Below are 57,407 nucleotides of genomic sequence, written 5' to 3' on the forward strand. Positions count from 1 at the left end.
CGAGCCCGTCGGCGACGCTGCGCGAGTAGGAGAACGTGATGGCCGCGTCGTCGACGATCCAGTGCCCGTAGCGGGTGGCGTGCCAGGCGACCGCGGCCACGCCGGCCAGCACGGCCAGCGTCGAGGCCAGCCAGCTGAGCTTGAACCGCGCGGGCGGATCGGTCGTCTCCTCCCCCGGCAGGTCTGGCTCCGATACTGCGGTGAGTGCGCTAGCCGTCATGTCCTCGTCACTGTTTCCACTTGCGGATGCTGCCGAAGAAACGCACGAGCCTGCGCCCCCCTTGAAGTCCCGGCCGGGACCAGCGCCGCGGCGCCGCGGTCGACACCGCACTCTAGCCAATACCTCATTCGGGGCGTTTCACACGTCATCCCCGACCGTGATCCACGTCACATCCGCACTGCTCAGGACAGATGCGAGATGTCGTTCACCAGCCGCACCGAGGCGTTGCCGTCGGGATAGAACTCGACGATCGACAGCGACGCCAGGTCGAGGTGCAGCCGGAACAGCAGCGACGACCCGGCGTCGAGCCCCATCCGCAGCAGGGTCTTGATCGGCGTCACGTGGCTGACCACGAGCACCGTGCGCCCGTCGTACTGCTCGACGAGGTCGCGGCGGGCCTTGCCGACCCGCTCGTGGACCGCGTCGAAGCTCTCGCCGCCGGGCGGCGGGCACGACGAATCGCTCAGCCAGCAGCGGTGCAGTTCCGGATCCCGTTGCGCGGCCTCGCCGAAGGTGAGGCCCTCCCATTCGCCGAAGTCGGTCTCGATGAGGCCGGGGTGCGTTTCGACCCGGCCGCCGAGCGCGTCGGCGACCGCCTGCGCGGTCTGCTTCGTGCGGATCAGCGGCGACGAGACGATCGGGGCCGGTTCGCCGTCCTCGCCGATCAGCCCCGGCATCGCGGCCAGCCGTTTGGCCGCCGCGGCGGCCTGGCCCCGGCCGTGTTCGGTGAGCGGGACGTCGCCGCGCCCGGAGTAGCGGCGGTCGACCGACATCTCGGTCTGGCCGTGGCGCAGCAGGAGCAGTTTGGTGGGCGTGCCGCGGGCTCCGGTCCAGCCCGCCGGGGACACCCGGTCCGGCTCGGAGACCTTGGCCTTCGGCCGCTTTTCGGCGACCGGGGCGGGCGAGGTGGCCCCGGACCCGGCGCTGTCCATCGCGACGTTCGCCAGCCGGTCCGCGTGCGAATTCTCCGCGCGCGGGATCCAGGTGTAGCCGACGCGGTCGAAACCCGCCGCGATCTCGCGCGCCTGCGCGGCCAGCGGCTGCAGCGCGGCGTGCTTGATCTTCCACCGCCCGGACATCTGCTCCACCACGAGCTTCGAGTCCATCCGGACGTCCACAATGGACACTCCGAGCTCGGCCGCGGCGGCGAGCCCGGCGACGAGCCCGGAGTACTCCGCGACGTTGTTCGTGGCGATGCCGAGGTATTCGTAGCGCTCGGCGAGGACTTCGCCGGTGGCCGCGTCCTTCACGACCGCGCCGTAGCCCGCCGGTCCCGGGTTGCCCCGGGATCCGCCGTCGGCCTCGACGATCGCCCGTTCGGTCACAGTCCCGACTCCAGCGTGCGGACCAGGATCGCGCCGCAGTTGTCGCACTGCACGACGCTGTCCTCGGCCGCGGCCTTGATCTCGGAGATGGTGTTGCGGTCGAGTTCGAGCTGGCAGGCGCCGCACCGGCGGGCCCGCAGCAGCGCCGCGCCGATGCCCTTGTGGTCGTAGACGCGGGTGTACAGCTTGAGCAGCGGCTCCGGGAACCGCGGCAGCAGCTTCGCGCGGTCCTCCTTGCGGCGGGCCTCGGTGGTGTCGAGGTCCTTGAACGCCTCGTCGCGGCGGCCGGCGGCGGCCTCGACAGCCTGCTGTGCCTTGTCGACCTCGGCGCTCGTGCGCTGCGCGTCCAGGCCCAGTGCCTCGCGCTGCTCCATCAGCTCCAGCAGGTCGTCCTCGAGCGCGCCCTTGCGGCGGCCGAGCGTCTGCAGTTCGTGCTCGATGTCGGTCATCTGCTTGGCCCCGACCGACCCGGATTCCAGCAGCTTGCGGTCGCGGTCCTCGCGCGCCCGCACCGATTCGACCTCTTTCTCCTGCCGGGCGATCTCCCGGTCGAGGTCCGACGTCGCGGTCTCGACGGACACGAGCGCGTCGCGCTTGTCCCGGACGGCCTTCTCCCCCGCCTCGATCTCGGCGAGCTCGGGCAAGGTGCGGCGGCGGTGCGCGACGCGCGAAAGCTCGGCGTCCACCTTCGCGAGTTCGAGCAGCTGACGCTGGACGGCGGGGTCGGCCTTCACTGTGCTCCCTGATTTAGTTACTGGGCGGTAGCGCGGATGGTCCACGGGTCGGTGCACCGCGTGGAGACGTGAGCTTCGACGGTACCCGCAAAGGCCGCGCCGACAAGGGCCGAGGCCTGTCCGCACCACGGCCACTCGCTGGCCCAGTGCGTCAAGCCGACCAGCGCGGGCACGGTTCCGGCCGCGGCGAGGTGTTCGCCGGCCGGATGGTGGCGCAGATCCGCGGTCACGTACGCGTCGACGCCCTCGGCCGTCGCCTTCGCGAGGTACGAGTCGCCCGCGCCGCCCGATACCGCGACGGTACGGATCGGCCGGTCCTCGTCGCCCGCGCCGAGCACGCCGGGCACGGTCGGCGGCAATGCGTCGGCGACCCGCTGGACGAACTGCGCGAACGGCTCCGCGGCGGGCAGGTGCCCGATCCGGCCGATCCCGGTGGCACCGCCGGGTTCGTGCGGGTCGAGCGGCCGGTCGACCACGAGCCCGATGGCCTCCGCGAGCGCGTCGGACACGCCGGGGTCGGCCGAGTCGGCGTTGGTGTGCGCGCAGTAGAGCGCGATGCCGCCGCGGATCATCCGGTGCACGAGCGAGCCCTTGGCGGTGTCCGCGGGAACGCCGTGCACACCGCGCAGCAGCAGCGGATGATGCGCGACGATCAACTGCGCGCCGATTTCCTCGGCCTCGGCGAGCGTCTCCTCGACCGGGTCGACGCAGAACAGCACGCGGGCGACGTCCTCGGCCGGGTCTCCGCAGACAAGCCCGACCGCGTCCCAGCTTTCCGCCAGCCGGGGCGGGTAACTGCGTTCGAGGACGGCGATGATCTCGGCTAATGCAGGCACCTGGGGATCCTCGCACGGTCGTTCTGAGAGACTGCCGACCATGCCCAAGCTGGTGTTTGTCTGCTCCGGAAACATCTGCCGCTCCCCGATGGCGGAGCTCGTCTTCCGCAAGAAGCTCGCCGACGCGGGCCTCACCGACGCCGTGGACGTGTCCAGCGCGGGAACCGGGCCGTGGCACGTCGGGGAGGCGGCTGACCGGCGGGCGCGCGCCACGTTGAAGGCGCACGGCTACCCCACCGAGCACATCGCGGCCGAGGTCAGCGACGAAGATCTCGAAGCCGATCTGCTGCTCGCCGCGGACGAGAGTCATCTGGGATTCCTGCAGTCCCGCGTCGAAGACCCTTCGCGGGTGCGGCTGCTGCGCTCCTTCGACCCGTCCGCTCCCGAAGGCGCCGAGGTGCCGGACCCCTATTACGGCGGCGACGGCGGCTTCGAGGACGTGCTCGGGATGATCGAGCGGAGCGTGCCGGGACTGCTGGACTGGGTCCGCGAACAGGCGTGACGTCCGGTCCGGGTGCGCGCACGGAACGCGACGGCCTACCGTAGAGGGGTGCGGTTGCGGTTTCTGCTCCGGCCGGGATGGCTGGCGTTGACAGTGGTGGTGTTCACCTTCGCCATCTGCTGTTACACGTTGCTGGCCCCGTGGCAGTTCCGCCGCGACGGCGAGCAGGTCACCCAGAACAACGCGCTGACCACGTCGTTCACCGCGAAGCCCGCGCCCGCGGCGCAGCTGCTGCCGCCCGGGACGAAGCCGGACAAGAACACCGAGTGGCACCTCGTGTCGATCACCGGCACGTACCTGCCTTCGGCGGAAGTCGTCGCGCGGCTGCGCACTGTGCAGGGCCAAGGCGCGTACGAGGTCCTCACGCCGCTTCGCGCCACCGACGGCACTGTGTACCTGATCGACCGCGGCTACGTCGGGCTCAGCAGCGACTCCGGTGTGCTCCCGTACGCGGCAGCGCCGGGTGGGCAGGTGACGGTCGTCGCGCGCGTGCGAAGCGACGAGACAGACCCGAAGAACCGCGACGCGTTCGCCGACGCCTCGACAAACGGGAAGCTGCAGAGCTACACCGTCGACTCACGCGTGGTCGCGAAGTCTTCCGGCCTCACCATCCGGCCGGGTTACTTCCAGCTCGACCAGAATCAGCCGGGCGTGCTCAGCGCGCTGCCGCTGCCGCAGCTGGAGTCGGGGCCGTACTTCTCGTACGCGCTGCAGTGGCTGGCCTTCGGCACGATGGCGTTGCTGGGCTGGCTGTACTTCACGATCCGCGAGCTGCGCCCGGGTGGCGCGCTGACGACCGAGCGCCCGCAGCGCGGCCGGCGCAAGTCCGTCGCGGAGATGCTCGCCGAAGAAGAGGACGAGTACACGCCGACCGCCTGAGTGGCCTGGTCGTTCTCCGGAAAAATGGCCCTTTGTCCGGGCCACTCGCGGCGCTGATACTGGCGGCATGCTGATCCACCCCTGGGACACCGCGGACGAGAACGAATGGCGGAACTGGCTCGCCGGACACGATTTCGGCGAACTGGTCGCCGGCGGCCGCGGCCGTGATCTCCCGGTAGTGGTGCCGACGCACTTCGTCTTCGACGGCGACGCGACCGTCCGCCTGCACCTCGCCCGGCCGAACCCGGTGTGGCCGCTGCTGGAGGAACACCCGCGCGCCCTGCTCACGGTGACCGGCGATTACACCTACATCCGCTCGGACTGGAATACCACCGACGATCCCGCGCTCGGCGTGCCCACTTCGTACTACGCGAGCGTGCAGCTGGCCTGCGACGTCCGGCTCGTCGACGATCCGGCGGAGAAGGCGGCGCTGCTGAACCACCAGCTGGCGCACTTCGAGCCGGACGGCAAGCGCACCCCGGTGTCCGCTGTGGACACTCCGGACCGGCGGCTGCTGCCCGGCATTCGCGGCATCGAGCTGACCGTCACCGAGGTGCGGGCGAAGTTCAAGTACGGCGGGAACAAGAAATCCGAGGACCGGCAGCGGATCGGGGCCCGGCTGTCCGAACGGGACGGTTTCGGCGACGCGGAGGCCATCGCGCACCTGAAACCCTGACGGCTCAGGGGTTTCGGCGACGCAATCCGGTCAGCACCGCGACGACCACCGACGTCCCGGCGGCCAGCCAACCGACCACTCGGGACAGTTCCACCGCGCGCGTGACGTGTCCGGCATCCGGATTCCGGCCCACCCCGAGCACCGGCAGCTCCACCACACCCTGCGGATACTCGGTCCGCCCGCCGACCCGAATCTCCAGCGCCCCGGCGAAAGCCGCCTCAACGCGACCGGCGTTCGGGCTCGGGTGCGCGATCGTGTCGCGGCGCCAAGCCCGCCACGCGCCACCCGCGGAACCGCCCACAACGGGCGCGCCCACAACGGTCAGCGCGGCGGCAACCCGGGTCGGCAGAAGGTGCACGAGCTCATCGAGCCGGTCGATAGCCCAGTGTCCAGGAAGCAGCCGCCGCAGCAGCCCGATCGTCCGCGCCGCCAGCAGCCCGGGCACGCCCGCGACCGCGCCCCACAGCAACGGCGTCACGACCACTTCGGACGTGTTCTCCGCCAAAGTTTCCACGGACGCACGGGAAAGCCCGATCGTCCCAAGCCCGTCGGTGACGCGCGGGTCCAGTTCGGACAGTGTGTCGCGCGCCGGTTCGAGACGGCCCTCTTCGAGATCGCGCGCCAGTTCCGTGCCCTGCGTCGCCAGCCCGGCCGCGCCGACGACCGCCCAGGTCGCCACCGCCGTCGCGGTCGCCTGCAGCACTGGGCTGCGGCGGCCAGTGCGCTCGACCAGCACGCCAGCCGCGACTGCCGCGCCAGCGATTCCGAGCCCGGTCGCGCGTCGGGAGCCAGTGGTGGCGACTACCTGACGGAAGGCGGTCACCGGCGGCCGTCGCCGCGGGTCGCCGAGTGCACCGTCGGCGGCCAAACCGAGAATCAAGCCGATCGCGCGCGCCGCGCTCACTTGCAGCCCCCCGAACGTGGACGATTCAGCCGCCGAGATTACTCGACACCGCGGCGGCGATTTCCTCGCGTGCCTGCTCCACGATGTCGCGCATCGCGCGTTCGGCGCGCACCGGGTCGGCGAGGTCGATCGCCTCCGCCACTTCGACGTGCAGCGCGACCGCCTCGGGCTGCGGTTCGTCCGGCATCAGGCCGTGCCCGGTGCGGCCGGCGAGCACTTCGGCAACCACTGAGGACAGCTGCGCGAACATCGGATTCCGCGACGCCGACAGCAGCAGATCGTGGAATGCGACGTCGTGGCCAAGGAAGGTGTCGAGGTCACGAGCGCGCGCCGTGCGCTGGAGATGCACCGCCAGCGCGCGCAGCCGTCCGCGTTCCTCCGGGGTCGCCCGGATCGCGGCGAACCGGGCGGCGCACGGCTCGACGGCCGAGCGCAGTTCGGTCAGCGTGCGCAGCGCGGCCGGCCGGTCCGCGCCGTCGAGCTGCCAGCGGATCAACCTCGGGTCATAGTGGTTCCACTCGGCCGGCTCGCGGACGGTGACCCCGACGCGGCGGCGGCTGCTGGTCAACCCCATCGTCTCGAGGACCCGCACCACCTCGCGGGCCACGGTCCGCGAAGTCCCGTACCGCTCCTGCAACTCCTCGGAGCGCAACACCGCGCCCGGCGCCAGCTCGCCGCTCGCGATGGCCGCGCCGAGCTCGTCGAGCATCTCCTCGTGCCGATCAGTCCCCACCGCGTTAACCTAGCGCTCTGACTCGATTAAGTACTACTTCTTCTTGATTAAGTAGTACTTTTGAGTTTGACTCTCCAGAGCACAAAGACGTGGGAGGTGCGGATGACGGTCATCGTGGTGATGGGCGTATCGGGCTCGGGCAAGACGACGGTCGGCACAGCGATCGCGGAGCGGCTCGGGACCGTGTACGCCGAGGCAGACACCTTCCACCCGCGGGCGAACATCGAAAAGATGACCGCCGGGATCCCGCTGACCGACGAGGACCGGGCGCCGTGGCTCGCGTCGATCGCGACCTGGATCGGGAAGCACCATGAAAACGGCGCGGTCGTGAGTTCGTCCGCGCTGAAGCGGCGCTACCGCGACGTGCTCCGCGGCGGCGGGGACGTCTGGTTCCTGCACCTGCACGGCTCGCGCGACCTGCTGGCCGAGCGGATGAAGACCCGCACCGGCCACTTCATGCCGGTCTCGCTGCTCGATTCCCAGCTCGCCGATCTCGAACCGCTGGAAGCGGACGAGCCGGGAGTGACCCTCGACATCAGCCGCCCGCCCGCCGACCTCGTCGCGTCGGCGCTGAAAGCGTTCCAGGAGCGCGCATGACCACCCTCGCCGCCGGCTGGACCGGCCACGACACCCGCCTGATCCTCGCCACGGTGCTCGCCATCGCCGTGATCGTGGTGCTGATCAGCAAGGTGAAACTGCACCCGCTGCTCGCGCTGACGCTGGGCTCCGGCGTGCTCGGCCTGGTCGCCGGAATGCCGGTGGACAAGCTGCTGAAGAGCTTCACCAACGGCGTCGGCAGCACTGTCGCGTCCGTCGGCGTCTTGATCGCTTTCGGGGCCATGCTGGGCAAACTGCTCGCCGATTCCGGCGGCGCGGACCGGATCGTGGACACCGTGCTCGGCCGGGTCCGCGGCGGCGGGCTGCCGTGGGCGATGGCGCTGGTGGCCGCGCTGATCGGGCTGCCGATGTTCTTCGAGATCGGCCTCGTGATGCTGATCCCGGTGGTGCTGCTGGTCGCCAAGCGCAGCGGGAAACCGGTGCTGCTGCTGGGAATCCCGGCGCTGGCCGGGCTGTCGGTGCTGCACGGCCTGATCCCGCCGCACCCCGGCCCGCTGGCCGCCGCCGGTTCGCTGAACGCCAACGTCGGCCTCACCCTGGGCCTCGGCCTGCTGGTCGGCCTTCCGACGGTGATCATCGCCGGTCCGCTGTTCGGCCGTCTCGCCGCGAAGATGGTGCCCGACGCCGCGCCGCCCGCCCGGCTGGTCCCGGAATCCGAAGGCACCGACGAAAAGCACCGCCCGAGCTTCTTCGCGACGCTGTCCACTGTGCTGCTGCCGGTCGTCCTGATGCTGGCCAAGGCACTCGCGGACATCCTGGCGGACAAGGGAAATCCGGCCCGCCGCGTCCTCGACTTCATCGGCGACCCGCTCGTCGCGCTGCTGCTGGCGGTCCTCGTCGGCATGGTCGTGCTGGGCCGCCCGGCGCGGCTGAACCGGGAACGGCTGTCGTCGATCATCGGCGATTCCCTCGCCCCGATCGCCGGGATCATGCTGATCGTGGCCGCGGGCGGCGGGTTCAAGCAGACCCTCGTGGACGCCGGGGTCGGCGACGTCATCACCAGCCTGTCCAAGGGCGCGCACCTGTCGCCGCTGCTGCTCGGCTGGCTGGTCGCGGTGGCGATCCGCCTGGCGACAGGCTCGGCAACGGTCGCGACGGTCTCCGCGGCGGGCATCGTGGCCCCGCTGGCCGCGACCCTCGACCCGACGCACAACGCACTTCTGGTGCTGGCCATCGGCGCCGGTTCGCTCTTCTTCTCGCACCTGAACGACGCCGGGTTCTGGCTGGTCAAGGAGTACTTCGGGATGTCGGTCGGGCAGACGCTGAAGAGCTGGTCGGTGATGGAGACGGTGATCTCGGTGGTGGCGATCGCGTTGATCTTGCCGCTGGGCGCGTTGCTTTAGCGCTGGTTGATTCCCTTCACGGACGCGGCGGGGCTTCCGGTGGCGGAAGTCGCGCCGCGTCCGTTCGGCCCACCTCGCTAACGGTCGAAATCGCCGGTGGAGCCGATTGCCAACTGGGTGCCGGTGTGACTGCTGTACAGCTCACCGGTCGCGAGAAAGGTGTAGTGGCCGCTCACTCCGCTGACCTTGGGTGTCCAGCACACCCGCTGGAACGCACCCACGTTGAGCTTTTCCCGAAACCCGAGATAGCCCCAATAGTTGCGCGATCGCCTAGGCCGAAGGCGCGACCGCTACCGCGGCCGAACACAGCAGCCCGAGCACCGTCGCCATCTTCACCGCATTCTTCATTTCTCGTCCCCCCTTGATTCCTGCCTCATGCGCACGATCTGAGCGAACTGATCACGTTGTCGAAGCTGTAGCGCGGACCAAGCGGGCCTTGCCACTCCACCGAAATTCGCAACGAACCGCCCGAGTAACCCGAGTCCCGGTAGACGCACCACACGCTCGTGGTGCGGTTCCACACATACGAGACCTGATCGTTGAAAACGTGCCCGTTGATGGGTTTCGCGAGATCGGACGAGCCGAGCTGGAACTTGGCGAAGTGCCCGGTCGCGTTCGGCTCCTCCCAAACGCAGAAATAGTCGTCGGGACAATCATGCAGGTCCGCCGCACTGGCGTACGCCGCCGAAGGCAAGATCACCGCGGCAATGGCCGACATGACAATGAAAAGAATCCTCGTTCGACGCACATTTCCCCCATCTTCGCTGTCGCGACTCCCCCAGCGGGCCAGCAAACCAGAAGGTACCGCCCGGACGCCGTCATGTGACGCATCCATACCAAACGTCACCCGTACGGCCGTCGACGAGATTCGCGCACCCCTCCGTCCCGCTGGTTGACATGTGACCTTTTGGTCACCTATTCTCGGTGCGTGCCCGACGAGGACCTGGTTTTCAAGGCTCTGGCGGATCCGACCCGCCGGTTCCTGCTCGACCTGCTCTACGCGCGTGACGGCCGCACGCTCACCGAGCTGGAGTCCGAAGTGGACATGTCCCGGTTCGGGGTGATGAAACACCTCAAGCTGCTCGAGGAGGCCGAGCTGGTCACCTCGCGCAAGGAGGGGCGGGAGAAGCGGCATTTCCTGAACCCGATCCCGATCCGGCAGATCCACGACCGCTGGATCGACAAGTACACCGCACACCACACCTCGGCGCTGCTGGACCTCAAGGCCCGGCTCGAAGCCGAAGAAACCGTTAAGGAGCCGGAAAAATGAGCGACACCACGACCGTTCAGGTCAACCGCGTGTACATCAAGGCCACCCCGCAGGCGGTGTGGGACGCCATCACGAAGCCGGAATGGACCCAGAAGTACGGCTACACCGGCCTGGCCGACTACGACCTCAAGCGCGGTGGCAAGCACCGCACGAAGCCGACCCAGGAGTTCATCGACTCAGGATTCACCAGCGATCTCCTCGACGGCGAAGTGCTGGAGGTCGATCCGCCGCGCAAGCTGGTGGTCACGTGGAAACTGCAGATGGATCCGAGTCTCGTCGCCGAGCCGTACACCACGGTCACCTACGACATCGAGCAAACGCAGACCGCGGGCACCCGGCTCACCGTCACCCACGACGTCACCGGCGCGCCGAACCACGCGGCTCTCGTGTCCGGCCAGCACGAGGACGTCAACGCCGGCCCGGGCGAGAACGCGGGCGGCGGCTGGGCGTGGATCCTGTCCGACCTGAAGTCGGTCCTCGAGACCGGCAAGGGCATCGCAGCCTGACGCGAAGGGGTGGCTGCCTTGCTCGGGCAGCCACCCCGCTGTCACGCGCGTTGCGTCGCGGCTTTCAGCGCGGCTTTCGCCGACGCCGGTGCGCCGAGTTTGTCCAAACCGAACAGTGCGGCTCCGACCACCGGGTTCACCTCCACCACGCGCACTTGCGCCCGCGGTGCGACCTTCAGGCAGCGCCGTTCGATGTCCGCGATCACCGGCGCGCCGACACCGGTCAGCACACCGCCGCCGAGGATGACCTCGGGAGCGGACGTCGTGAGGTCCAGCCGGCGCATGATCGCGGCCACCAGAAGGCTCACTTCCTCGGCGAACCGCGTCACGACGTCCTGTGCGACCTCGTCACCGGACGCGGCCACCTCGAACAACAGCGGGCAGAGGCCGTGGATCTTCGCGGCGTCGATTTCCTCGAAGTGCAAGCCCTGCACCACATCCAGCAGGTTCGAAGCACCGAAGTACTCCGCCACCGCCGATTCCAACGCAGTCCGCGGACCACGGCCGTCTTCCGCGCGGACGGCCCACCACAGGGCTTCTTCGCCCAGCCGGTAGCCGCCGCCCCAGTCGCCGGAGACCTTGCCCAGCGCGGGAAAACGGTACGAACGGCCGTCCGCGGCGAAGCCAGCGCCGTTGATTCCCGCGCCGCACACCACAGCTACCCCGGTGCCGTCGGAACTTCCGGCCCTTAGCAGCGCCAGCACGTCGTTGCCGACGTCCAAAGTGGAGCTCCAGCCGCGCGCCGACAAAGCCTTGTGCAGCGCCTCTTCTTCCCGGGGGAAGTCGAGTCCGGCCAGGTACGCCGAGGTGTGCACGGCGAATGGCGGCTCGGTCGAAAGCCCGCCGGCACGGAGGGCTTCGTGGACGAATTCCTCAAGTGCGGCAACGCATCCGTCGACGCCGACGCGCTGGGGAGAAACGCCGGGGCCGCGGGAGGCGCCGAGCACGACACCGTCCCGCGAAACCACCAGCACCTCGGTCTTGCTGTTCCCACCGTCGATCGCGACGACGGTGTCGCTCATGCCCGCGCCCAGGGCAGGAAATCCCGGTTGCGTGCGACGAGTTCGTCCGCGAGCTTGTCCGCCTTCGTGTACTGGCCGACCAGCGGATGCGCGAGCAGCGCGTCCGCGACCCGGTCCCGGCCGCCCTTGATCGCGGCGTCCAGGGCCAGGTACTCATACGCCGTGACCCCGGCGATCAGCCCGGCGAACCGCGGGTCGACCGGAGCCTGCGGGATCGGGGTCGCGCCTGCGGAATCCACAGTGGACGAAACCTCGATCACCGCGTCGTCCGGCAGGAAGTTGAACGTGCCGTTGTTGCGGACGTTCACCACGTGTTCCTCGGCGCCACCGCCGGAGGTGAGCGCGTGCACGAGCTGCACCGCCGCCTCCGAGTAGTACGCGCCGCCGCGCTTCTCCAGCGACTCCGGCTTCGTGACCTGCTCCGGGTCGAGGTAGATCTTCAGCAGTTCTTCCTCGACGTCGCTGACCACCTCGGCGCGCGGACGCTCGGTCTGCTGCTTCGCGACCTGCGCGTCGTGCGAGTAGTAGTACTTGAGGTAGTACGACGGCACGGCCTGCATCCGCTGCATCCAGTCGACCGGCACGCTGACCTCTTCGCCGAGGTATTCCGCGTGCTGGGCGAGGAGTTCCGGCAGCCGGTCGACGCCGTCGACCAGGACGCCGCGTTCCCAGCTCAGGTGGTTCAGTCCAGTGTGGACCAGCTTGACGTCGCCGGTCGAAGCGCCGAGCAGCTTCGCGAACTTGCGCTGCAGGTTGATCGCGACGTTGCACAGCCCGACCGCCCGGTGGCCCTCCTGCAGCAGCGCGCGGGTGACGATGCCGACCGGGTTGGTGAAGTTGACGATCCAGGTGTCGTCACCGGCGACCTTGCGCACGCGCTCGGCGATGTCGAGGACCACCGGCACCGTGCGCAGCGCCTTCGCCAGGCCGCCCGCACCGGTCGTTTCCTGGCCGACACAACCGCACAGATGCGGGAACGTCTCGTCCGACGCACGGGCCTTCTGCCCGCCGACGCGCAGCTGGATGAGGACCGCCGACGCGCCGTCGACGCCCTCCTCCAGATTCGCGGTGGTGCGCACGCGGGCCGAGTGCCCCGCGTGGTTCAGCAGCCGCTGGCTGAAATCGCCGACCGCCTCGACCCGGTAGGCGTCCGGGTCGATCAGCACGATCTCGTCGACGTCGAGCGAGGCCCGCCGCCCGGCGATGCCGTCGATCAGCTCCGGCGTGTAGGTGGACCCACCGCCGACCACTGCCAGTTTCATCCCTTGACTCCCGTGAACGTGATGCCCTTGACGAACGACTTCTGCGCGAACACGAACAGCACGATCACCGGCAGCATGATCAGCGCGGTGGCGGCCATCGTGAGGTTCCATTCGACGTGGTGCATGCCTCGGAAGGACGCGATCGCCAGTGAAAGCGGCCAGTTGTCTTTGTTCTCGCCCGTGTAGAGCAGCGGGCCGAAATAGTCGTTCCAGGTGAACAGGAAGCAGAACATCGCGGTGGCCGCGATCCCCGGCTTCGCCATCGGGATCAGCACCCGCGTGAGCACCCGGAACTCGTTGCAGCCGTCGATCTTCGCCGCTTCGAGATAGTCCTTCGGAATGGTGAGGAAGAACTGCCGCAGCAGGAAGATCGAGAAGGCGTCGAAGAAGAAGTACGGCACGATAAGCGGCACCAGAGTGCCGGTGAACCCGAGCCGCACCCACAGGTCGTACAGCGGAACAACGGTGACCTGGGGCGGCAGCATCATCGCGACGACGACGAGCATGAAGCACAGGTTTTGCCCGCGCCACCGCAGTTTCGCCAGCCCGTACGCCGCCGGGATCGCCGAGAGCAGCGCCCCGATCGTCGCCAGCGCCGAGTACAGGAAGCTGTTGCCGAAGTACTCCAGCAACGGAGCCTTCCGGAACACCTCGACGAAGTTCTCGAAATGCCATTCGGTCGGCCACAGGCTGGAGGTCATCGCCTGGTCGCTCTTCATCACCGAGGTGAGGAAGACGAACAGCAGCGGCAGCATGAAGATCAGGCCGAGCGCGATGCCGACCGCGTGGGTGGCCACAAAGGACAGTTTCTTGTCCCAGCGCCGCTTGAACTTCTCCCGCGGATGCACCGGAGGAGCCGGACGCGGCGGTGCCGAAAGCGTCGTCATGCTCCGTCCTCCTGATGTTGCGTCTTACGCATCTGCCGAACCAGAATCCAGGTGAAACCAGCGGAAACCAGGAACAGCAGCACGGCCATCGCCGCCGCGTAACCCATGTTGAAATACCGGAAACCCTGCACGTACAACCAGATCGGATACGTCAGCGTCGAGTTTTCCGGCGCACCGATCAGTTTCGAGTTCCCGGCGACGTCCGCCGTTCCCGCGGAAGCGGACGCGGCGACAATCGCTTGAGTGAAGAACTGCAGCGCGTAAATCATCGAGTTGACCACGCCGAACAGCAGCACCGGCGAGATCGACGGCAGCGTCACGTGCCAGAACCGGCGAATCGGGCCGGCCCCGTCGAGTTCCGCGGCCTCGTACTGCTCCTGCGGAACGTCCAGCAACGCGGCCAGAATGATGATCATCAGCTCGCCCGAACCCCACAGCGCGAGCAGGGTCAGCGCGGGCTTCGACATTTCCGGGCTGTTGAACCACAGTCCGCCGTCGATGCCCACGAGCCGCAGGAACCGGTTCACCGGACCGAATTCCGGGTTGAACACGAAGACGAACGCGAGCGTCGCCGCCGCGGGCGGGGCAAGTGCGGGCAGATAGCAGAGCGTGCGGACGATGCCGACGCCCGACTTCAGCCGCGAAATCACCGACGCGACGCCGAGCGAGAACAGCACCCGGCAGATCGTCAGGATGATCACCAGCCACAACGTGTTGTACGCGGCGGTTTTCACCAGCGGTTCGCTGGTGAACATGCGCACGTAGTTGTCGAACCCGATCCACTGTGGAGGGTTGATCAGGTCGTAGCGGGTGAACGAGTAGAACAGCGTCGCGCCGAGCGGGTAGGCGAAAAAGATGAGGAACCCGAGGGTCGCCGGCGCCATGAACCAGAACACCGTGCGCCTGCGCTTGGCCCGGGGAGACCCCCTCCGCGCCTGGTTCGGCGCGGAGGAGGTTCCGGATTCCGCCGCGGTCAGCGTGGTCATCCGCCGGAGCCCTTCTGCGCCAGCTCGTCGTTGATCTGCGCGTCGACCTTCTTGAGGCCCGCGTCCAGATCGGGGACCGACCCGGCCTGCCACTTCTCGGCGAAGTCGTTGACCGCCTTGAGGAACGCGTCGCCGATCGGCGTGGTCGGGTTGGCGACCAGCTTGCCGCTGTTGTAGATGTCGGTGAAGGTCTTGAACTGCGGCGGCATCTTCAGATTCGGCGAGTTCAGCGAATCCTTGGTGCTGGGCACGTTGTTCAGGCCGTTGGCCATCTCGACGAGAGTGTCGGTGTCGAGCGAGGCCTGCTTGATCAGCTCCCACGCCGCGCCGGGGTTCTTCGCGCCCTTCGGGATCGCGATGATCGTGCCGGTGCCGAACCCGCCGCCGTACTGGCCGGCCAGGCTGTCGAGCACCGGAGCGGGCGCGGTGCCGTAGTCGAGCGAGGGCACCTGGTCCTTGAGGAACGCGGTGCGGAACTCGCCGTCGTAGATCATCGACAGCTTGCCGGTCTGGAAGCCGTTGTCCTTCGAGTACTCGTCACCGAGGCCGGCCTTGAACTTCTCGACCTTCTCGTGCCCGCCGTAGAAGTCGATGAGCTTCTTCTGGAATTCGAACATCTCCTTCCAGCCGGGGCTGGAAGCGAGCGACGACTTGCCGTCCGGGCCCATGAACTTGGCCCCGAAGTTCGGCGCCCAGTACTGCGCCTGGTTGGCGTAGAACGGCATCGACGGCAGGAAGCCCGCGGTCTTGATCGAACCGTCCGGGTTGAACTCGGTGAGCTTCTTGACGTCCTCGAACAGTTCCGTGGTGTTCTTCGGCGGGCCGGCGATGCCCTTGGCCGCGAACTGCGTCTTGTTGTAGAAGAACCCGTACACGTCCGCGAGCATCGGCATCGCGCACCGCTTGCCCTGGTACGACGTGTAGTCGCGGACCGCCTGCGGGATCTGCTCGAGGTCGACCTTGTCCCGCTCGATGTAGGGCTTCAGGTCCTGGAAGCTGCCGGTCGAGCACCACGCGCCGAGGTTGTCGGTGTAGAACGAGATCGCCACGTCCGGCGGGTTGCCGCCGCGGATCGACTGGGTGAGCTTGTCGTCGTCCTGGTTCCCCTCGTGCTTGATGGTGATGTTGGGGAACTTCGCCTTGAGCTTGTCCAGCGCCTTCGTGACCACGCCGTACTCGCGGTCGGTGAACTTGCTGTAGACGGTGATGGTGAGCTTGTCGTCCTTGTTCGGCGGCGCCGCGGCGTCGCCGCCTCCTGCGGGCGCGGCGGCACCGCACGCGGCGGTGGCCAGCAGCGTGCTCGCCGCGACGGCGCTGAGCAGCAGAGACCCGCGCTTGCGCGCGATTCTCCGGATGCGGGTGGGAGCGGACATGAACCCTCCTGTCCTTCGGGTGGGTCTACTCGGTCGGGGACGGGGCTTGCTCTCCGGCGGACCGACGCGGCCCGAGGAGCGTGGGGGTGACGACGCCGAAGACGTCTTCACGGGCGGTGGCGAGCGCGGACTGCAACGCACCGGCGCGCACCGCGTTGCCCTGCACCGAAGCGACGCCGACGGGCGTGCGCGGCAGGACCAGTTCGTGCAGCTTTTCCGCGACGATCCCGGCGAACTCGTCGCCGCCGGCGCGGCTGGTCTCACCGCACAGCAGGATGAGCTGCGGGTCGGCGACCGCGACGAGGCTCGCGACTCCGCTGGCGACGCGGCGCGCGAGATCGTCCAGAAACCCAACGTGCGCCGTGTGCCGCGCCTGGGTGACGGCGTCCCATCCGCTGTCCGCGGAGATGCCGTGCGCCTTGGCGAGCCGGGTGATCGCGGACGAGTCGACCAGGTTTCCGAACCGCGCGCCGGCGGACGGCCAGCTGTCGCCAGTGTCCACAGTGGCCGGATCGGGAACGCGCATCCAGTCGATCTCGCCGCCGCCACCGGTCGCGCCGCGCAGCAGCCGCCGTCCGATGACGACCGCACCGCCGACGCCTTCGGACAGCCAGACCAGCACGAAGTCGTCGACGTCACGGGCGTTGCCGACAGTCATTTCCTCAACCGCGACAAGGTTTACGTCGTTCTCAATCTTGACTGTGACGCCGAGTTCGTCGCTCAGCCGCGCCGGCACATTGAACCCGAGCCAGCCCGGGATGTGCGGGGCCGAGGACAGCAATCCGGTGCGCGGATCGAACGCACCCTGGGCGCCGATGACGACATTGGCCAGATCGTCGAGCTGCATGCCCGCGGCCTTGGTGACCCGGCGCAGGGCTTGCCCGAACGACCCGACAACATCCGCGTCCTCGGCCACCGGAAGCTGCACGCGGTACTCGGCGAGCACGGCCCCGGCGACGTCGGCGACCACGAAGTCCGCGACCCGCGGGGTGAGATCGACGGCCGCGACGTGCGCGAGCCCGCCGTTGACCGCCCACAGCTGAGCGCGCGGCCCGCGTCCGCCACCAGCCCGCTCCCCCGCCTTGCCGACGAGATTGTCCTGCTCAAGCCGGGTAAGCAACTGCGCGGTGGCCGGTTTGGACAGCCCGATGGCGGCCTCCAGCTCGGCCCGCGTGAGCGGCCCGTTCCGCAGCAACGCCTCGATCGCCGCGCGGTCGTTCATCTCGCGCAACGTTCGCGGACTGCCGGCTCGCACCTGACTGCTCCTTTATTAGGAAACTTTACAGACGGTTTTCCGGGACTGTAGTGAGCGCGGCCACACGCCGTCAATGGGCTAGGGAAACGGCGGGGTAACGGCTTGATACCGCGGAATGTCGGCGACCGGCACAGGGTGACCGGGCGAGCGCGGACCGTACGCGGTCCAGACCAGCGGAGAGGGGTGGTCCGGGATTTCCGGGGACCAGATGGCGGTTGCCGGGGGGGCGGACTCGCCTCGTGAACTTGCACTGCTGCCGCGGCGCGGACGGTCGCGGCTCGACGGCGCGGTGCGCAAGCGGGTTCGTCGTGAGTGGCGATGCCGGTTCTCACCGGAATCGCCACTCACGAGCGCGGACTAGCGGCGGACGAACGGGCGGGCGCGCATCACCGATTGCGAAGCGGCCCGCACCCGTCCGTCATTCTTCAGCTTCCGCCCAAGCCTTCAACATCACTCGGGCGATCGACGAATTCCCCGGCAGCAACAGATTCGACGCGCCACCAGCGATCGGCGTCGGCACCCCGCTCCCGGCATTCCGGAACGCGGCCTGGACATCCTCCCGGGACACCCACAGCGCCTCTTCGATCTCGCCCTCAGCCGGAACCAGCGGAGCCTCGCGGTCCGCCCGTGCGGTGAAGCCCAGCATGATCGAGCGCGGGAACGGCCACGGCTGGCTGCCGAGATACCGCACGTCCCCCACCTCGATCCCGGCCTCCTCGCGGATTTCGCGGACGACGCAGCCCTCCAGGGACTCCCCCGCTTCCACGAATCCGGCGAGCACCGAGTACCGGTCCGGCGGCCAGATCGGCTGCCGCGCGAGCAGCACGTGCGAGCCGTTGACCCCGTCGAGGTCGTGCACCAGGCAGATCACCGCCGGGTCGGTGCGCGGGTATTCCTCGTGTCCCTTGGCCTCGCAGCGACTGGCCCAGCCGAACTGGATCAGCTGTGTCGGCGAGCCGTCGCGGGCGCAGAAGCGCGACTGCCGCCGCCAGTGCCGCAATGCCTGCGCGGTGGTGAACAGCCCGGCCGACGTGTCGTCCAGCTGCTCGCCGTATCCGCGCAGCTCGACCCACAGCTCGCCGTTGGCGCGCGGCACTTCCTCGATCACGCCCCAGCTGCCCGCGAGCCGCACGCTGTCGGCGTCGCCCTCGATGCTGCCGGGCATCGACCAGTAGTCGACGTCCTCCCACTCGCCGAGGAACACCGCGTCGGCGGGCGGTTCGGTGCCGAAATTCATCGCCTTGCGGGTGGCCAGCGCCGAGCTGCCCTCGACGACCGGCGTGCGGCCGGTGTCGTCGAGCAGCACTACGCGGGCTTCCGACCACTTCGCGGCGAGCCGCTCCGGGTTGGTGCGCAAGGTTTCCTGACGGTCCACTGTGGAACGCGACAGCGTCGGCAGTGCCCCCAGTTCGAACGGAACGCTCATCAGTCCTTCTCGTTTGCCGAAACTCCGAGCGCGGCCAGCTTCGGCGCGAGCAGGTCCGCGTCCCCGACCACGACGCCGGTGAACCGGCCGGGCGCGAAGAACTCCGCCGCCGCTTCGGCGACCTGCTCCTCGGTGACCGCCGCGAGCCGCTCCGGGTGGCTCTGCAGCCACTCGATGCCGAGGCCGTTCGACGCCAGCGCCATCAGCTGCCCGGCGAGGCCGCCCTGCGACGACGTGCCGGTGACGAGCGAGCCCATCGCGTACTGCCGCACCGATTCGACCTCTTCGGCGGTCGGCGCCACGGTGCCGAGCCGGAACAGCTCGTACCGGGTTTCCAGGTACGCCGCCGCGGTGACCTCGTTGGCCGTGTCCGCGTCCACGTTGACCACCGCGCTGTCGCCGGTGAACTCGAAGCCCGAGTGCGCGCCGTAGGTGTAACCCTTGTCCTCGCGGATGTTCTCGACCAGCCGCGAGGAGAAGTACCCGCCGAACGCCAGGTTCGCCAGCTGCAGCGCCGGGTACCGCGGATCGGTGCGCGGCACCGTCTGCGCGGACAGCCGGATCTGCGACTGCACGGCGCCGGCCCGCGGAACCAGCAGGACGTTGCCGCCGGTCAGCGCGGGCAGCGGCGGCAGCACCACGGCCGAACGGTCCGACTTCCAGCCGCCGAGCGCGCGCTCCAGTTCAGCCGGAACCTCTTGCGGGTCAAGGTCTCCGACCAGCACGAGCACCGCGCCGCGCGGCAGCACCGAAGCGTTGTGCAGCGCGCGCACCTGCTCGGCGGTCACCTCGGCGACATCCTCGGCCTGCGGAACCTCGCGGGTCGCCGGGTGGTCGCCGTAGCGGTGCTTCTGCAGCGCTTCGCGCGCGATGGTGCGCGGCTGCGTGCGAGACACCGCGATGCGCTCGATCAGCCGCTCCCGCTCGCGCTCGACCTCCGTGTCGCCGTACGTGGCGCCGGTGAGCACGTCGCCGAGCACGTCCAGCAGCGTCGGCAGGCCGTCGGACAGCGCGGTGCCGCCGAAGTACAGTCGCTCCGGGTCCACGCCCGCGTTGAGGTCGCCGCCGATCAGCGCGACCTCGGCGTCGATTTCCACCCGGTCGCGCCGCGCGGTGCCGGTGAGCACGGTTTCCGCGAGCACCTCCGCGGTGGCCGCGTGCATCCGGTCCTCGCCCGCGAACGGGATCCACAGCCGCAGCTCGACCATCGGGACGCTCGCCTTGCGCACCGCGAGCACGCGCAGCCCGTTGGACAGCGTCGTGTCCACATGGGACAGATCGGCGGCGGCGCGCTGGCGGCCCAGTTCGGGCAGCGGGCGCGGTCCGGCGGCGGTGCGGCCGATCTCCTCGGCGCTGCGGTGTGCGGCTTTGACCTGTTCAGCCGAGGTCACTGTTCCGTCCCTTCGGTGCTTGCGGGCTTCACGACGAGCACGGCGCGCGCGTCCGGGCGCAGCGCCTTCGCCGCCGCCGACACAGCCTCGCCGGAGACCGCGGACAGGCGGTCGGCGAGCTGGTAGACCAGCGACGCGTCGCCGTAAAGCAGTTCGAACGCGCCGAGCGCCAGCGTGCGCGACACGAGCCGGTCGTGCTCCGCGTGCAGGCTCGCCGCCCAGCGCGCGGTGACCTTCTTCAGTTCCTGATCGTCCGGCGGCGTGGACGCGAGCTTCTCCAGCTCCTCGTCCAGCGCGGCGAGCACGCGCTCGCGCGGCACGTCCGGCGGGTGGATCGCGGTGATGGTGAACGTGTCCGGATCGCGCGCCTCGAACGGGCCGAAGAGCCCGGCGCCCGCGCCGACGTCGACCACCAGGGGCTCGACGTGCACCAGCCGCTGCTGCAGCCGCGAACCGTCACCGTCGGTGAGGACTCCGGCCAGCACCAGGTACGCGAGGTAGCCGTCGAGGTCGTTGATCGGGTCCGGCATCCGGTAGCCCACGGCCAGCGCGGGCAGCGGCGCGTGCGCGTCGGTGTGCTCGCCCAGCAGCTCCGTGGTGGGCAGCGGCTCGGCGAACGACGGACGGACCGGAGCGGGCCGGTGCGGGACGTCGCCGAAGTGCTTCTGGACGAGCGCTTTCGCGTCTTCCACCTCGAAGTCGCCGGCGACGGTCAGCACCGCGTTGGCCGGCGAGTAGAAGGTGTCGAAGAAGGCGGCGCAGTCGTCCAGCGTCGCGCCTTCGAGGTCTTCGAAGGCACCGTAGCCGTCGTGCGCGTTGGCGAAGGTGGAGTACAGCACCGGCGGCAGCAGGATCCACGGGAATCCGCCGTACGGCCGGTTGCGCACGTTCAGCCGGATTTCCTCCTTGACGACCTCGATCTGGTTCGCCAGGTTCTCCGCGGTCAGCTTCGGCGCGCGCATCCGGTCGGCCTCGAGGAACAGCGCGCGTTCCAGCGCGGCCGCGGGCAGCACCTCGTAGTAGTCGGTGTAGTCCGGGTGCGTGGAACCGTTGAAGGTGCCGCCGCTGGACTGCACGTGCCGGAAGTGCGCCAGTTTCTCCAGGCTTTCGCTGCCCTGGAACATCAGGTGCTCGAAGAGGTGCGCGAAACCGGTCAACCCCTCCGGCTCGGAACGGAAGCCCACGTCGTAGTGCACGCTGACCCCGACCACCGGCGCGGTCGGGTCAGGAGCGAGCACCACGCGCAGACCGTTGTCGATCGTGAAACGGAAGAGCTCGGGATCGGCCATGCCTCCACCCTACGCAGGCGCGGGCGTCTTGGGCTCGTCCGGTCGGAGGTGCCTCGCGCCCTCGAACGCGACCGTCAGTGCGGCCACGAATCCCCTGGTCCGCACCAACGGCACAGCGTCCTCACCGGAGGCGCCGTACCAGTACGCCGACAGCGAACAAGCGTTAACTAGCCAAGCGTCTGCTTCGCCCAGCGCGTACGCGTACGGGAGGGCGCGAGAGGCGAGCAGTTCGTCGTCTGGCGCTTCCATCGCGCGCAGCTGTGCATTGAGGCCGAGAAGGCGGTCTCGGAGGTCTAGGCCAGCCTTCGTGCGCTCCGGCAGGAGACGAGCGGCTGCTGTCACAGCGAGGCCGGTGGCGAGAAGCACCAACCCGAGTTGTGCGTAACCGACGGTGAAGGCCAGCAGGACGGTGAGGAAGACGCCGTACCCACACAGCCGAGGGCCGATCTTCGCCAGTCGCTTCGGGTAGCGCCAGCCGCGACGGACCGTGTCGGCGACCAGCTCGCGTACGCCTGCTTCGCGGATTTCGGCGAGCGTCGCGGCTTCGCCCGGTACAGCGGCTGCGTACACCGCGCGCTCGAAGGAGGTTAGGTGTTCGTCGGGCGGGTTGCGGCGTACGAGGACCCAGCTGCTCGGGCCGTCTTCGGTGACCCATAGGTAGTTACGGACGCATAGGTCGAGCACTGTCGCGGCTAGGTCGACGGAACTGACGCGTCCGGTGAGTAGCAGTCCTACGTGTCCAGGGAGCACGCCGTCGGGCGACGAGAAGCGGCCGTCGTCGAGAAGCTGTACGGGAGTGGCGCGGCCGGGCTGTACGTCGCGACGGCGGCGTACGAAGACTGCGGCGGCACCCGCGAGCGACAGCACGGCGAAGGCCAGCCACGCCCACCAGACCGGCGCGGTCGCGGCGAAGGGGCCGGTGGGGATGAGGTGCTCTGTCGCGGCGACTGTGCCGCCAGGGAGTTCGGCTGTCAGCTGTACGCGCGAGCCGGGCTGGAGGTTCGGTACCGAGACGCGGGTCAGGCCGGAGTGGTCGATTTGCGCGGCGCCGCAGCGGGACGTCGAATCGGGCGGACCGGCGAGGCAGTCGAGCGCATCGGGGATGGCGGGCGCGGCGAAGGTCGCGCGGACCAGTTCGAGGCGGGTGTCCCAGCCGCCGGCGACGTCCCAGGTCACGTGCTCGACGCCGAGGCTGGTGCCGACCGCACCGTCCACTGTGTACCGGAGGACGGACGTTCCGCCGCGCAGGTAGAAGGTCACCTGGTCGTTGCCGGATTCGGCGTTGCCCGCGCCTTCGATGCTGATGTCGCGGATGCCGAGCACGCGGGCGTTGGCGCGCAACGGGATGGTGCGGGTCATCGAGGTGTCGCGCGGTACCGAGACTGCCTCGGTGACGGACAGGCTGCCGTCGCGCTGGACTTTCAGCGCTACTTCGACACTCTGCGGCAGTCCTGGCAGCGACGGCTGGTCTTGCGCTGCTGCGGGTGTCGCGCAGAGGAACGGGATCAACAGCAGAGCGGCGAGTTTCATTGCGCGGCCACCGCCGAGCGCCGTTCGGCCATGGCCTGGATCGCGCCGATCTCCGCCGCCAACGGAGATTCGGCCCGCCCCGTTGGACTCCCCAACGCGCGGCCACGGCGGGTGTGAACCAGCGGAGCGGCTAGGAAGGTGGCGATTCCAGCGATCAGGAGCGCGACGCCGATCAGCGCCTCGCCGACGGTGAGGGCCAGGACGACGGTCGTCACGACGCCCGCAGCGGCCAGGATGAGCCCGGCTCGGCGGACGTGCGGCTGCCTCGTGGACAGCCAGCCATGGCGATGCGCTTCGGCGTCGAGAAGGGCTTGCAGTTCCGCCTGATCCGGCCGTGCGGCAGCGAGCGGACCCGGCGAGAAGGCTGTCTTGACCGCTTGTTCGAACGGCGTGAGCGGATCGGCTTCGCCATGGCTGACCTGACCGTCGGCGATGTGCAGATGCCCTCGGGCGACGAGATCGAGGACCGTGCCGGTGAGGTCGAGTTCACCACGCAGCCTGGTGCGGCACCGCAGCACACTGGCACCGATGAGCAGGTAGAGCACTAACGCGAGACCGCTGAGGGCAGAAGGAAATCCCGGCGCGAAGGCGGCCAACGGTCCGGTCGGGACAAACCGGGCGTTCTCCGGCAACGGTCCGGTTTGAGCGGCCAGATCGATCCGCTCCCCTTGGCGCAGACCGTTTTGTTCGGCGTGCGCTCCCCCGCTGCGCAGTTCGGAGAAAGTGCACTGCCGAGACGATCCCGGCTGACCGGCGTAGCAATCCGCCGTGGACACTCCCGGCGCGCTGAAGGCGGCAGTGACCCGATCGACCGCGCGGTCCCAGCCGCCGGTGAGCTGAAACCGCACCTGTCCGCCAGCGGCGACCGCACCGTCCACTGTGTACGAAACGGTGGCAGGCCCGGTGACCGTGATCGTCGTGCCGTCAGCGCTGGCGGCACCGGAAAGATGCAGGTCAGTGACCGAGTAAAGCCGGTCCTCGTCGTCCGTGACGGGTACGCGTTCGGCGATGCGGTGGACGGCGGGGGCGTCGGTGACGATGCGCTCGATGACCGTGAGCTGACCGTCCTGGGCGGTGGTGACGGTGACGTCGTCGGCGAGCATGTCCTCAGCTCGGCGGGGTGAAGGGGTTGTCGGACCTCGGCGGAGCCGGAGGCTGAACCGGCGGCGGCGCGTAGGCGGGCGGGCCGTACTGCGTCGGCGCGAGCCGGGCGTGGTCGCGGTTGCGGCGTTCGGCCAGCACCGCGGTGAGGAAGACCCATGGCGGCATCCCGTGCGGCAGCGGCACGCCGATCGCCGCCGAAACCTGCTGCGCCAGGCCGAAGCCGAGCGACGCGGCCGCTTCCGGGCGCAGTTCGTGGTAGCGGCCGAGGTACTGGCGGGAGGCCATGGCGAGGTCGTCGGTGAGGCCGCTGAGATCGAAGTGCGCGGCCCACGCCTCCAGCCCCGGCGGCACCATGAGGATCGCCTGCGCGGACTGCGGCACGCGCTCGCGGATCACCAGGGTGCCCGCGAGGTAGTCGCCGACGCGGCGGCCGTTCGACGACGTCAAAGACACGATGACGGCCACCGCGCCGAGGAAGCCGAGCGCCCAGAAGTCGACGAAGAAGCCGGCGAGCCCGCGGGTCAGCGCGTGCCGGAAGCTGATCGGGCCGCCGTCGAGGCGCACCACGCGCAGGCCGAGCGCGAGTTTGCCGAGCGAACGGCCGCGGCTGAGCGTTTCGAACAGCACCGGGTAGCCGATCACGACGAGCACGAACGTGGTCAGCATCAGCGCGATGGTGAGCGCCGAGTCGAACGACCCCGCGGTCAGCATCAGCGCGACGAACACCAGCAGCAGCAACGCGGCCTGGACGAGGACGTCGAGCAGCATCGCGACCGCGCGGCTGGCGAGCTTCGCCACCCGCAGGTCGAGGACGACGGCCTCACCGGTGACGAGATCGGACTCTTCCTGCACGAGGCCAGCGTAGAGCGCGGACGCGAGCGCCGGTGGCACTATCCTGGCGCACGAGGGAGGTGGCCGGTGGACGTCGATGTGTTCGTCGCGGCGCACAGTGCCGAATGGAGCAGGCTCGGCGAGCTCGCCGCACGGCGCAGGCTGACCGGCCAGGAGGCAGACGAGCTGGTCACGCTGTATCAACGCACCGCGACGCATCTGTCGATGATCCGCTCGACCGCACCCGACCCGGCACTGCTGGCGAGGCTGTCGGCGCTGGTCGCCCGCGGCCGTTCGGCGGTGGCCGGCTCGCACAGCCCGGCGTGGCGCGAGGTCGGCCTGTTCTTCACGCGGAGGTTTCCGGCCGCGGTGTACCTGAGCCGCCGCTGGTGGATCCCGGCGGCGCTGCTGTCGGTCGCGGTGATGGCGGTGCTGGGCGTGTGGATCGCCGGCGATCCGGAGGTGCGCGCGTCGCTGGTGTCGCCGGACGAGGTGCACGCGATGACCGCGCCGGGCGGCCAGTACGAGACGTACTACTCGACGGGCCCAGCGGCGTCCTTCGCGGCGAAGGTGTGGACGAACAACGCGTGGGTGGCGGCGACGTGCCTGTTCCTGGGCGTCGCGCTCGGCTTGCCGGTGATCGCCGCGCTGTGGATGAACTCGCTGAACGCGGGGGTCGCGATCGGCCTGATGTCTTCAGCCGGACGCGGCGACGTGCTGCTGGGCCTGCTGCTGCCGCACGGTTTGCTGGAACTGACGGCAGTGTTCATCGCGGCGGGGACAGGGCTGAAGCTCGGCTGGACCGTGGTGGACCCAGGACGCCGCTCGCGAAGCGCGGCACTGGCCGAACAGGGCCGCTCAGTGGTGGTGATGGCGCTGGGGCTGGCGTGCGTGCTGCTGGTGTCGGGAGTGATCGAGGCGTTCGTGACACCGTCCGGCTGGCCGACGTGGCTGCGAATCGGCATCGGTGCGGTGGTGGAACTGCTGTTCCTGACGTACGTCTTCACCCTGGGACGACGAGCCGCGCTGGACGGGGAGACCGGGGATGTCGACCGCCGCGCCGCCGGAGACGCGCTTCCCGAAGCTGGCTGACCCCTGCCTGGCGAGAAGTCCGTGAAGGGCTCCTTGAGGGAATCTGATTCCTTCAAGGAGCCCTTCACGGACCTACAACCGGCCTGCGGCTTTCAGGGCTAGGTAGCGGTCGGCGAGGGCGGGCGGCAATTCCTCCGGCACGGCGTCCACCACCCCGACCCCATGCCGAGTCAGCCAAGCCACCGACGACTCCCGGCCAGCCAATGCGCGTTCCGCCGCGGCAGCGTCGTAAACCGCCTCCGCCGACCCCCGCGAAGCCGCCATCTCCGCCACCCGCGGGTCCGCCACCGAAGCCACCAGCACCTCATGCCGAGCCGTGAGCGACCCCAGCACCGGGAACAGTCCCTCTTCCAACGGAGCCGGTTCCAGCCCCGTCAACAACACCACCAAAGCCCGCCGCCGGGTCCGGCGCAGCACTTCCGCGACCATCCCCCGCGCGTCCGTCTCCACCAGCGACGGTTCGATCGTGGCAAGGGCATTCACCAAAGACGGCGTCGAAGCATTCGGGACGGAAGCCTGCACCCGACGGTCATAAGCCACCAGATCGACCCGGTCGCCCGCCCGGGAAGCCAGCGCGGCCAGCAAAAGCGCCGCGTCCATCGCCGCGTCCAAGCGCGGCGCGTCGCCGACTCGACCGGCCGAGACGCGGCCGGTGTCCAGCACCAAAACCACCTGCCGATCGCGTTCCGGACGCCACGTTCGCACCATCACGTCGGAAGCGCGGGCCGTCGCGCGCCAGTCGATCGAGCGGACGTCGTCGCCGATCACGTATTCGCGCAGGGAATCGAATTCCGTTCCCTGGCCCCGAATCAACACGGCATTGCGACCGTCCAGCTGCTGCAAGCGAGCCAGTCGCGAAGGCAGGTGCTTGCGGCTGTGGAACGGCGGCAGCACCCGAACCGCCCACGGCACCTCATGCGAACCCTGCCGCGCGGCCAGCCCGAGCGGGCCTACCGCGCGCACGGTCACCCGGGCCGCGATGCGGTCGCCGCGGCGGGTCGGGAGCAGCGCGGTCGTCAACGCACGGCGTTCGCCGGAAGGCACGACGAGAGCGTGCCGGTCGTCCGCACCGGCGCTCGGCGGCCAAGCGTCACGCAAGGAGCCGCGGACAGTGCGTCCGCCGGGGTTCGTCACGGTCAGCGTGACCTCGGCGGGCTCCCCCAGCCGGACGGAAGTGGTGCCGCTGCGCGAAAACCGCAGCGCCCGCACACTCCCGGCCAGCGCGAGGTCCGCGACGACCAGCACCAGCAGCACCGCGACCACGATCGCGACGCCGGTGCCGGACGGGAACAGCAGCCCGACCGCCAGCGCCCCCAGGAGCGCCAGCAGCCCGAGCCGCCCGGTGACTGCCATTTAGCGCGGCACCGGCACGGAGGCCAGCACCCGGTCGAGGACGCCGTCCGCGGTCACGCCTTCGAGTTCGGCTTCCGGCCGCACGTCGAGGCGGTGCCGGAGCGCGGGACGGGCGAGCGCCTTGACGTCGTCAGGCGTCGCGTAATCCCGGCCGGACAGCCAGGCCCACGCACGCGTCACGGCGAGCAAAGCCGTTGCGCCACGCGGGGAAACGCCGATGCGCACCGCCGGGAGTTCCCGGGTAGCGCGGCACAAGTCGACGACGTAGCCGATCACTTCCGGACCGACGGTCACCTTCGCGACCGCCTCCCGCGCGGCAGCGAGTTCCGCCGCCCCCGCGACCGGACGCACGCCCGCCGCAGCCAGGTTTCGAGGGTCGAAACCCTGTGCGTGCCGCCAAAGAATGCCGATTTCGTCCTCACGCGACGGTGCCGGCATGGTCAGCTTCAACAGGAATCGGTCCAGCTGCGCCTCAGGCAGCGGGTAGGTGCCCTCGTACTCCACCGGGTTCTGCGTCGCGATCACCACGAACGGATCCGGCAACGGCCGCGAAGTGCCGTCGATCGAGACCTGCCGCTCTTCCATCGCCTCCAGCAGCGACGACTGCGTCTTCGGCGGCGTCCGGTTGATTTCGTCCGCCAGCAGCAGATTCGTGAAGACCGGGCCCTCGCGGAAGGAGAACTCGCCGCTGTGCGCGTCGTACACAATGGACCCGGTGACGTCGCCCGGCATCAGGTCCGGCGTGAACTGCACGCGCGTCGTCTTCAGGTCCAGCGACGCCGCCAAAGCCCGCACCAGCAACGTTTTCGCGACACCCGGCACGCCCTCCAGCAGCACGTGCCCCCGGCAGAGCAACGCGAGGATGAGCCCGGTGACGGCCGCGTCGTTGCCGACCACAGCCTTCCCGACCTCGGCGCGCAACGCGATCAGGGCCGCCCGCGCGTCCTGCATCTGTTCGGTACTCAAGAACGCTCCACCTCTCGTTCCACCGCGTCCAGTTCGTCCGCCAGCCGCACTAGCGCCGTCTCGTCCGACGGCGACGGGCCGTACAGCACCGCCCCGACCTCGTTCGGCGCCCGGCCGGTCCGCGCGCTCACCGTCTCCACCACCGCGGGTGGGCCGGCGTCGCGCGGCAATCCCAGTCTCTTCCGCAGCCGCGTCCTGGCTGCCTCGCGCAAGGTTTCCGCCGCGTGCCCGGTCGCGCCGCCGCGCCGGTACAGCCGGGCCCGGCCCTCCGCGGTTTCCGCCGACCGCACGACCACCGGCAGCGGTTCGCGCACCACCGGCCCGAGCCGCCGCGCGCGCCACAGTGCGAAAAGGACGATCGCGATTCCCGCGGTCAGCGCGCCGTAGCGCCAGCCCGGCGGGATCAGGTCGACGAACGGCTTCTTGTCGTCAGCCAGCGCGGGGTCCTCTGTGGACGGTACATACCAGGTCAGCTGCCGGTGATCGCCCAGCAACCGCATGCCGAAAGCCGCATTGCCTTCTTTGGCGATCTGGTCGTTGGTGAACGCGTCCGCGGAACCGAGCACAGTCACGGTTCCGGTTCGGTCAGCGAGCTGCACAAAAGTCGGTTCGCCATCGTCGCTGTAGCAAGTACGCGCCGTCTTGTCGTCCGTGCGGTAATGGCGTCCGCCGAGCGTCACCGAGCCCGCGCTGACCGCCGCGCCGACCGTACAACCCGGTTGCAGCGTCCGGACATCTCCCGCTCCCATCGAGGAAACCGTCGGCGCGGCCATGCCGAGCGCGGTCGATCCGGGCGCGACGAGAACGAGGTGCGCGACCCGGCGGCGCAGATCGGCCAATCCGTTCGTCGGCACCAATTGCGGGTTGGTGATCAGCAGGGTTCCGCTGTCGGCCGCCTCGCGTGCCTCGGCGAGCGAATGCACGGCGTGGATCTGAACGCCTTCCTGCTCCAGCAAATGCGCGAGGGCGTGGCTGCCGCGTGGTTCGTAGGAGCCGGGGTCGAATTCGCCGCTGGTCTGTTTGCCTCGACTGAGCACAATGGCCAGTGCGACGATCACGATCAGCAGGAGAATCGCGAGCGGAATCCGGGCGCCACGCCAGATTCGGCGCAGATCCGGCGAAACAGCTGTGCTCATGCGTCCGCCAAAACCGGTCGCGCGCGACGGACACGTTCGTCCAATTCGGACAAAGTGCGGTAGCCGGCTTCGGTGCCCGGCCGTCCGCCGTAGTGAACGTCGTCGAACTGCCGCGCGGCAGCGGTGAGCTCAACCGCGAAGTCCGGCAGGAACCTTCCGGCTTCGGCAACGGCTTCGTCCGCGGTCCGGCCGGAGCGGACGTCGAGCAGCGCGCGCTCCTCCATCCCGCGCACGAGCGCGCGGAACCGGTCCCGCACCGCGTCCGCGAAATCGCCGCGAGCGGCGGCTTCCTCGGCGGCTTTCCGGTACTCGTCCGCGGTTTCGCGCCGTCCGCTGAAGACTTCGCCGGACGTTTTCGCCGATCGGCCGACCTTGCCCACCCGCAGCCGCACGACCACGATCAGCACGATCACCAAGGCCAGCACCAGCAGGAGGCCGAGCGGACCGCCGGGCACGCCGGACAACGCGTTGAACAGTTCGGAAATCCGCTGCCCGAGCCACTGCGAGACCTGCTCGAGAAAGCCCGGCCGAGCGGCCGCGTAACCCGGATCGGTCAGTTCCTGGACCGCCCGCAGCCGGGCGGGGTCCCGGTCGATGTCGACCGGGACGTCGGCGAGAAAACCGATCACCACGCCTGCTGCGGCGGTTGCGGCGGCTGCAGGCCCGCCGCCCTGGCCAGTTCGATGTCCATGCCCTCGCGGCGCATCCGCTGATCGATGTAGAGCACCACGGTGACCAGCGCGGTGAACGGCATGACGATCGTCTCCGCGATCACCTTGCCCACCGACTGCAGCACCAACCCGCCGGTCGTCACCTTCGGCAGGGTCGCCTGGGGGTTGAAGAGGCCGCTGAACGCGCCGGAGCCGAGGCTGAACGGAACGCTGATGATCGCCGAGATGATCCAGCCGATCACGCCCGCCAGCAGCAGAATCCCGAACACCCGCCAGAACATGCCCGACACGAGCTGCCGCGACCGCGTGAACGCCTGCCCGATCGTGCCGCGTTCCAGCACCAGCGCGGGACCGGTGAGCGACCAGAACACATACGGCAGCACGGCGGGAAGCAGGCAGAACGCCGCGGCGACGATCGTGGCCAGCGCGTAAAGGACGGTGACCGCCAGCAGCGGCAGCAGGCGCGGAGCGGCTTCGCGCATCGCCGAACCGAAGTCGACCGGGCGGCCGAGCACCGCCTTGCCCATCACCACGGTGAGGAAGCCGGTCAGGAAAGTCTGCGCCAGCATCGAGATCACGAGCGTCGGCAGCAAGGCGGTGAGCGCGGAGCCCAGCAGGCTGTAAGCCGCGTCGAGCTGCTGTTGCTGCGTCGCGGCCGGGCCGAGCTGGGCGACCCGGTTGAAATCGGGCACCAGCCACAGCGACGCGGCGAGATTCAGCCCCGCCGAGACCACCGCGACGATCGCGGCCACCCCGAGGATCAGCAACGGGTACCGGCGGATCGCGGTGATCGCGCCGTCGAGGATGTCGCCGACGTTCAACGGACGCAACGCGATCACGCCCGGTTTGCCCAGCCCGTTCGGGTTCCAGCCGGCGCCGGGACGCCCGTAGGCGCCGCCGGGGTACTGCGGAAGCGGTTGCTGGCCCGGGGATTGCCACTGGCCGCCCGCGGGCGGCGGGGTCGCGCCAGGAGGCGGGAACGCGCCGGGCTGTCCAGGAGAGGCACCGGTCGGGTTCTCGCTGCTGGGAGACGAAGACACCCCGGACGGGTTCTCGCTGCCCGGCTGCGGCGTTGCCGGATTCTCACTGGCGGATGGCGAAGTCGCGGCCGCGGGGTTTTGCCCGCCTGGCTGCGACGTCGGGCCAGCTGGGTTCTCACCGGCAGACGACGAAGGCGCGCCAGCCGGGTTTTGCCCACCTGGCTGCGACGTCGGGCCAGCCGGGTTCGCGCCGCCCGACGACGAAGCCGTGCCAGCCGGACTTGCCCAGCCCGGCTGCGACGTAGCGCCACCAGCGTTTTCGCTGGCAGGCGACGGATTCGCGTCGGCCTGACCGTCCGAAGCGGCCTGCGGCTCCCCGGACGAAGCGGAGTTTTCGCTGGCGGACGACGAAATTCCGGCACCAGAGCCGGACGGCGAGGACGAGGTGTCCGTTTCGCCGGTCTCCGGCGGGGTGGCGGCGGACGCGCCGGGGTCGGGGCTCGCGAAGCCCCGGCTCGGCGTAGGCGTGTCGTCCCCCGGCCCGGACGAACCGGGTGAATTTGTCATCGGAGCCCCTCGTCTGCACGGCCCTGCGGTTGCTGCCGTCACTCTTCCAGAGCCGTCCGCACCCGGCCAGACCTGGGGGGACGTCCGGGCGAGGAGGCAGTCCGGCGAAGTGCTGCGGCGGGCCGGGCGTCCCCCGATATGCTGAACGGCAAGCCGGGGGACGCCCGGCCCGCGCCGAGACCCACCGGGACTGCCCTGATGACGCAACCGCCCTACGGCCAGGTGCCGCCACGCGGGACCGTTCAACCGCCGCCGGTGCCGGGTCAAGGACCGGTGCCGCCGGGCCAGTACCCCGGCCAGGCGCAAGGTCCCTACCAGGCACAGCCGGGACAAGGGCCGTACCAGGGACAGCAGCCGCAGTACCAGGGCCCGCCGCCGCAAGGGCCGCCGCCGCAGGGGCCGCCGTGGCAGCAGCCGCCGTCGTCCTATCCGGTGCCGCCGCGCAAACCGACCGGTCTGATTGTCGGCCTGTGCCTCGGCGCGGTCGCGGTGCTGGCACTGGGCGTCGTGGCGATCGTTTCGCTGAACCGCGGGTCGGGGCCGAGCAACGCGGGCTACCAGGCCGCGCCGCCCTCGCCGACTTCCGCCTACGAACTGCCGCCCACCAGCGGTTCGTCCACCGCTTCGAGCGCGCCGACCAGTCCGTCGGAAAGCCCGAGCACCTCCACCAGCGCGGGCCCGCACAAAATCCTCAAGCTGGCCGATCACCCGATCCTGCAGGACCGCAACGCCGGCCTCCAGAACCTCGTCTGCAACCTCCCGCAGTGGACCAGCACGCAGGACGGCGCGGAAGCGTTCTTCACCGCGGCGAGCAAATGCCTCGACGCCGCGTGGGGCCCGTTCCTCGAGTCCTACAACCTGCCGTTCACGCCGCCCGCGCTGCACTTCCCGACCGGGCCGAGCTTCGACACCGAATGCGGCACCATCCAGGTCGGCATCGCGACCGCGGCGTACTACTGCGAGAACAACCTGTACGTCCCGTTCAAGGGCCTGCAGACCGACCAGTACGGCAACAATCCCGGTGTCTACCTGGCACTGTTCGCCCACGAGTACGGCCACCACGTGCAGGAAGTCGCGGGCATCATGGACGCCGCGTGGCAGAAGATCTACGCGGCCGGGCAGAACAGCCCCGAGGGCCTCGACATGTCGCGCCGCAAAGAACTACAGGCACAGTGCTTCTCCGGGATGTTCCTCGGAGCGCACGTCGACCGCGGCGGCACGATCACCCGCGACATGTACAACAAGGCCTGGAACGACCAGGAAACCCGCGGCGACAACACTTCCCGCAGCCACGACCACGGCACCAACGCGCACTACGCGCAGTGGTGGCGAGCCGGGGCGAAGGACAACCGGATCGCGGACTGCAACACCTTCGCCGCGTCTGCTTCGGACGTCAGCTGAACTGGTCGCTACTGCGGTCGCAGTGGTTCGCTTCCGGTGGCTGTTGTTCGGGGCAATCCAACCACTACGGGTGCAGTAGTTCGCCAATCACGGGCTGAGTTCTGGGGCAAGTTGGTGCCGCGGGTGCAGTGGTCGCTTCCGGTGGCTGCGTTCGGCGCAATTCTAGCACTACAGGCGTAGTGGTTTGCTGATCGCGGCTGAGTCCCGGCGAGGATTGGCGCTGCGGGTGTAGTGGTTTGCCCAGCGCGCCTTCCGTTTCAAGCGGCCGTGGTCCGGGAGCGTCAGCTGAGCAGCGCGAGCTTGCCCGAACCGCGGATCACCAGGTAGGCGTACATCCCGCCGCAGAAGCAGGCGAACACCAGCAGCGCCAGCGCGATCGGCGCGCGCAGGTCCTGCGAGCCCGCCGAGGTGTCCGGAGTGGTCACCGAGACGAGGCCGCTGTCCGGGGCGTCGTCCGGGACCAGCACCTGGAGATGCTCGTCCTTGCCGTGCCCGCAGCTGTCGAGCGTGCCCTGGCGCGGTTTGCCGCCGAGCTGGAACGAGACCGATTCGGCCGCCCCGGGAACCGAGCAGTCGACGGCCTTGGTGATCTGGGCGTCCACCGGCGCGCCCGCGGACTTCGCGTGGATGCCGAGCAGCCCCGGGCCGGCGAGCCACGTCAAGACCACGACGAGCACCCCGGCCGCGATCGGGATGCCCACCTGCAGCCACCGCTTGACGGGGCTCTTATGCGGGGGGTCGGAAACCTGCACGAGACCATGCTTCCAGATGGCGGGGGCAAAACCCAGTGAGGTGCCCGCGCACGGGGGACCCCGGCACCCGCCGCGAGTGCGACGTCACCCGCCGCCCCCGGCTCTGCTTAGCCCCAATGCCACTTTGGGTGCGTCTCAGCCACACCAACGCCGCCTTCGCCGCATCCCGCGCGCCCGAATGACATTCGCGCATCCACGCCGCGTTCAGCGCCGCCGCGCACTCAACACGGCATTTGCGCACCCGCGTGGCCCGCGCCGCGTTCGGTCACCGGCGCACTCAACACGGCACTTGCGCACCCACATACCCCACGCCGAGGTCCCTGCCTCCGCGAACTCAACACGGCGTTCGCGCACCCCGCCTGCTCCACGCGGCATTCGGTCACCGGCGCGCCCGATGCGGCATTCGGCGCATCAACGCTCCCAATGCCACCCCACGCCACCTGACGCCACCTCGGCCCAGCCTGCAGCCAGACTCGCCCCAGCCAGAGTCAGAGCCAGGCGAACCTCAGCGTTCGATGTGGTCGACCTGCGTGACCTTCTTGACGTACAGCAGCCGGTCCCCCGGTTCCAGCGCGTCCGCCTGCGGAGCGTCCACTCGGTAAAGCACCCCGTCGCGCACCACGCCGAGCACCGTGTCCGGCAAATGCCGGGGCGAGCCGCCTTCCTCGCTCGGTTCGATGGCGCGTTCGGCGATCGCCAGTCCGGATTCCGGGGTCAGCAGGTCCTCGACCATGTCCACTACAAGCGGAGTGGACGTCGCCATCCCGAGCAGCCGCCCGGCCGTCTCGCTCGACACCACGACCTGGTTCGCCCCGGACTGCTTCAGCAGGTGCACGTTCTCCGCCTCGCGCACCGACGCCACGATGTGCGCCTTCGGGGCCAGCTCGCGCGCGGTGAGGGTGACCAGCACGGCCGTGTCGTCGCGGTTCGGCGCGACCACTACGGCCCGTGCGTGCTGCACGCCCGCGACGCGCAGGACGTCCGCCCTGGTCGCCGATCCGTGCACGGTGACAAGCCCGAGCGCGCTCGCCGCGTCCAGCGCCTGCTGGTCGGTGTCGACGACCACCACGCGGTTGGCCTGCACCTCCTCGTCGCCGAGCAGCGCGTTGACCGCCGAGCGGCCCTTCGTGCCGAAACCGACGACGACGGTGTGGTCACGCACCTTCGTCCTCCACTTCTGGATTTTGAACGCCTGCCGGGAGCGCTCGGTGAGCACTTCCAGGGTGGTCCCGACGAGGACGATGAGGAAGAGCACCCGCAGCGGCGTGATCACGATGACGTTCACCAGCCGCGCGGACGCGGTGGCCGGGGCGATGTCGCCGTAGCCGGTGGTCGAGAGGGAAACCGTCGCGTAGTAAAGCGAGTCGAGGAGCGAGAGGCCGTCGCCGTTGGCGTCGCGATAGCCGTCCCGGTCGAGATAGACGATCAGCACCGTGGCGAGCAGCGCCAGCAGCGCGCCGATGATCCGCTTGACGATCGCCCGCATCGGGCTGACGGTCAGCTCCGGCATCCGGATCACGCCGACGAGCTCGTGGTCGGGCCGGTCGTTCAACCGGACGTTCAGGGGCAGCCGTTTCAAGGCCTTCATGCACCGGCCCCCAACGCGCGTTCGGCGTCACTCACAGCCGGGAGGATAACCCAATCGGAGCACCCGCACACCCGTCACGGCGATCATGCTGTGGCAGGCTTGCCGCATGTCCGAGCCTCGCGCGTCGCAACGTCCGGCCCATTTTCTCGCCGCCCTCCTGGCCGGGGCCGGCGTCCTGCACTTCGTCCGGCCGAAGCCGTTCGACGCGCTGGTCCCGAAGGAGTTGCCCGGTGACCGGCGCACCTGGACCTACGCCTCCGGTGCCGCCGAGTTGACTGTCGCCGCTGGGATCGCGTTGCCGCGCACGCGGCGGCTGGGCGGGCTGGCGGCGGCGCTGCTGTTCGTCGGGGTGTTCCCGGGGAACGTGAAGATGGCGCTGGACTACCAGCGGCGCGGACGTCCGGCCCGGGATCGTGCGGTGGCGTGGCTGCGGTTGCCGATGCAGTGGCCGTTGGTGAGCTGGGCGTTGACCGTGCGCGATCGGGCCTAGCTCTTACTCTCGCGGAACGTTGCGCAGCAAGGCACGCAGGCCTTCCGCGTCCAGGAGATCGGCTGGGCGCAACGTGTGTCCAGGTCGGACATAGTGGAAAGCCGCGCGCACCCGTTCCACCGGAACTTTCTTCAGCGCCGCCCACGCCAATCGGTACGCGCCGAGCTGAACCGCCAGTGCCGGCAACCGTTCTTCGGACGGGACCGAGCCGGTTTTCCAGTCCACAACAGTCCAGCCGCCGTCCGGATCGGCGTACACCGCGTCCATCCGGCCGCGCAGGGTGATGCCTTCGACGTCCGCGGAGAACGGCACCTCCACGGCCACCGGGACGCGGTCGGACCATTCGCTGTTCTCGAAAGCTTCTTGCAGGGCTTCGAAATCAGTGTCCGGAGCCTCGCCGACGTCGGCCGCGCCGGGCAGGTCGTCGATCTCCAGCAGCCGGTCGCCGGAGAAGCGTTGTTCCAGCCAGCTGTGGAACGCGGTGCCGCGGCGGGCGAAGGTGTTGGGCGGCAACGGAAGTGGGCGACGCAGGCGTTGCGCCAGCGCGTCCGCATCGGACGCCAAGTCCACCAGTTGGCTCACGCTCAGCTGCGCGGGCAGCGCGACTCGATCCACTGTGGACTGCGAGCGGGCGCGTTCGGCGAGCAGGACGTCGGTGTCAGCGGCCCAGCCATCTGGGTCTTCCGGGTCGACGACGTCTTCGTCGTCTTCGAAGTCTTCTGCCAGGTATTCCTCTTCGTCCTCGGGTTCCGGCGGCAGCGGGATTTCGTCGTCGTCGGCCGCCGGAAGAGGCTCGGCTTCCGCTTCGGGTTCCGGTTCGGGTTCTTCTTCCAGCGCCGCCATTTCCGCCAGCAGCAGATCCACCCCGGTGGCCACGCCGGACCGCCGGTCGCCCAGCGGATCCACCGGCCACTTCGCCGCTCGCGAGTCCGCGACCAGCGGGTTTTCGTCGTCCTCGGCCGGTTCGTCAGCCCAGACGTCCACAACGCCCAGCGGCGGATCGGCCTCGCCCATCACCTCGGCGATCTCGGACAGGAAGATCGACGGCCCCTTGGCGCGCGTGCTGCTTTCGTTCCACCAATGCCCGGAAACGAGCAGCGCGCGCTCGGAACGGGTCAGCGCGACGTAACACAACCGTCGCTCCTCGTCGGCCTCTCGCGCGACGAACCCTTCCTCGTGCAGTTCCAGTGCTTCCTGAACTTCCTTGCGGTCATAGCCTTCCGCGACCTGCAGCTTCGGCAGATCCGCCGCGTCACCACGCAAATGCGCGGGCAGCGCGGTAGAAGTGCGCAACCATGACGACGAACGACGTTTGCCCGGGAACACCCCAGCGACCAGGTGCGGAACAGCCACTACTTCCCACTCCAGCCCCTTGGCCGAGTGCACGGTGAGCACCTGCACCCGGTCCGGAACGACCTGCACTTCACCAGGCGTGAGGCCGTCTTCCGCATGTGCCGCAGTGTTCAGATAGTCCACAAAGGACAACAAGGTCGCGGTCGGCGCGGTTTCCGCGTAATCAGTAACGACTTCGGCGAACGCGTCCAAATGCGCGCGACCAGCCGACCCGGGACGGGCGAGCGATTCGACATCCAGCAGCATCGTGCGTTCGACATCCGCGACCAATTCCGGCAGCGATTGATCCAACCGCCGCCGCAACGCGGTCAATTCCGCACCGAGCCGACGAATGCGGCGATACCCCTCCGCGGAGTAACGCTCGGGCGCGCCGGGTTCGTCGACGGCATCGATCAGCCCGGCCTGCTCCGCGCGTTCGGCGACCAGTTCCGGCTCCTCGCCCTCCTGCGCGCGCGGTTCGGGCGAGGTGAGTTCGTTGGCCCGCCGCCACAACGCCGCGACGTCCGCCGCCGCGATCCGCCAGCGCGCACCGGTCAGCAGCCGTGCGGCCGCGCTGCCCGCGAGCGGATCGGCGAGCACCCGCAACGTGGACACGAGGTCGGCGACCTCCGGTTCGTCCAGCAATCCGCCGAGGCCCACGACCTCCACCGGCAGCCCGCGCATGCGCATTTCCGCCGCGATCGGGGCCATGTCCGCCCGGCGGCGAACCAGCACCGCGGCGGTCGGCGGCTTGCCGGATTCCTCTTTCTCCGCATGCCAGCGCTGTGCCATCGCGTCGGCGACCCACTCGCGTTCCGCGCGCACATCCGGCAGCAACGCGACCGCGATGTCCGCCGGTCCGGCGCCGTCCCGCGCGCGCAGCCGTTCGACGCCAAGTCCGCGCTGCCGCAACGGTTCCGAGATCGCGTTGGCCAGCTCCAGAATTTCCGGCGGATTGCGGAAACTCGTGAGCAGCCCGAATTCGTGCGCGGTTTCGAGCCGTTCCTCGCCGCGGCGCGGGAAATCCGTGGTGAACCGGGGCAGGTTCGCCGCACTCGCGCCGCGCCAGCCGTAAATCGCCTGCGCCGGGTCGCCGACCGCGGTCACCGGCATCGGCGGATGGTCAACCCCGCCGAACAACGACCGCAGCAACACTCGCTGTGCGTGCCCAGTGTCCTGATACTCGTCCAGCAGCACGGCCCCATAACGCTCGCGCTCCCCCGTGACCACCGCCGGATATCCGTCCGCGAGCTGCGCGGCCAGCGACATCTGATCCGCGAAATCCAGCGCGCCTTCCGCGCGTTTGCGCCGGTGGTAATCCTCGACCAATGGCAGCAGCGCGAGCCGAAACCGTTGTGCTGCCAGCACGTCCTGAAGCTTCACCGGAAGCGACGCGCGCTGTCCTTTAGCCCGCGGCGCGTTTTCGATGACCTCGCACAGCCACTCGGTGTACTGCCCGAGCTTCTCCGTCGAAATCAGATGCTCGCCAAGTTCACCGGCCAGCGCGAGCAATTGCGCGGTGACCGTCGGCGGCACCCGGTCGGTGTCCAGGTCATTGTCCCAAGTGGACACCACCCGATGCGCAAGCTGCCACGACGAAGTCTCCGACAGCAACCGGACGCCCGGCTGCACCGGAAGCCGCAAACCGTGTTCCGACAGCAAACGCCCGGCATACGCGTGATAAGTCAGCACAGTCGGTTCGCCAGCGACCACAGTGGACCGCAACGCGCCCGACGGATCAAGTCGCTCCAACAGCCCCGAGCCAGCAAGCCGCCGAAGCCGCGCCCGCACCCGCTCGCCGAGCTGACGCGCGGCTTTCCGGGTGAAGGTCAGGCCGAGCACCCGCTCCGGGCTCACGATTCCGTTGGCCACCAACCAGACCACGCGCGCGGCCATGGTTTCGGTCTTGCCCGCGCCCGCGCCCGCGACGACCAGCGACGGCTCGACCGGCGACGCGATCACGGTCGCCTGCTCGGGCGTCGGACGGTGCAACCCCAGTGCGTCGGCGATCTCCGCGGGTCCGACGGGGTTGGCGATCACCACCGGGCTCACGGTCCGGTCACCTGACGCCCTTCCGGACGCAGCGGGCAGCAACCGCGCGCCGGGCACCGGTCGCAGTCGGCGTTCTCGTGCGCCTGGTAATCCGGACCGACTGCCGCAGCCGCGGCGGATCGCACGAGTTCCAGCCACTCGCGACCGCTGCCCTCGTCCATCGGCGGCTGATCCCGTTGTGTGGCCCCGGTTTTGTTGTTCCCTTTCGCGACGTAGACGAGTTTCGCGCCGCCGGGCGTGTTCTTGCCCTCGACCGCGCCCAGCAGCACGGCCAGCTGATACGCCGCGAGCTGCGGGTGTTTCTCCGCGTCCGCACCGGACACCGGGACCTTGCCGGTCTTGATGTCCACGATCACCGGGCGGCCGTCCTTGTCCATCTCGACCCGGTCGACGCGCCCGCGCAGCAGCACGCGGACCTCTTCGTCGCCCATCGGCAACTCGACCTCGATGTCCTGCTCGACCCCGGCCTCGATCAGCTCCTGCCGCGATTTTTCCAGCCACGACACGAAGTTGCGCAGCATGAGCTCCACTCGGGACCGCTCGCGCCGGGAAAACCACGGCGCGCCAGCGTCCACGCGCACCCACGCCTCGTCCAGCGCGGCCTGGATCTGCTCCTCGGTGCTCCCGCCCGCGATCGCTTGCGCCAGGCCGTGCACGAGAGTTCCGGTCACCGCCGCCAGTTGCGCCGGATCACTGCCACCGTGCCGTTCGATCAACCAGCGCAGCGGGCACTTCACGAGGATTTCCACAGTGGACGGAGAGATCCGCATGAGGTCGCCCGGCCCGTGCACCGGGTCCTCAGTGGACGCTTCCATCAACCCGTACCAAGTGTCCGGATGCGCGCCCGGAACCCCAGCCGCGGCGAGCCGGGCAAGCTGTTTCGCCGCTCGCTTCCGCCGCTCTGGGTCGGTCTTGTCGTCGCACACGACCTCGCGCAGCTCGCCGACCAACTCGGCCAGCACGAGCGACCGGCCCGGCGGTTTCATCCGGGAGTCGAGCATGCCGTCGTCGGCGCCGTTCTCCTCGAGGTCGTCGAGGAACCGGGACGGCTGCTCGTCTTCCCCGGCCACGGCGGTCACCAACAGCGTCCGGCGCGCCCGGCTCGCCGCGAGATAGAACAGCCGCCGCTCCTCGGCGAGAATCGGCGCGATCGCGGACACCTTGTCGTGTTCGTCCACTCCGGACAGCAGATCGACCAGCCGCTCCACACCCAGCAACGACCCGCGCAGCCGCATGTCCGGCCACGCACCCTCCTGCACCCCGGCGACCGCGACGACTGTCCACTCGCGACCCGCGGACGCGTGCGCGGTAAGCAGCGAAACCCCTTCACCCGGAATAGCCGCGGGCGCAAGGGTGTCCCCCGCGATGTTCTGCGACGACAGATAATCCGCGAACGCCGCGACACTCGCCTTGGGCAACCGGTCGGCATACCGGCCCGCCGAATCGAACAACGCCACCACAGCGTCCAGGTCACGATCAGCCTGCGCGCCCAGCGAACCACCGCGATCCACCAACCGCAGCAACCGTTCCTGCAGCCCGCTCGCCTGCCACAGCTCCCACAACACCTGCTCGACGCCGTCACCGCGGCTCACCGCCTGGTGCGTGACACTCAACAGCTTGCCGACCCGACGCACCGGCAGCGCTTCGTTGTCAGCGAGACCGACGAGAATGTCCCCGCCCCGCAATGCTTCCACGAGCAGTTCGTCACTCGACCGCTGCCCACCGCCAGCCAACTCCAGCCGACGCAGACCGCGGCGCAGCCGACGCAACGCCAACGGATCAGCCCCACCAAGCGACGAGGACAGCAGCATCTCCGCGATGTCGACGTCCAGCAGTTCCGGCTCGGCCGCGATCCGCAAAACCGCCAGCAACGGCCGGACCGCGGAGTGTTTCGCCAACGGCAATTCCTCAGTAGCCGAACCGATCGGCACCCCAGCAGCGCGCAAGGCACGTTGCAACACAAGGAAAGTCCGCGCCGGAGACCGCACCAGCACCGCCATCTCCGACCACGGCACCCCGTCGACAAGATGCGCCCGACGCAGCTGGTCAGCGATCCAGCTCGCCTCCGCCGCCGGAGTCGGCATCAGCCGCACCCGCACCTTGCCGCCGCGTTTCCCTTGCGGGGTAACCAGCTTCCGATGCGCCGAGGCACCCGGAAGCGTCGCACCGAGCTTCGCGACCGCCGCCCGGACAGTCGGAGCGAGCCGGTGCGACGTGGTCAGCATGACCGTCCGGTCGCCGTCATTGTCGGAATCGGCGAACAGTTTCGGGTCCGCGCCACGGAAAGAAAACACCGACTGATCGGGATCGCCGGCCACCACGAATTCCTCCGCGGTGTGCCCGATCGTGCGGATCAGCTGGACCTGCAACGGATCCAGGTGATGCGCGTCGTCGACGAACAAGTGCCGCACCCGGCCTCGTTCGCGCTCGCGCAGCTCCTCGTCGTCCTCCAGCGCGAGCAACGCCGACGTCACCAATTCGGCGGCGTCGAGCGCGGGCGCGGCAGGCAGGCCGAGCGCGTTCCCTCCGGCCCCCTGCAGCTGGGTGACCTCCTCGTACTGCGCCCAGAACTCCCCCGCCGCGACCCACTCCTCGCGATCCTGGCGATGCCCGAGTTCGGTGAGATCCTCCGGCCCGAGCCCCCGCTCGGCCGCCCGCATCAGCAGGTCGCGCAGTTCCTCGGCGAACCCGGGCACGGTCAGCGCCGGACGCAACTGCTCCGGCCACCCGGTCGCGCCCTCGTCCAGGTCGCCCTCCAGCAGCTCACGCACGACCACGTCCTGCTCCGCTCCGGCCAGCAATCGCGGCGGCGGCAGCTCCTCCGCGCGAGCTTCCAGGCGCAGCAACGAAAACGCGTACGAATGCACTGTGCGCACGAGCGGTTCACTCACCGTGCGCGGCAGCGGAGACTCCTGGTCCGGATCGGACGTGAGCCGTCGCGTGAGATCGGCCCGCAACGCGTCCGCCGCCCGGCGGGACGTCGTGAGCAGCAGCACGCTCTCCGGATCCGCCCCCTCCGCGATCCGGCGCGCGGCCGCGGTGGCGAGCAACGCGGTCTTGCCGGTGCCCGGCCCGCCGAGCACGCGGCGGAATCCCGAGGGGGCCGACAGCAGCCGTCGAGCGTCCTCGTCCCAGGTGAACGTGGGTGCGGCGGGGACCGGCGGGCGCACCAGCCGCGCCTGTCCGTTCCCTGCTCTCCGCACGTGCACATCAGCGATGGAACCATGCCCGCTCACCCGGGTGGCGCACCGGCACACCCCTCGGCGGGACTATCATCTGCCGGGTCATGAACGACGAACTGCACGAGCGGATACGCGCAGTCATCGCCGACGTACCCGCGGGGACAGTCGCGACGTACGGCGACGTCGCAGCGCTCTCCGGTGCTCCCTCTCCGCGCATGGTCGGCCGCGCCCTCGCCGAGGACGGCCACGACCTGCCCTGGCACCGCATCCTCCGCGCGAACGGGACTCCCGCGCCGCATCTGCTGCACGAACAGCTCGAACGGCTGCGCGCCGAGGGCGTGCTGGCGGACGGCGAAAAGGTGGACCTGCGGAAGTACCGCTGGCGGCCGGACGGGGAGGAACCGGGCGAGGACGAGCCGCCCGGCTTGTTCTAGATCTTCCGCAACGGCTACTTCCCCGCACCACGGCCTCCGCACGACCACTCCCGCACCACGGCCTCCGCACGACCACTCCCGCGCCACGGCCTCCGCACGACCACTCCCGCACCACGGCCTCCGCACGACCACTTCCGCGCCATGGCTTCCGGACAGCGCTGCTGCGCGTGCGAGACGGCACCGCTGCTCGGCAGGACTCCGCCCCAATGCCACATTGGGTGCATCTGACGCACCCAATGTGGCATTCGGTGCGTCGCGCGCACCCAATGCCGCATTGGGGTTTTGGCAGTGGTGTCGCGCGGCCGGGGCGAAGCCGGGCCGGGGCGGCTCTCCACTCCCGCAGATGTCCGTGAAGGGCTCCTTGAGGGAACTAGATTCCCTCAAGGAGCCCTTCACGGACCTGCTCATCGCCGCCAAGCCCTGCTATCGCGGCCGGTCCCCGCCCAATCCCGGCAAACGTGGCGTCCGCCATCCTCACCGGCCATAGCCCGCGCCGCGCGGTTTAGGTTAGCCTCACCTCATGGGCACCCTCACTTACCACCCCGGCAAGGTCACTGCGGTTCGGCGGGTCACGCCGCACATGGCTCGGGTCACGTTCGACTGCCCGGGGCTCGCCGCGGCGGGGCCGGTGGCGCCGGACGCGTACGTGAAGGTGTTCTTCCCGCTCCCCGGCGACGAGGAGCCGCATCTGCCGCCCGCTGAGATGGGCGAGGACGACGTCCTGTCGTGGTACCGCCGCTACCTCGCGATGCCCGACGACGTCCGGCCGCCGATGCGGACGTACACGGTGCGCGCGGCGCGTCCGGAGAGCGGCGAGGTGGACGTCGACTTCGTGCTGCACGAGGAGAGCGGCGGCCCGGCGTCGACGTGGGCCGGGCAGGCGGCGGTCGGCGCGCGCGTCGCGTTCCTCGGGCCGCACGGGTTGTACGACGTGCCGGACGGGACGACGTGGCAACTGTTGGTCGGTGACGAAACAGCGCTGCCGGCGATCGGCGGGATTCTCGAGCGGCTGCCGCAATCGACGCGCGCGTCGGTGTACGTCGAGATTCCGGACCGCGCGGAGCGACAGACCTTCGAGACCAACGGTGCGGTCGAAGTGCACTGGGTGGTCCGCGGTGCGCGTACGCACGGCGAAGCGCTCGTCGACGCCGTACGCGCGGCCGAGTTGCCCAACGGCACGCCGTACGCGTGGGTGTCCGGCGAAGCAGGTGTCGTGAAGCTCGTTCGGCGACACCTTGTCCGCGAGCGCGGCTTCGACAAGACCGCCATCTGCTTCACCGGTTACTGGCGGCAAGGCCTCAGCGAAGAAGCCGCCGGACGACAGCAGGCCGAAGCGTCCTAACCGAGCTTCGCGACCACTAGCTTCACCAACGCGCCTAGCCGCTGGCGCTCCGGCTGTAGCGTGCGGATTCCCGCTGCCTCCAACGGCGCAGCGGTCACCGGACCAACGCACGCGCAGACGACCGTGCCACCGCGCAGGGTCTCGCGCAGCTCCGCACCGCGCCCGGATTCGTCGGCGAGCGTCAGGAAATTCGTCGCGGCCGGGGCGCTGGTGAACACCAACGCGGCCAGTTCTCCCGACAGCACTTCGCGGATCAACGAGAACACCGGCTCCGGGTTCGGCGGCGTGTGCCAGCGGTAGGGCTGCACCGCGAGCACCGACGCCCCCGCCGCCTCGAGCGGATCGGTGAACTCCGGCAGCGGTGCGCCGTGCAGTTGCAACGCCACGCGCGCGCCGTCGACACCCGCTTCGGTGAGCGCGCCGAACAGCTCGTCGTTGGTCTCGCCGGGCGCGGAGTACTGCTCGCGCAGACCGACGCCACGCACCGCGCCCACCGCTTTCGGCCCGCGCGCGAAGATGCGTGACCCGGCCAGCGAGTCCAGCAGCGCGTCGCGCAGGCCCCAGCCTTCGGCGGCGTCGAGCCAGCCGCGGAACCCCGCCCCGGTGGTGACCGCGGTGAGGTCGACCGGCGCGGCGAGGACGGCTTCGGTGCCCCGGCGCAGTTCCGGATCGTCGGGGAGCGGGACGATCGTGATCGTCGGCGCGTGCCGCACTTCCGCACCGTGCCTGAGCAACGCGCCGATCAGGTCGTCCGCGCGCCGCTCGGCCGTGACGCCGATCCGCACGCCGTCCAGCTCACCCATCCGTTTGCCTCGTCTCCGGTGAAGTCGCGCCCGGCAGCAGCGCCCTGATCAGGTCATTCATACCTCTGCCCCATCTCCCGGACCGCCGCCGCCAGTTCCGTCCGCAGGTCCTCCGGCGCCAGCACCTCCAGATGCGGCCCGAACCGCAGCAGTTCGCCGATCGCCGCTTCGCCCGGTTCGACCGGCAGGTCGATCGTCAACCATCCGTCGCCGTCCGGTTCCGCTCCGGCGGCGACTGCCTCGCGAAGCGCCCGGGCGCCGACGCTGCCCGCGTAGAACGGTACGAGAGCCTGGGAGCGCGGCGAGAGGCGCACTGTCGCCTTTCGGGGGTACATCCGGCGTTCGAACTGCTCCGACCACTCCTGCCAGTAACCGGCGAGGTCGAATTCCGCCGGTCGCTCGAACTCCTCGCCGAGGTCGGTCAGCTCGTGGATGCGCGAAATCCGGTAGGTGCGATCGGTCCCCTCGCACCGGGCGGCGAGGTACCAGTTGCCCGCTTTGAGGATCAGCCCCAGCGGTTCCAGCACCCGCTCGACCTCGCGCTGTCCCCACCGTTCGTACCGGACGCGGATCCGCCGCGCGGACCACACCGCGTCGGCCACCGCGGACAGCGTCGGCAGGCTTTCGATGCCCCGGTGCCAGCCGGGGACGTCGAGGTAGAAGCGCTCCGCGACGCGGCCGGCGCGGCTGCGCAGCTCCTGCGGCAACGCCGCGTACAGCTTCAGCTGCGCGGCCGCCAGCACCGTGCCGAGCCCCAGCTCCGCGGCCGCCACCGGCAGCCCGGCCAGCGCCAGCGACTGGGCTTCGTCCTCGTTGAGGCCGGTCAGCCGCGTCCGGTAGCCGTCGACGAGCTGGTAACCGCCGCTGCGCCCGCGGTCGGCGTACACCGGCACCCCCGAGGCCGACAGCGCGTCGATGTCGCGGTACACCGTCCGGACCGAAACCTCCAGCTCAGCGGCCAATTCCTCGGCGGTCATCCGGCCGCGGTTCTGCAGCAGGAGAAGCACGGTGAGCAAACGGCCGGCACGCATGCGGCAAGTATGACTGAAATACCTGACACAAGATGGCAGGTATGCGTGATTGAGTAAGCGGCATGAACACGTTTGGCATGACGAAGTGGGAAGAGCACGTGGCGAGCGGCGAGGAGGGCAGCCCGCGCGTCGCGTACGTGCACGCCGCGATGGAGTACTCGGGCGTCATTCAGGGTGCGGCCACTGGCGACTACCTGCTGTACTACCCGGGCGAAGGCTACGACGGCGGCGCGACCACGTCGCCGGGCTACGACCGGTTCGAGGGCACTGTCGACGGCCGCCGCGGCACGTTCGTGGTCCGCCAGGAGTGGGGCTTCGACCCGAAGAGCATCCGCTCGACGTTCGAGGTCGTGCCCGGCTCCGGCACCGGCGAGCTGGCCGGCATCAGCGGCTCCGGCACGGTGCACGGCGTGCTGGGCGAGCCGACTGTGTCGTACACCTTCGACTACAAGATCTGAAGGAGGCCGGGATGCTGGAGGTGTCGCGCGAACAGGCGCTGGCGTACCGGATCGCCGAGCAGGGGCTGCACCGCTCCGTCGCCGATCCGTACGACCTGCCGCTGCTGGACCTCGGTCTGCAGGACAGCATGCGCGACACCGCTCTTCTCGCACTAGCAGCCCGGATGCCGGATGAGGTGACGCCGGAGTCGCTTGTGGACGATCAGCGGCTCGCCCTGGTGTGGTCGCACCGGGGCGCGCCGCATTTCCACCGGCGCGCGGATCTTCGGGAGCTGACGGCAGCTTTGGTGCCGGTCGACGATCCGGACGCGCTGGCCCGGATGTTGTGGCAGAAGAAGGACATCCAGGCCGCTGACGTGTCCCCTGTGGACATTGTGTTCACCACCGCGCGGGCAATCCGCAAAGTGGTCACCAAGCCGATGACCAAGGGCGCGGTGAGCGGCGAGATCACGAAGCTGCTGCCGCCCGCGTTCAGCCGCTGGTGCCGCGGCTGCAACGCCACTCACGTGCACGAACAGCTCATGCGAATCGCCTCCCTGCACGGCGGCGCACGGCTCGAAGCCGGGCAATCCCCGGCGACGCTCGCCCCGCTGGAGGATCGCGGACGGATGTCCACGCGCCCGGTCCCGGCGGCGGTTTCGCGAGTGATCGAGCAGTATTTGCGCTTCAACGGACCTGCGACGCAAGGCGACTCGGCGGGGTTTCTCGGCACCGCGAAGACTTCCGTAAGCGAGACTTGGCCTTCCTCGCTCGCTGAGGTCAAAGTGGACGGTCGACGGGCCTTCATCCCGAAAGATCGGGTGCCCGCGTTGGAGAACCCGCCGTCGGCCGCCGGAGTACGCCTGTTGCCGCCGCTCGATCCGTACACGCAGGGCCGTGACAAAGCCGTCCTCGTCCCGGACAAAGCGCGGGCGAAAGAGGTGTGGAAGATTCTCGGCAGCCCTGGTGCGTTATTGGTCGACGGCGAGATCATGGGTACCTGGCGGATGAAAGCGTCGGGCAAACGCCTCGCCTTCACGCTGGCCGAATTCGATCCGCTCCGCCGCTCGGACCGCCAAGCCGCAGAGGACGAGGCGGCCCGGGCCGCGTCCGCCCGCGGCTACCAGGACTTCTCCGTGACGTGGGGTTGACCGGCGGGATAAAGTCCTGACGTGCTGAAATGGCTGCTCGACTCAGACCCGACGTTGCGCTGGCAGGTCGAACGGGACTTAGCGGACGCGCCGCCCGAAGTCTGGACGGCCACCCGGCACAAGATCGCGACCGAGGGCTTCGGCGCGCAACTCCTCGCCCGCCAAGACCCGGACGGGCAATGGGCAGGCGGCGCGTTCTTCCCGGCGCAATTCACCCCAGGCCCGGACACCGGGCAGCCGTGGACGGCCACCACCTGGTCGCTCAACATGCTCCGGGAATGGGGCCTGGATTCGGCGGTGCTGCGCGCTCGCCGGACCGCGGAATTGATCGCGGAGAATTCCCGCTGGGAATACGACAATCTGCCTTACTGGGACGGCGAGGTCGACGTCTGCATCAACGCCTGGACCCTCGCGAACGGCGGCTGGCTCGGCGTGGACGTCTCCCAGCTCGCCCATTGGTTCCCCGCGCACCAGCTGGCCGACGGCGGCTGGAACTGCGAATGGGTCGACGGGTCGAAACGCTCGTCCTTCCACTCGACGCTGAACGCGGTGAAGGGCCTGCTCGCCTACGACATCGCGACCGGCGGCACCGACGAGACGCACGCCGCCCGCCGCGCCGGCGAGGAGTATCTGCTGGAACGCCGTCTGCTGTACCGGCTCTCGACCGGCGAGCAGGTGGCCTCGTGGGTAGATCATTTCGCGTATCCGGTGCGGTGGCATTACAGCGCGATCAACGCGGTCGAACACTTCCGCGAGGCCGCGATCGTGGACGACCTTCCGCCTGACCCACGGCTCTCCGACGCGGTGGAACGGGTTCGCGCCGCCCGGCAGCCGGACGGAACCTGGCTGCAGGACGGCCGGCTCAACGGCGACATGTGGTTCGAGGTCGACGTCCCGGCCGGAGAACCCTCCAAGTGGCTGACGCTGTACGGAACCCGGATTCTGTCCTGGTGGGACTCCGCACAGTCCTAACTGGACCGTGCGACGCGAAAGCCGACGTCGTCCACCCGGAAGGTCGGGTGGCTCCGGCGGCGCACGGACACCCGGACGCTCCAGTGTTCGTCCGCCCAGCCGCCACCCTTGAGCACTCGATACTCGCCGTACACGGCCGGATCGTAGAGATCCCAGCACCAATCCCAACTGTTGCCGAGCAGATCGTAAGCACCCCAGGCGTTCGGACGCTTCTCGCCGGAGGGATGCAGCCGGCCGCCGGAGTTTCCTTCGTACCAGGCGATCTCGTCCAGGTCGCCGTACCTAGGGCCTTCGGTGCCAGCGCGGCAGGCGTGTTCCCACTCAGCTTCGGCAGGCAGACGGTAGCCGGACGCGGACCGGTCCCACTCCACCTCGTCGCCAATCGCGTAAGCGGGCGACAGTCCGTCGCGTTCGGACAGTGTGTTGCAGAACCGCACCGCGTCCAACCAGGACACCTCGACCGCGGGTAGTCCTCCGCCGCCGCTGTATTCCTCTTGAGTGATCGGGAACGCGCCTAGCTCGAACGCGGGCACGTCGACTGTCCAGCTGCGTTCTGTCCGCCGGTCGGTGAGCGTCACCGTTCCCGGCGGAATCGGGACCATCCGCACCAGGCCGAGATTAGCCGATCGGCACCGGGGTGTCGCCGGGATTCACCGCCAGCCGATAGCCCCGCTTGACCACAGTCTGCACCACTCCGGTGCCGCCAAGAGACGTTCGCAACCGGCCGATCGCCGTCTCCACCGCGTGCGCCTCGCCGCCGGACGGAAGCTCGGCGGACAATTCCCGGCGCGCGACCACCCGGCCAGGTTGCCGGGCGAGGGCGCGCAGGAGCGCCATCGGGGCCGGGGCGATCTCGCGCCATTCGCCGTCGACCAGCGCGCCGGTGCCGCGGACCTGCAGCACATGGCCTGCGGCGTACAGCGTCGGCGAGGCCGCGACCAAGGTCTCGGCGACCGTTCGCGCCAGCGCCCCTATTCGCGACCGTCTCGGTTGGACAGTCGGAACACCCAGCGAGGCAAGCGGCGCAGCGGTGATCGGACCGACGCACGCCACCGCCACCCGGCTGCTCAACACCTCGACCAGCGCGCCGAGCCGGCCAGTCCGCCGCGCCATCGCGACGGTCGACGCGGCAGCGGGCGCGCTCGTGAACGGCAAGGCGTCGATCGTGCCTTCCAGGACCGCGTCCAACAGCCGGTCGAGCGGTCCCGGGTCCGCCGGAGCCACCCAGCGGTACACCGGGATCTCGATCACCTCGGCGCCTGCCTGCCGAAGGGTCTCCGCGAAGAACGGCAACGGCTCGCCGTGCAGCTGAAGCGCGATCCGCCGTCCGTCCACTCCGGACTTGGTCAGGTACTGCAACAGTTCCGCGCTGCTCTCCGAAGCGGGCGAATAGTCCTCCGCCAGCCCCGCCGTCCGCACCGCGCCAGCCGCTTTCGGGCCGCGAGCCAGCAGCGAGGCATTCGACAGATGGTCGAGCACTTTATCCCCGAGACCCCACCCTTCCGCGGCCTCGATCCAGCCGCGAAAGCCGATCCCAGTCGTCGCCACGACAAGGTCCACTGGCGACTCCAGCAATCGCATCGTCGCCGAATGCAGCTCGGTGTCGTCGGCCAGCGGCACGATCCGGATCGCCGGTCCATAGCGGACCGCGGCACCCTGGCGCACGAGCAGCGCGCCCAGCTCTTCAGCTCGGCGCGCTGCCGTGATTCCCACCGTGAACCCGGCCAGCGGCCGGACGTCGGTCACGGTGATCCCACCTCGATCACCCCGTCCCGTACGCGAACCGGATACACCGGCACCGAAACGCCTTCCGCGTCCAGGCACTCTCCGCTTCGGAGCGAAAACCGTTCTTTGTAGACCGGCGACGCGACCACCGGCTCTCCCCCGGCGTCGCCGACAATCCCGCGCGACAGCACGGCCGCGCCGCTGCACGGGTCCCAATTGGACAGTGCGTACCAGCCGTCGCCGGCGTGGAACACCGCGACCTGCTGGCCGTCGACCAGTGCCGCGGCGCCGGAGAACTCCGGAATGTCCACTGCCGCGCACACCGCGGTCCAGGATGAGGTCATGGTCATCGCCGCACCTCCGGAACTCCCAGCAGCACCGGGATCCGCTGTTCCCGCTCCTCGCGGAACGAGATCGACGGATCGGGCGTCCCCGGCGCGTTCACGAACGAACTGAAGCGCGCCAGTTTGTCCGGATCCTCCAGCACCCCGCGCCATTCGTCGGTGTAACCCTCGACGTGTTTCGCCATCGCCGCGTCCAGGTCCTCGCAGATGCCGAGGCTGTCGTCCACGATCACCGCGCGCAGGTGATCCAGTCCGCCGTCCAGCTCCTCGATCCACGGTGCCGTGCGCTGCAACCGATCCGCCGTGCGCACGTAGAACATCAGGAACCGGTCGATTGTGCGCACCAGCGTTTCGGTGTCCACATCAGACACCAGCAGCTCCGCGTGCCGAGGAGTTGCCCCGCCGTTGCCGCCGACGTAAAGGTTCCATCCGTGTTCGGTAGCGATCACGCCGAAGTCCTTGCCGCGCGCTTCAGCACATTCACGCGCACACCCGGACACCCCGGCCTTGATCTTGTGCGGCGACCGCAGACCTCGATACCGCAACTCCAGGTCGATCGCCAGCCCCACGCTGTCCTGCACGCCATACCGGCACCAGGTCGAACCAACGCAGGATTTGACTGTCCGCAACGACTTTCCGTACGCGTGCCCGGACTCGAAGCCCGCGTCGACCAGTCGCCGCCAGATCTCCGGCAGCTGGTCCACAGTGGCCCCGAACAGGTCGATCCGCTGTCCGCCGGTGATCTTCGTGTACAGCCCGAAATCCTGCGCGACTTGCGCGATCACCATCAGCTTCTCCGGCGTGATCTCCCCGCCGGGAATCCGCGGCACCACGGAATAGCTGCCGTTGCGCTGCATGTTCGCGAGGAACCGGTCGTTCGTGTCCTGCAGCGAGGCCTGCTCGCCACCGAGGATGTGCCCGTTGCCCAGCGTCGCCAGGATCGACGCCACCGCGGGCTTGCAGACCGCACAACCGGTCCCGGTGCCGTAGCGGCTCACCACCTCGCTGAACGTCGTCATCTGCGTCGCCCGGATGATCTCGAACAGCTCCGCGCGCGACTGCGTGAAGTGTTCGCACAGCGCCTTCGACTGCTCGACGCCGCAGGCGTTCAGCAGCTTCGCCAGCATCGGCACGCACGAACCGCACGAGGTTCCTGCCCGCGTGCACGACTTCAGCTTCCCGACCGAATCGCAGCCGTCCTCAGTGATCGCCCGGGTCAGCGCACCCTTGGAAACCCCGTTGCACGAACAAACCTGCGCCTCGTCCGGCAAGGCGTCCACGCCGACCGCCGCGCCGCCGCCGGCCGGCGCGAGCAACGCGCCCGGGTCGGCAGGCAGCGGACGGCCGACCAACGCCCGCAGCGTGTTGTATTCCGCCGCGTCGCCGACCAGAACCCCGCCGAGCAGCGTCCGGCCGTCGTCGGTCACCACGAGCTTCTTGTACGTCCCGGCCACGGCGTCGTTCACCGCGACTTCCAGCGCTCCTTCGGTGGCCGCGTGCGCGTCGCCGAAACTGGCGACGTCCACGCCCATCAGCTTCAGCTTCGTCGCGGTGTCCGGCTCGGGGAAGCTCGCCGCGGCACCGGTGAGCTGCGCCGCGACCACCTCGGCCATCGCGTATCCCGGCGCGACAATGCCGTACACCCGGCCTTCGACCGCCGCACACTCACCGATCGCGTAGACCGCCGAATCGCTGGTCCGGCACGTCGCGTCGACCAGCACGCCGCCGCGCTCGCCAACGTCCAAACCGGACTCCCGGGCCAGGTCGTCACGAGGGCGGACACCCGCCGAAAAGACCACCAGGTCGACATCCAGCTCGGTGCCGTTGCCCAGCTTGGCCAGCAATCGCGATCCGTCCGCCTCGATCGCGTCCGTTGAAGTTCCGGTGTGGACGGTCACGTCGAGGTTCGCGATCAACCGCCGCAGCAGCCCGCCGCCGCCATCGTCGACCTGCAAGGGCATCAATCGCGGTGCCATTTCCACGACGTGCGGCGACAAGCCCATGTCCCGCAACGCCTTCGCCGCTTCCAGGCCGAGCAGACCACCGCCGATGACCACCGCCGCCCGACGGCCGCGTCCTTGCCGTTCGGCCGCCGCGCGAATGGCGTCGAGGTCTTCGATCGTCCGGTACACGAAGACGCCGGGCAGATCCCGGCCCGGCACCGGCGGCACGAACGGACGAGAACCGGTCGCCAGCACGAGCGAGTCATACGGCTGCACGTGTCCGGCCGCCGTTGTCACCGTCTTGGCTTCGCGATCCACCGAAACAACGACCTCGCCGAGGCGAAGGTCGACCGCGTCGTCTTCGGCGTAATCCGATCCCGGCAACGCCAGCGCCGCCGGATCCCAGCTGTCCACATAGGAGGTCAGCGCGACCCGGTCGTAAGCGGGACGGTTCTCCTCGCCGAAGACGACGACCTGCCACTCGCCCGCCGCGTCTGCCGCGCGAAGTGCCTCCACGAACCGGTGCGCGACCATTCCGTGCCCGGCGACCACCACTGTAGGCATTTCAGACCTCCGCTCCTGCCAACGCCACCTGCGCGCGCACCGCTGGCTTGCGCAGATAGCCGAACCACGTCACACCCACGCACACCGCGTAGAAGACCAGGAATCCGACGAACGCCGGGACGCCGCTGTGCGCGGTGGCGAACGACTGCCGGAACGCGAGGTTGATGAACAATCCGCCCAGCGCGCCGATCGCGCCCGCCAACCCGATCAAGGCTCCGGACAGCCGGCGCGCGTTCCGCAATTCCGTCGCTTCGTCCGCACCGGCCTGAATCTCCGCCCGAGCCTTCACCTGGAAGATCGCCGGGATCATCTTGTACGTCGAACCGTTGCCGATTCCGGTGAGCACGAACAAAACGATGAACGCGGCGGTGAACGTCGCCAGCGAGTCAGCCGAGGAAGCCAGCACCAGCACCACGGTCGCCAGCGCCATCGCGCCGAAGGTCGCGAAGGTGACTCGGCCACCGCCGATGCGATCCGACAGCCAGCCGCCGATCGGCCGGGACAGTGAACCCAGCAGCGGACCGAGGAACGTCACCGCGGCCGCCTGCAACGGCGTCCGGCCGAACTGGTTCTGCAGCACCAATCCGAAGGCGAAGCTGTAACCGATGAAGGAACCGAACGTGCCGACGTACAGCAGCGACATGACCCAGGTGTGTCCAAAGCGGACTACTTCGCGCATTGCCTTGGTGTCACCGCGAACGCTGGCCAGGTTGTCCATGAACAACGCGGCGCACGTCGCGGCGATGACGATCAGGGGAAGGTAGATGTAGAGCACCAGTCGCGGAGCCGTCGCACCGGCAGTGCCGATCACGAGCAATCCGACAAGCTGAATCACTGCGACGCCAAGGTTTCCGCCACCGGCGTTCAACCCGAGCGCCCAGCCCTTATGCCGTTCTGGGTAGAAAGTGTTGATGTTCGCCATCGACGACGCGAAGTTGCCGCCGCCGACACCGCCGAGCGCCGCCATCAACACGAACGTTCCGAGCGAGGTGCCCGGGTGCAAGACGACCGCGGTCAGCACCGTCGGAATGAGCAGTAACAGAGCACTGATGACTGTCCAATTGCGACCGCCGAATCGCGCGACCGCGAAGGTGTACGGGATGCGCATGATCGCGCCGACCACCGTCGGCGTGGAGACGAGCAGGAACTTGTCCGCCGCGCTGAAGCCGTAAGCCGGGCCCATGAACAGCACCACGACTGACCACAATGTCCAGATCGAGAAGCCGATGTGCTCGGAGAACACGGAAAACCACAGGTTGCGCCGGGCGACGCGCTTGCCGGTGGTCTCCCAGAACTCGTCGTCCTCGGGATCCCAGTGCTCGATCCAACGGCGGGTCATGGCGTCCTCCTTGGTACCGGGGGCGGTCATTGCGCGGCCAGCCAGTCCGCGACCGCGCCGACCGTGTCGCGGCAGCTGCCGCAACCCGTGGTGGCGCGGGTGGTGCGGGCGAGTGCGGCGGCGTCGGTGGCGCCACCCCGCCAGGCTTCGATGAGCCGGCCTTTGGTCACCGCGTTGCAGCGGCAGATCACTGTGGACGAAGGAAGATCGGCCGGGCTCGCCGCTGTCGGCGCGCCCGCGGGCAACGCGCGGCCAAGTAGAACTGCGAGCCGATCTTCGGGGACCGGCGTGCCTCGGTCGTGCAGCTGTGTCACGGTCGCCGCCGCGTCCGGCAAGCCGAGCAGGATCGCGCCGGTCACTCGGTCGCCGCGCACGACGAGCTTGCCGTACCGGCCGCCGGACGGATCGTCGAAGGTCACGACCTCAGCGGCGTCGTCCTCACTGGTCACCTGCGTTTCGCCGAGTGCGGCGAGGTCGATGTCGCGGGCCTTGAGCCGAGTTACCGTTCGAGTGCCGCGATACCGCGCCGTGGCGTCCGCGCCGGTGAGCAGGTCCGCGAGCACTGCGGCCTGTTCCCACGCGGGCTGGACCAACCCCGCTGGCGCGCCTGGGTGGCGTGCGCAGTCGCCCAATGCGTGGATCCGGCCGTCGCTAGTCCTCAGTAGATCGTCGACCAGGATGCCGCGATCCACCGCGAGTCCGGCGGCTTCGGCGAGCGAGGTCTCCGGCCGCACCCCGGCCGCGACGACCACGAGGTCGGCGGGAACGAAGCTGCCGTCGTCGAGTTTCAGGCCGTCGCCGGGCAGGTGCCGGGCGGCGGTCACCTCGAACCGGAAGGTGACACCCAGCTCTGCCAACCGGCGCGCCAGCACTCGGCCGGCGCCGGAATCCAGTTGCCGTTCCAGCACATGCGGCTGCGGGTGCACCACGGTCACGTTCGCGCCGCGACCGGCCAGCCCGCGTGCGGCTTCCAGGCCGAGCAGCCCGCCGCCGAGTACCGCGACCGGTGCTCCCGGGCGTGCTGCGTCGACGATGCGCGCACAGTCGTCCAAGGTCCGGAACGTCACGACCTCTGGGCCGAGTTCGAGCCCTTCGACCGGCGGCAACCATGGCGCCGCACCGGTCGCGAGGACCACGGCGTCGTAAGGGAAATCCTCGGTTTCAGTGCGGACCACCCGCCGCGCCGGGTCGATTCGCGTCACTCGCGTTCCGAGCCGCAGGTCAACCTGCGCCTGCGCCGCCCATTCCGAATCGTGCAGGCGCACCGTTTCCGGATGCATCCCGCCAGCGACCACAGTGGACAGCAACACCCGGTTGTACGCCGGGTGCGGCTCTTCGCCGAGCACTGTCAGCCGCACTCGATCCGCTTCCGGGTCGCGCCGCCGGATCTCGTCCGCGAGCCGGGCACCGGCCATTCCGTATCCGATGATGACGACGTTCCGCGCGCTCATGCTTCCGCCCTCGCCAACGACACGGCGCACACTTTGAACTCCGGCATCCGGCTCACCGGGTCGAGCGCGGGGTTGGTCACCAGATTCGCCCGTGCCGCACCGGGAAAGTGAAACGGCAGGAAGACCAGGTCGGCTCGCATCGACGAAACACACCGCACCTGCGCGACCGTCTCCCCGCGCCGCGACCGCACCACCGCACGATCGCCGTCGGCCAGCCCGGACCGCGCCGCGGTATCCGGGTGCACCTCGACGAACACCTCCGGCACGACCGCCGTCAGCTCCGCGATCCGGCGAGTCTGCGCACCTGATTGGTAATGCTGCAACACTCGGCCCGTCGTGGCCTGCAACGGAAACATCTCGTCCGGCAACTCGGCGGGTCCACTGTGGTCGACCTCCACGAAGCGCGCCCGGCCGTCCGGATGCGCGAATCCGCCGAGAAACATTCGCGGCGTGCCCGGGTGTTTCTCGTCCGGAATCGGCCAGTGCAACGCTTCCCCGGAACGCAACCGTTGATAGGTCACGCCGGAGTAGTCCGCGGCACCGCCCTTCGACGCGGCACGCAGTTCCTCAAAAACCTCCGCCGCGTCGTCCGGAAATCGCTCAGCTGGCTGTCCAATGCGGACTGCGAGCTCCCGCAAGAGAGACAGATCGCTGCGCACTCCGTCCGGTGGTTGGATCGAGCGCTGCCGCAGGAGGACCCGGCCTTCGAGATTGGTCAACGTGCCCTCCTCCTCGGCCCATTGCGGAACCGGGAAAACCACGTCGGCCAATTCCGCGGTTTCCGACAGGACGAAGTCCGCCACCACGAGAAGATCCAGTCCAGCCAACCGGTCCTGCACACGAGCCGACCGCGGCGCGGACACCACCGGGTTGCTCCCGAACACCAGCAACGCCTTGATCGAATCGCCCAATTCCTCGAGCAATTCGACCGCCGACCGGCCCGGCCCCGGCAAGCTTTCCGCCGGCACGCCCCAAACTCCGGCCACATACGCACGCGCCGCCGGGTCGTCGATCTTGCGATATCCCGGCAGTTGATCCGCCTTCTGCCCGTGCTCTCGTCCGCCCTGGCCGTTGCCCTGCCCGGTCAGGCAACCAAACCCAGAACCGGCGCGGCCGGGCAATCCCAATGCCAGCGCGAGATTGATCCACCCGCCGACTGTCGCGGTGCCAGACGCGTGCTGTTCCGTCCCGCGTCCGGTGAGCACATACGCGTTTCCCGCCCGGGCCAGCATTTCCGCCGCACGGCGCTGATCCGCGGCCGAGACGCCGGTCACCCGCTCGACCCGCTCCGGCCACCAGGTCGCGGCGATCCGCCACATCTCGTCGAACCCGGCGGTCCGAAGATCCACATAGGACTTGTCCAGATACCCCTCGGCGACGACCGCGTGCAGAATCCCCAACGCCAGA

At 69.4% G+C, this 57,407-nt stretch carries 52 protein-coding genes (2 of these 52 cut by a window edge); 15 read left to right on the forward strand and 37 right to left on the reverse strand.

Going from position 1 to position 57,407, the window contains the following annotated elements:
- The 4 genes from ABD156_RS46595 to ABD156_RS46610 form a co-directional block, all read right to left on the reverse strand.
- On the reverse strand, window positions 1-220 hold the 5' end (the start) of the coding sequence (locus ABD156_RS46595) for a hypothetical protein (RefSeq protein ID WP_344288464.1). Its footprint begins 1,526 nt before the window's first position; the window shows 220 of its 1,746 coding nt (coding positions 1-220); it begins with the start codon at window positions 218-220; the stop codon falls past the left edge of the window.
- Between the two features lie 182 nt (window positions 221-402).
- Entirely contained in the window at window positions 403-1,545 is a 1,143-nt protein-coding gene (locus tag ABD156_RS46600; protein ID WP_344288465.1) for a bifunctional RNase H/acid phosphatase, read from the reverse strand.
- Complete coding sequence (locus tag ABD156_RS46605) at window positions 1,542-2,279, reverse strand: zinc ribbon domain-containing protein (RefSeq protein ID WP_344288468.1); 738 nt, start codon at window positions 2,277-2,279, stop codon at window positions 1,542-1,544. The genes ABD156_RS46600 and ABD156_RS46605 overlap by 4 nt, the downstream gene beginning before the upstream one ends.
- 17 nt (window positions 2,280-2,296) lie before the next feature.
- The gene (locus tag ABD156_RS46610; RefSeq protein WP_344288471.1) at window positions 2,297-3,115 is read right to left on the reverse strand and encodes a Nif3-like dinuclear metal center hexameric protein; all 819 of its coding nucleotides are present in this window, start codon (window positions 3,113-3,115) and stop codon (window positions 2,297-2,299) included.
- Between the two features lie 40 nt (window positions 3,116-3,155).
- Between ABD156_RS46610 and ABD156_RS46615 the strand changes: the two genes are divergently transcribed.
- The 3 genes from ABD156_RS46615 to ABD156_RS46625 all read left to right on the forward strand — a co-directional run bounded on the left by ABD156_RS46615 (window position 3,156) and on the right by ABD156_RS46625 (window position 5,172).
- The gene (locus tag ABD156_RS46615; protein ID WP_344288473.1) at window positions 3,156-3,617 is read left to right on the forward strand and encodes a low molecular weight protein-tyrosine-phosphatase; all 462 of its coding nucleotides are present in this window, start codon (window positions 3,156-3,158) and stop codon (window positions 3,615-3,617) included.
- A gap of 48 nt (window positions 3,618-3,665) precedes the next feature.
- Window positions 3,666-4,496: an SURF1 family cytochrome oxidase biogenesis protein gene (locus ABD156_RS46620; protein WP_344288475.1), complete on the forward strand. Its 831-nt coding sequence runs from the start codon at window positions 3,666-3,668 to the stop codon at window positions 4,494-4,496.
- Between the two features lie 67 nt (window positions 4,497-4,563).
- Window positions 4,564-5,172, forward strand: coding sequence for an FMN-binding negative transcriptional regulator (locus ABD156_RS46625; protein WP_344288477.1), 609 nt, complete (start codon window positions 4,564-4,566; stop codon window positions 5,170-5,172).
- Between the two features lie 4 nt (window positions 5,173-5,176).
- On the opposite strand, the gene ABD156_RS46630 is transcribed toward ABD156_RS46625, so the two are convergent.
- Together ABD156_RS46630 and ABD156_RS46635 are read right to left on the reverse strand one after the other, a co-directional pair.
- Complete coding sequence (locus ABD156_RS46630) at window positions 5,177-6,076, reverse strand: cobalamin biosynthesis protein CobD/CbiB (protein WP_344288479.1); 900 nt, start codon at window positions 6,074-6,076, stop codon at window positions 5,177-5,179.
- Window positions 6,077-6,101: 25 nt separating this feature from the next.
- The gene (locus ABD156_RS46635; RefSeq protein ID WP_344288889.1) at window positions 6,102-6,785 is read right to left on the reverse strand and encodes a FadR/GntR family transcriptional regulator; all 684 of its coding nucleotides are present in this window, start codon (window positions 6,783-6,785) and stop codon (window positions 6,102-6,104) included.
- Window positions 6,786-6,911: 126 nt separating this feature from the next.
- Here ABD156_RS46635 and ABD156_RS46640 point away from each other — a divergent pair, with 126 nt between their 5' ends.
- Window positions 6,912-7,406 (forward strand): gluconokinase, encoded by a 495-nt coding sequence (locus tag ABD156_RS46640; RefSeq protein ID WP_344288481.1) that lies wholly within the window; start codon window positions 6,912-6,914, stop codon window positions 7,404-7,406.
- A complete protein-coding gene (locus ABD156_RS46645) occupies window positions 7,403-8,770 on the forward strand; it encodes a GntT/GntP/DsdX family permease (RefSeq protein ID WP_344288483.1) in 1,368 nt (455 codons plus the stop codon). Before ABD156_RS46640 ends, ABD156_RS46645 begins: the two co-directional genes overlap by 4 nt.
- Window positions 8,771-9,143: 373 nt before the next feature.
- On the opposite strand, the gene ABD156_RS46650 is transcribed toward ABD156_RS46645, so the two are convergent.
- Window positions 9,144-9,488: a peptidase inhibitor family I36 protein gene (locus tag ABD156_RS46650; protein ID WP_344288485.1), complete on the reverse strand. Its 345-nt coding sequence runs from the start codon at window positions 9,486-9,488 to the stop codon at window positions 9,144-9,146.
- 210 nt (window positions 9,489-9,698) lie between these two features.
- Between ABD156_RS46650 and ABD156_RS46655 the strand changes: the two genes are divergently transcribed.
- Both ABD156_RS46655 and ABD156_RS46660 read left to right on the forward strand, forming a co-directional pair.
- Complete coding sequence (locus tag ABD156_RS46655; RefSeq protein ID WP_344288486.1) at window positions 9,699-10,040, forward strand: ArsR/SmtB family transcription factor; 342 nt, start codon at window positions 9,699-9,701, stop codon at window positions 10,038-10,040.
- On the forward strand, window positions 10,037-10,546 hold the full coding sequence (locus tag ABD156_RS46660) for an SRPBCC domain-containing protein (protein ID WP_344288488.1): 510 nt from the start codon (window positions 10,037-10,039) through the stop codon (window positions 10,544-10,546). The genes ABD156_RS46655 and ABD156_RS46660 overlap by 4 nt, the downstream gene beginning before the upstream one ends.
- A gap of 41 nt (window positions 10,547-10,587) precedes the next feature.
- Here ABD156_RS46660 and ABD156_RS46665 read toward each other — a convergent pair whose 3' ends face one another.
- The 12 genes from ABD156_RS46665 to ABD156_RS46720 form a co-directional block, all read right to left on the reverse strand.
- Window positions 10,588-11,568 (reverse strand): N-acetylglucosamine kinase, encoded by a 981-nt coding sequence (locus ABD156_RS46665; RefSeq protein WP_344288490.1) that lies wholly within the window; start codon window positions 11,566-11,568, stop codon window positions 10,588-10,590.
- A complete protein-coding gene (locus ABD156_RS46670) occupies window positions 11,565-12,830 on the reverse strand; it encodes a 6-phospho-beta-glucosidase (RefSeq protein WP_344288492.1) in 1,266 nt (421 codons plus the stop codon). Before ABD156_RS46670 ends, ABD156_RS46665 begins: the two co-directional genes overlap by 4 nt.
- Complete coding sequence (locus ABD156_RS46675; RefSeq protein ID WP_344288494.1) at window positions 12,827-13,717, reverse strand: carbohydrate ABC transporter permease; 891 nt, start codon at window positions 13,715-13,717, stop codon at window positions 12,827-12,829. Before ABD156_RS46675 ends, ABD156_RS46670 begins: the two co-directional genes overlap by 4 nt.
- On the reverse strand, window positions 13,714-14,703 hold the full coding sequence (locus ABD156_RS46680) for a carbohydrate ABC transporter permease (RefSeq protein ID WP_344288496.1): 990 nt from the start codon (window positions 14,701-14,703) through the stop codon (window positions 13,714-13,716). Before ABD156_RS46680 ends, ABD156_RS46675 begins: the two co-directional genes overlap by 4 nt.
- Window positions 14,700-16,076 (reverse strand): extracellular solute-binding protein, encoded by a 1,377-nt coding sequence (locus ABD156_RS46685; RefSeq protein WP_344288498.1) that lies wholly within the window; start codon window positions 16,074-16,076, stop codon window positions 14,700-14,702. Before ABD156_RS46685 ends, ABD156_RS46680 begins: the two co-directional genes overlap by 4 nt.
- Before the next feature lie 25 nt (window positions 16,077-16,101).
- The gene (locus ABD156_RS46690) at window positions 16,102-17,331 is read right to left on the reverse strand and encodes an ROK family transcriptional regulator (RefSeq protein ID WP_377926004.1); all 1,230 of its coding nucleotides are present in this window, start codon (window positions 17,329-17,331) and stop codon (window positions 16,102-16,104) included.
- 418 nt (window positions 17,332-17,749) lie between these two features.
- Window positions 17,750-18,757, reverse strand: a complete 1,008-nt coding sequence (nudC, locus tag ABD156_RS46695; RefSeq protein WP_344288500.1) for an NAD(+) diphosphatase — start codon at window positions 18,755-18,757, stop codon at window positions 17,750-17,752.
- The gene (locus ABD156_RS46700) at window positions 18,757-20,148 is read right to left on the reverse strand and encodes a M16 family metallopeptidase (protein ID WP_344288502.1); all 1,392 of its coding nucleotides are present in this window, start codon (window positions 20,146-20,148) and stop codon (window positions 18,757-18,759) included. Before ABD156_RS46700 ends, nudC begins: the two co-directional genes overlap by 1 nt.
- Window positions 20,145-21,437, reverse strand: a complete 1,293-nt coding sequence (locus ABD156_RS46705; RefSeq protein ID WP_344288504.1) for a M16 family metallopeptidase — start codon at window positions 21,435-21,437, stop codon at window positions 20,145-20,147. Before ABD156_RS46705 ends, ABD156_RS46700 begins: the two co-directional genes overlap by 4 nt.
- Window positions 21,438-21,446: 9 nt before the next feature.
- On the reverse strand, window positions 21,447-22,967 hold the full coding sequence (locus ABD156_RS46710) for a DUF2207 family protein (protein WP_344288506.1): 1,521 nt from the start codon (window positions 22,965-22,967) through the stop codon (window positions 21,447-21,449).
- Window positions 22,964-24,070 (reverse strand): DUF2207 domain-containing protein, encoded by a 1,107-nt coding sequence (locus ABD156_RS46715; RefSeq protein WP_344288508.1) that lies wholly within the window; start codon window positions 24,068-24,070, stop codon window positions 22,964-22,966. Before ABD156_RS46715 ends, ABD156_RS46710 begins: the two co-directional genes overlap by 4 nt.
- Window positions 24,071-24,074: 4 nt before the next feature.
- Entirely contained in the window at window positions 24,075-24,923 is an 849-nt protein-coding gene (locus tag ABD156_RS46720; protein ID WP_344288510.1) for an RDD family protein, read from the reverse strand.
- 66 nt (window positions 24,924-24,989) lie between these two features.
- Here ABD156_RS46720 and ABD156_RS46725 point away from each other — a divergent pair, with 66 nt between their 5' ends.
- On the forward strand, window positions 24,990-25,994 hold the full coding sequence (locus tag ABD156_RS46725) for a stage II sporulation protein M (RefSeq protein ID WP_344288512.1): 1,005 nt from the start codon (window positions 24,990-24,992) through the stop codon (window positions 25,992-25,994).
- A 72-nt stretch (window positions 25,995-26,066) separates the two neighbouring features.
- On the opposite strand, the gene ABD156_RS46730 is transcribed toward ABD156_RS46725, so the two are convergent.
- From ABD156_RS46730 to ABD156_RS46750, 5 genes are read right to left on the reverse strand one after another with little or no spacing between them, the layout of a single operon-like run.
- Window positions 26,067-27,347, reverse strand: coding sequence for a DUF58 domain-containing protein (locus ABD156_RS46730; protein ID WP_344288514.1), 1,281 nt, complete (start codon window positions 27,345-27,347; stop codon window positions 26,067-26,069).
- Window positions 27,348-28,298 (reverse strand): AAA family ATPase, encoded by a 951-nt coding sequence (locus ABD156_RS46735; protein WP_344288893.1) that lies wholly within the window; start codon window positions 28,296-28,298, stop codon window positions 27,348-27,350.
- Window positions 28,299-28,309: 11 nt separating this feature from the next.
- A complete protein-coding gene (locus ABD156_RS46740) occupies window positions 28,310-29,449 on the reverse strand; it encodes a DUF4350 domain-containing protein (RefSeq protein ID WP_344288516.1) in 1,140 nt (379 codons plus the stop codon).
- A complete protein-coding gene (locus ABD156_RS46745) occupies window positions 29,446-30,081 on the reverse strand; it encodes a DUF4129 domain-containing protein (protein WP_344288518.1) in 636 nt (211 codons plus the stop codon). Before ABD156_RS46745 ends, ABD156_RS46740 begins: the two co-directional genes overlap by 4 nt.
- Window positions 30,075-31,160 (reverse strand): hypothetical protein, encoded by a 1,086-nt coding sequence (locus tag ABD156_RS46750; protein WP_344288520.1) that lies wholly within the window; start codon window positions 31,158-31,160, stop codon window positions 30,075-30,077. Before ABD156_RS46750 ends, ABD156_RS46745 begins: the two co-directional genes overlap by 7 nt.
- Before the next feature lie 705 nt (window positions 31,161-31,865).
- On the opposite strand from ABD156_RS46750, the gene ABD156_RS46755 reads away from it, so the two are divergent.
- Entirely contained in the window at window positions 31,866-33,068 is a 1,203-nt protein-coding gene (locus ABD156_RS46755) for a neutral zinc metallopeptidase (RefSeq protein WP_377926005.1), read from the forward strand.
- Window positions 33,069-33,349: 281 nt separating this feature from the next.
- Here the strand turns inward: ABD156_RS46755 and ABD156_RS46760 are convergent, their stop codons facing one another.
- Entirely contained in the window at window positions 33,350-33,769 is a 420-nt protein-coding gene (locus tag ABD156_RS46760; RefSeq protein WP_344288521.1) for a hypothetical protein, read from the reverse strand.
- A 556-nt stretch (window positions 33,770-34,325) separates the two neighbouring features.
- Window positions 34,326-35,408 carry a potassium channel family protein gene (locus tag ABD156_RS46765; protein WP_344288523.1) on the reverse strand — a complete coding sequence of 361 codons (1,083 nt, stop codon included), beginning with the start codon at window positions 35,406-35,408 and terminating at the stop codon, window positions 34,326-34,328.
- A 106-nt stretch (window positions 35,409-35,514) separates the two neighbouring features.
- Here ABD156_RS46765 and ABD156_RS46770 point away from each other — a divergent pair, with 106 nt between their 5' ends.
- Complete coding sequence (locus tag ABD156_RS46770; RefSeq protein ID WP_344288525.1) at window positions 35,515-35,898, forward strand: DoxX family protein; 384 nt, start codon at window positions 35,515-35,517, stop codon at window positions 35,896-35,898.
- Window positions 35,899-35,901: 3 nt separating this feature from the next.
- Here the strand turns inward: ABD156_RS46770 and ABD156_RS46775 are convergent, their stop codons facing one another.
- On the reverse strand, window positions 35,902-39,282 hold the full coding sequence (locus ABD156_RS46775; protein ID WP_344288527.1) for an ATP-dependent helicase: 3,381 nt from the start codon (window positions 39,280-39,282) through the stop codon (window positions 35,902-35,904).
- Window positions 39,279-42,452: an ATP-dependent helicase gene (locus ABD156_RS46780; RefSeq protein WP_344288897.1), complete on the reverse strand. Its 3,174-nt coding sequence runs from the start codon at window positions 42,450-42,452 to the stop codon at window positions 39,279-39,281. The genes ABD156_RS46775 and ABD156_RS46780 overlap by 4 nt, the downstream gene beginning before the upstream one ends.
- Window positions 42,453-42,568: 116 nt before the next feature.
- On the opposite strand from ABD156_RS46780, the gene ABD156_RS46785 reads away from it, so the two are divergent.
- Together ABD156_RS46785 and ABD156_RS46790 are read left to right on the forward strand one after the other, a co-directional pair.
- Window positions 42,569-42,898: an MGMT family protein gene (locus tag ABD156_RS46785; RefSeq protein WP_344288528.1), complete on the forward strand. Its 330-nt coding sequence runs from the start codon at window positions 42,569-42,571 to the stop codon at window positions 42,896-42,898.
- A 520-nt stretch (window positions 42,899-43,418) separates the two neighbouring features.
- Window positions 43,419-44,240 (forward strand): siderophore-interacting protein, encoded by an 822-nt coding sequence (locus ABD156_RS46790; protein WP_344288530.1) that lies wholly within the window; start codon window positions 43,419-43,421, stop codon window positions 44,238-44,240.
- Here ABD156_RS46790 and ABD156_RS46795 read toward each other — a convergent pair.
- Window positions 44,237-45,043 (reverse strand): uroporphyrinogen-III synthase, encoded by an 807-nt coding sequence (locus tag ABD156_RS46795; protein WP_344288532.1) that lies wholly within the window; start codon window positions 45,041-45,043, stop codon window positions 44,237-44,239. The genes ABD156_RS46790 and ABD156_RS46795 overlap by 4 nt on opposite strands.
- A gap of 53 nt (window positions 45,044-45,096) precedes the next feature.
- Complete coding sequence (locus ABD156_RS46800) at window positions 45,097-46,074, reverse strand: helix-turn-helix transcriptional regulator (protein ID WP_344288534.1); 978 nt, start codon at window positions 46,072-46,074, stop codon at window positions 45,097-45,099.
- A gap of 62 nt (window positions 46,075-46,136) precedes the next feature.
- Between ABD156_RS46800 and ABD156_RS46805 the strand changes: the two genes are divergently transcribed.
- From ABD156_RS46805 to ABD156_RS46815, 3 genes are read left to right on the forward strand one after another with little or no spacing between them, the layout of a single operon-like run.
- On the forward strand, window positions 46,137-46,532 hold the full coding sequence (locus ABD156_RS46805) for a DUF3224 domain-containing protein (RefSeq protein ID WP_344288535.1): 396 nt from the start codon (window positions 46,137-46,139) through the stop codon (window positions 46,530-46,532).
- An 11-nt stretch (window positions 46,533-46,543) separates the two neighbouring features.
- A complete protein-coding gene (locus ABD156_RS46810) occupies window positions 46,544-47,662 on the forward strand; it encodes a DNA glycosylase AlkZ-like family protein (protein WP_344288537.1) in 1,119 nt (372 codons plus the stop codon).
- A 21-nt stretch (window positions 47,663-47,683) separates the two neighbouring features.
- Window positions 47,684-48,634 (forward strand): squalene cyclase, encoded by a 951-nt coding sequence (locus ABD156_RS46815; protein WP_344288539.1) that lies wholly within the window; start codon window positions 47,684-47,686, stop codon window positions 48,632-48,634.
- Here the strand turns inward: ABD156_RS46815 and ABD156_RS46820 are convergent.
- The 7 genes in view from ABD156_RS46820 to ABD156_RS46850 are tightly spaced (at most 26 nt apart) and all read right to left on the reverse strand, a layout consistent with a single transcriptional unit that may run on beyond the window.
- Window positions 48,631-49,242: a formylglycine-generating enzyme family protein gene (locus ABD156_RS46820; RefSeq protein WP_344288541.1), complete on the reverse strand. Its 612-nt coding sequence runs from the start codon at window positions 49,240-49,242 to the stop codon at window positions 48,631-48,633. The genes ABD156_RS46815 and ABD156_RS46820 overlap by 4 nt on opposite strands.
- 10 nt (window positions 49,243-49,252) lie before the next feature.
- Entirely contained in the window at window positions 49,253-50,380 is a 1,128-nt protein-coding gene (locus ABD156_RS46825; protein WP_344288543.1) for a uroporphyrinogen-III synthase, read from the reverse strand.
- Window positions 50,377-50,709, reverse strand: coding sequence for a nitrite reductase small subunit NirD (gene nirD, locus ABD156_RS46830; protein ID WP_377926006.1), 333 nt, complete (start codon window positions 50,707-50,709; stop codon window positions 50,377-50,379). Before nirD ends, ABD156_RS46825 begins: the two co-directional genes overlap by 4 nt.
- On the reverse strand, window positions 50,706-53,210 hold the full coding sequence (gene nirB / locus ABD156_RS46835) for a nitrite reductase large subunit NirB (protein ID WP_344288545.1): 2,505 nt from the start codon (window positions 53,208-53,210) through the stop codon (window positions 50,706-50,708). The genes nirD and nirB overlap by 4 nt, the downstream gene beginning before the upstream one ends.
- A gap of 1 nt (window position 53,211) precedes the next feature.
- Window positions 53,212-54,549 carry a nitrate/nitrite transporter gene (locus ABD156_RS46840; protein WP_344288547.1) on the reverse strand — a complete coding sequence of 446 codons (1,338 nt, stop codon included), beginning with the start codon at window positions 54,547-54,549 and terminating at the stop codon, window positions 53,212-53,214.
- Between the two features lie 26 nt (window positions 54,550-54,575).
- Window positions 54,576-56,000: an FAD-dependent oxidoreductase gene (locus ABD156_RS46845; RefSeq protein WP_344288549.1), complete on the reverse strand. Its 1,425-nt coding sequence runs from the start codon at window positions 55,998-56,000 to the stop codon at window positions 54,576-54,578.
- Window positions 55,997-57,407, reverse strand: the 3' portion of a protein-coding gene (locus tag ABD156_RS46850; RefSeq protein WP_344288551.1) for a molybdopterin oxidoreductase family protein. The gene runs 626 nt beyond the window's last position; only the last 1,411 of its 2,037 coding nucleotides appear in the window; its start codon lies off the right edge, out of view; its stop codon occupies window positions 55,997-55,999. The genes ABD156_RS46845 and ABD156_RS46850 overlap by 4 nt, the downstream gene beginning before the upstream one ends.

The organism is Amycolatopsis albidoflavus, assembly GCF_039525725.1.
In the GTDB taxonomy this organism is placed as follows: domain Bacteria; phylum Actinomycetota; class Actinomycetes; order Mycobacteriales; family Pseudonocardiaceae; genus Amycolatopsis; species Amycolatopsis albidoflava.

Bases quoted from the DNA above. Each gene is read 5' to 3' on its own strand.
- ABD156_RS46840 (WP_344288547.1), bottom strand. From the start codon at position 54,549: ATGACCCGCCGTTGGATCGAGCACTGGGATCCCGAGGACGACGAGTTC.
- ABD156_RS46705 (WP_344288504.1), bottom strand. From the start codon at position 21,437: ATGGCCGATCCCGAGCTCTTCCGTTTCACGATCGACAACGGTCTGCGC.
- ABD156_RS46730 (WP_344288514.1), bottom strand. From the start codon at position 27,347: ATGGCAGTCACCGGGCGGCTCGGGCTGCTGGCGCTCCTGGGGGCGCTG.
- ABD156_RS46740 (WP_344288516.1), bottom strand. From the start codon at position 29,449: ATGAGCACAGCTGTTTCGCCGGATCTGCGCCGAATCTGGCGTGGCGCC.
- ABD156_RS46795 (WP_344288532.1), bottom strand. From the start codon at position 45,043: ATGGGTGAGCTGGACGGCGTGCGGATCGGCGTCACGGCCGAGCGGCGC.
- nudC (WP_344288500.1), bottom strand. From the start codon at position 18,757: ATGAGCGTTCCGTTCGAACTGGGGGCACTGCCGACGCTGTCGCGTTCC.
- ABD156_RS46765 (WP_344288523.1), bottom strand. From the start codon at position 35,408: ATGAAGGCCTTGAAACGGCTGCCCCTGAACGTCCGGTTGAACGACCGG.
- ABD156_RS46735 (WP_344288893.1), bottom strand. From the start codon at position 28,298: ATGCAGGACGCGCGGGCGGCCCTGATCGCGTTGCGCGCCGAGGTCGGG.
- ABD156_RS46715 (WP_344288508.1), bottom strand. From the start codon at position 24,070: ATGCTCGCCGACGACGTCACCGTCACCACCGCCCAGGACGGTCAGCTC.
- ABD156_RS46675 (WP_344288494.1), bottom strand. From the start codon at position 13,717: ATGACGACGCTTTCGGCACCGCCGCGTCCGGCTCCTCCGGTGCATCCG.
- ABD156_RS46755 (WP_377926005.1), top strand. From the start codon at position 31,866: ATGACGCAACCGCCCTACGGCCAGGTGCCGCCACGCGGGACCGTTCAA.
- ABD156_RS46845 (WP_344288549.1), bottom strand. From the start codon at position 56,000: ATGAGCGCGCGGAACGTCGTCATCATCGGATACGGAATGGCCGGTGCC.
- nirB (WP_344288545.1), bottom strand. From the start codon at position 53,210: ATGCCTACAGTGGTGGTCGCCGGGCACGGAATGGTCGCGCACCGGTTC.
- ABD156_RS46790 (WP_344288530.1), top strand. From the start codon at position 43,419: ATGGGCACCCTCACTTACCACCCCGGCAAGGTCACTGCGGTTCGGCGG.
- ABD156_RS46615 (WP_344288473.1), top strand. From the start codon at position 3,156: ATGCCCAAGCTGGTGTTTGTCTGCTCCGGAAACATCTGCCGCTCCCCG.
- ABD156_RS46805 (WP_344288535.1), top strand. From the start codon at position 46,137: ATGAACACGTTTGGCATGACGAAGTGGGAAGAGCACGTGGCGAGCGGC.
- nirD (WP_377926006.1), bottom strand. From the start codon at position 50,709: ATGACCATGACCTCATCCTGGACCGCGGTGTGCGCGGCAGTGGACATT.
- ABD156_RS46800 (WP_344288534.1), bottom strand. From the start codon at position 46,074: ATGCGTGCCGGCCGTTTGCTCACCGTGCTTCTCCTGCTGCAGAACCGC.
- ABD156_RS46660 (WP_344288488.1), top strand. From the start codon at position 10,037: ATGAGCGACACCACGACCGTTCAGGTCAACCGCGTGTACATCAAGGCC.
- ABD156_RS46685 (WP_344288498.1), bottom strand. From the start codon at position 16,076: ATGTCCGCTCCCACCCGCATCCGGAGAATCGCGCGCAAGCGCGGGTCT.
- ABD156_RS46650 (WP_344288485.1), bottom strand. From the start codon at position 9,488: ATGTCGGCCATTGCCGCGGTGATCTTGCCTTCGGCGGCGTACGCCAGT.
- ABD156_RS46785 (WP_344288528.1), top strand. From the start codon at position 42,569: ATGAACGACGAACTGCACGAGCGGATACGCGCAGTCATCGCCGACGTA.
- ABD156_RS46710 (WP_344288506.1), bottom strand. From the start codon at position 22,967: ATGAAACTCGCCGCTCTGCTGTTGATCCCGTTCCTCTGCGCGACACCC.
- ABD156_RS46640 (WP_344288481.1), top strand. From the start codon at position 6,912: ATGACGGTCATCGTGGTGATGGGCGTATCGGGCTCGGGCAAGACGACG.
- ABD156_RS46665 (WP_344288490.1), bottom strand. From the start codon at position 11,568: ATGAGCGACACCGTCGTCGCGATCGACGGTGGGAACAGCAAGACCGAG.
- ABD156_RS46645 (WP_344288483.1), top strand. From the start codon at position 7,403: ATGACCACCCTCGCCGCCGGCTGGACCGGCCACGACACCCGCCTGATC.
- ABD156_RS46670 (WP_344288492.1), bottom strand. From the start codon at position 12,830: ATGAAACTGGCAGTGGTCGGCGGTGGGTCCACCTACACGCCGGAGCTG.
- ABD156_RS46625 (WP_344288477.1), top strand. From the start codon at position 4,564: ATGCTGATCCACCCCTGGGACACCGCGGACGAGAACGAATGGCGGAAC.
- ABD156_RS46770 (WP_344288525.1), top strand. From the start codon at position 35,515: ATGTCCGAGCCTCGCGCGTCGCAACGTCCGGCCCATTTTCTCGCCGCC.
- ABD156_RS46680 (WP_344288496.1), bottom strand. From the start codon at position 14,703: ATGACCACGCTGACCGCGGCGGAATCCGGAACCTCCTCCGCGCCGAAC.
- ABD156_RS46810 (WP_344288537.1), top strand. From the start codon at position 46,544: ATGCTGGAGGTGTCGCGCGAACAGGCGCTGGCGTACCGGATCGCCGAG.
- ABD156_RS46635 (WP_344288889.1), bottom strand. From the start codon at position 6,785: ATGCTCGACGAGCTCGGCGCGGCCATCGCGAGCGGCGAGCTGGCGCCG.